This is a genomic window from Enterococcus sp. DIV1283b (assembly GCF_051710965.1).
Taxonomy (GTDB): Bacteria; Bacillota; Bacilli; order Lactobacillales; family Enterococcaceae; genus Enterococcus_B; species Enterococcus_B lactis.
The window spans coordinates 1-57671 of the sequence record NZ_JBIOLR010000001.1; the positions used below are offsets into that span (position 1 = coordinate 1).

Consider the following 57671-nt stretch of genomic DNA (forward strand, 5'->3'; position numbering starts at 1 on the left):
ATGGTATCCCTCGATGCTTTATGGAATGAATTAAAAGCAACATACCAAAAGGATTTATCGCCTGCTAGCTATAATACATGGATCGAAACAGCGAACCCTCGAACTCTTGATCAAAACCAGCTCGTTGTTGAGGTTCCTAGCAAGATTCATAAAGAATATTGGGAAAAAAACCTGGCAACAAAAATCGTTGAAGTCGGTTATATGTTATCAGGAAATGAGATTATCCCTCGCTTTATTACTGGCGAAGAAGCAGAGCAAGAAGAAGTTGTAGAAGAAAAAAATCCAAAAGTTGCGGCACCTAGTCCGCTAAAAAAAGCCATGCTGAATCCTAAATATACCTTTGATACGTTTGTCATTGGTAAAGGAAACCAGATGGCTCATGCAGCAGCGCTCGTTGTAGCAGAAGATCCAGGTTCTATTTATAACCCGCTCTTCTTTTATGGAGGCGTAGGACTTGGTAAGACTCACTTGATGCATGCAATCGGTCATCAAATGCTGCAAAGTCAGCCTAATGCCAAAGTAAAATATGTAAGCAGTGAAACTTTTGCTAATGATTTCATCAATTCGATCCAAAACAAAACAGCAGAAGAATTCCGTCAAGAATATCGAAATGTTGATTTACTATTAGTAGATGATATTCAATTTTTCGCAGAAAAAGAAGCTACGCAAGAGGAGTTTTTCCATACTTTCAATGCCTTGTACAATGAAGGTAAACAAATCGTTCTAACCAGTGATCGGTTGCCAAACGAGATTCCGAAACTACAAGAACGCCTTGTTTCTCGCTTTGCATGGGGGCTATCTGTTGATATTACGCCACCGGATCTTGAAACAAGAACAGCGATTTTGCGTAAAAAAGCAGCAGCTGAACGTCTAGAGATCCCAGATGACACGCTGAGCTATATCGCAGGACAAATTGATTCTAATATTCGTGAATTAGAAGGGGCCCTTGTTCGAGTACAGGCTTTTGCTGCAATGAATAGTGAAGATATTTCGACTAGTCTAGCGGCAGATGCGCTGAAAACGTTAAAATCAGGAAAAGGACATCCTCAATTGTCGATTTTGCAGATCCAAGAAGAAGTGGCAAAGTATTATCACATCCAATTGAAAGATCTCAAAGGAAAGAAACGCGTCAAATCTATTGTTGTTCCTAGACAAATCGCTATGTACTTGGCACGTGAGCTCACAGATAATTCTTTACCGAAAATTGGAGCTGAATTCGGCGGCAAGGATCATACAACGGTTATTCATGCCCATGAGAAGATCCAGCAGCTGATGGAATCTAGTGTCAGCATGCAAAATGAAGTATCAGAAATCAAAAACTTTTTACTAAATTAATTTGTCGATTCTACCAATTGAAAATAGCATGTGGATAAAAGAAAAAAACAAGCAAAAGTTATACACACTTTTTCCACAGCTGTTTTTTCGTTTCTCTCTTACGTTTTTTGAGTTTTCCACAGAATCAACATGCCCTATTACTTTTATTATTCTTTTTAACTAATAATAAATAAACAAACATTCAAAGGAGATACATCATGAAAGTTACTTTAAACCGAGCTAGCTTTATGCAGGAATTGCAAACTGTTCAACGAGCTATTTCAAGCAAAACCACTATCCCTATTTTGACAGGTGTAAAAATCACACTGACACAAGAAGGTTTGACTTTGACGGGGAGCAACGCTGATATATCAATTGAAACTTTTTTGTCTGTTGAAAACGAAAAAGCAAATATGCAAATCGAATCTACCGGATCAATTGTTTTACAAGCTCGTTTCTTTAGCGAAATTATTCGAAGACTTCCTGAAGAAACATTTACTTTAGAAGTATTAGAAAATAAACAAGTAGCGATCACTTCTGGAAAAGCGAATTTTATCGTGAATGGATTAGATGCAGATAATTATCCTCATCTTCCTGTTGTCGAAAGTCATAACCAGATGAAATTACCAGTACACGTATTGACTAAACTAATCAACGAAACAGTTTTTGCTGTGTCGCAGCATGAGAGTCGTCCGATCTTGACGGGTGTGCATTTTATTTTATCTGATCATTCTTTATTAGCTGTAGCTACTGACTCTCACCGTCTAAGTCAACGGGTGATCCCAGTAGAACAAACGGCTGATCATTTTGATATTGTTATTCCTGGGAAAAGTTTGATCGAATTGTCTCGCTCACTGACAAATGAAGAAGAAATCGTCGAAATCAGCATTATGGAAAACCAAGTCTTGTTCAAAACGGAAACAATGTATTTCTATTCCCGCTTGTTAGAAGGAAACTATCCTGATACCAATCGTTTGATCCCATCAAGCTTTAATACAGAGGTCGAATTTTCTGTTCCTAGTTTTCTAGCGGCAATCGAACGTGCTTCTTTACTTTCTCATGAAGGCCGCAACAATATCGTTCGTCTATCTATCCGTCCAGATGCGGTTGTTTTATACGGAAATTCTCCAGAAATCGGGAAAGTAGAAGAAAGCTTGAGCTATACAGCAAGCAGTGGCGATCCATTGGAGATTTCTTTCAATCCGGATTATATGAAAGCAGCGTTGCGTGCATTTGGAGATATGAGTATCAAAGTAAAATTTATTTCCGCTATTCGACCATTCACGTTGGAACCAACGGAAGATGGCGTTCAATTTATCCAATTGATTACTCCTGTACGTACAAATTAACAAAGATTTTCATAGATATTGAAAATTTAATTGAAAAGAATTAGAAAAAATAAAATTTAAACAGAAGGCCCTAAAATCTCTTTTAAGGCTTTCTGTTTATTTTTGTTTAAATCACCTTTTTTAGATTAAATCGTCTTATATGGAAAAATATATGGATAAATTTGTTTTATTGCGGAAAAAAAGGTATAATAGAGTATACTTTTAATAATGAAAATGAGGGATGGACATTGAAACAACAAGTCATTCTAAATACGGAATTCATGACGTTGGGTCAAATGCTGAAAGAAGCCACCGTTATCGGTAGTGGCGGACAAGCAAAATGGTATTTGGCAGAAAACACTGTGTTAGTCGATGGCGAGCCGGAAAATCGTCGTGGACGCAAGCTTTATCCCGGTATGATGGTTGAAGTTCCAGAAGTAGGAACTTTTTTTATGGTAAAAAAAGGAAACGACGATAATGAGGCTGAATAAGCTGTATTTAAAAAATTATCGAAATTACGAAGAGCTGAACATCGAATTTTCCAAGAATCTGGTCATTTTTTTAGGTGAAAATGCGCAGGGAAAAACGAATCTTTTGGAAAGTATCTATGTATTGGCTATGACGCGAAGCCATCGGACAAGTAGTGAGCAGGAATTGATTGGTTGGAATGACGATCAGGCAATGATCCAAGGAGAGATCACAAAAGGTTCATCCACTCTCCCATTAGAAATCTTATTATCTAAAAAAGGCCGAAAAACCAAGATCAACCATATCGAACAAAAAAAGTTAAGTACTTACGTGGGACAAATGAATGTCATTTTATTTGCACCAGAGGATCTTTCGTTAGTAAAAGGCAGCCCGCAGATCAGGCGGAAATTTTTAGATATGGAATTAGGTCAGATCAATCCAATTTATCTTTATGATCTTGTCCAATACCAAGCGATTTTGAAGCAAAGAAACCAGTATTTGAAGCAATTGAATGAAAAAAAACAAACTGATTTGCTTTATTTGGATATTTTGTCCGAACAACTAGCAGCGTTTGGCAGCAAAGTATTGAAAGCAAGAGCACAGTTCATCAAGCGATTGGAGTTTTGGGCTAATTCTTTACATCAGCAAATCACACATCACAAAGAGCAGCTGGAAATCGAGTATCTCACCGCAGTCGATTCTTTAGAAACACATACGCAAGAACAAATCCAAGAACAATTTCTCGCACTTTTGAATCAAAACAAAAAGAAAGACCTTTTTCGGGGAACGACGACAGTTGGTCCTCATCGTGACGATCTTTCCTTTTTTATTAATCAGAAAAACGTGCAGACTTATGGATCGCAAGGACAGCAAAGAACGACTGCTCTAAGTGTCAAATTAGCAGAAATTGATTTGATCAAAGAAGAGACAGGGGAGTATCCGATCCTCTTATTAGATGATGTGATGAGCGAGCTGGATGATAATCGTCAGCTCCATCTGCTGGAAACAATTGAAGGAAAAGTTCAAACGTTCTTAACAACGACGACACTTGACCATGTAAAAAATAAAATGACTGTTGAACCTGAGATTTTTTATGTTCGACAAGGGAAACTAAAAGGAGAAGAAACTGAATGACAGAAGAAAGAAGTTTAGTAGAACGCGCTAAAGAATATGATGCCAGTCAGATTCAAGTACTTGAAGGACTTGAAGCCGTTCGTAAACGACCTGGTATGTATATCGGTTCGACTAGTTCTGAAGGTCTGCATCACCTTGTTTGGGAAATCGTCGATAATTCGATCGATGAAGTATTAGCAGGTTTTGCAACGAAAATCCATGTGATTATAGAAAAAGACAATAGTATCACTGTTATTGACGATGGACGGGGGATACCAGTGGATATCCAAGCAAAAACCGGACGTCCTGCAGTTGAAACGGTCTTTACTGTTTTACATGCTGGAGGAAAATTCGGCGGTGGCGGGTACAAAGTTTCCGGTGGTCTTCATGGAGTGGGATCTTCCGTCGTAAACGCACTTTCTACGCAACTTGATGTCAAAGTATACAAAGAAGGAAATGTGTACTATCAAGAGTATCGTCGTGGAGCTGTAGTGGACGACTTAAAGATCATTGAACAAACGGATCGCCATGGAACAACGGTTCACTTTACGCCAGATCCTGAAATTTTTACAGAGACAACTGAGTTTGATTTTTCAAAATTGGCTACCCGTATCCGTGAACTAGCTTTCTTGAACCGCGGAATGCATATCTCGATTGAGGACAAACGAGAAGAAGAACCAGTCATCAATGAATACCATTACGATGGCGGGATCAAAAGTTATGTCGAATACTTGAATGCAAACAAAACCGTGATTTTCCCAGAACCTGTATATTTGGAAGGTGAGCAGCAAGATATCGCAGTTGAAGTCTCTATGCAATATACAGACGGCTACCATTCCAATATCATGAGTTTTGCCAACAATATCCATACGTATGAAGGCGGAACACATGAATCAGGATTCAAGACTGCTTTAACTCGTGTGATCAATGATTATGCCCGAAAACAAAAGCTGATGAAAGAAAATGATGACAACTTGACTGGTGAAGACGTGCGAGAAGGATTGACAGCTGTTATTTCTATCAAGCATCCTGACCCTCAATTCGAAGGACAAACAAAAACAAAATTGGGCAATTCCGAAGTACGGACAGTTACTGATCGGTTATTTAGCGAGCATTTCATGAAATTCTTGCTAGAAAATCCAAGTGTGGGTCGTCAAATCGTTGAAAAAGGATTATTAGCTTCCAGAGCTCGTCTAGCAGCGAAACGTGCGCGTGAAGTAACGAGACGTAAAGGTGCTTTAGAGATCAGTAATCTGCCAGGAAAATTAGCAGACTGCTCTAGCAACGATCCTGAAAAATGCGAATTGTTCATCGTCGAAGGAGATTCGGCCGGCGGATCAGCTAAGCAAGGTCGTAATCGAGAATTTCAAGCTATCTTGCCTATTCGTGGGAAAATCTTGAATGTTGAAAAAGCAAGCATGGACAAGATCTTGGCAAATGAAGAAATCCGGTCTTTATTTACTGCTATGGGTACAGGGTTTGGAGAAGATTTCGATGTATCGAAAGCTCGTTATCATAAATTAGTGATTATGACTGATGCCGATGTTGATGGTGCGCATATCCGTACATTGCTGCTGACTCTTTTTTACCGTTACATGCGTCCAATTGTTGAAGCTGGTTATGTCTATATTGCTCAGCCACCTTTATACGGGGTAAAACAAGGGAAGAATATCACGTATGTACAACCAGGAAAGAATGCAGAAGAAGAGTTGAAACAAGTCGTTGCTTCACTTCCTGCCTCACCAAAACCAAGTGTTCAGCGGTATAAAGGACTTGGAGAAATGGATGATCATCAACTATGGGAAACAACTATGGACCCAAGTAATCGAATGATGGCCCGCGTCAGCGTGGACGATGCTATTGCGGCAGACCAGATATTTGAAATGTTGATGGGGGATCGAGTAGAGCCTCGTCGTGCATTCATCGAGGAAAATGCACATTACGTGAAGAACTTAGATATTTAATCATGAAGGAGGAAAAAGAATGAGTGAAGAAATCAGAGAAAACATCCATGATGTCAATCTAACCAGCGAAATGAAAGACTCCTTCATCGATTATGCGATGAGTGTTATTGTCGCACGTGCACTGCCTGATGTCAGAGATGGTCTGAAACCCGTTCATCGCCGTATTTTATACGGCATGAACGAATTAGGTGTGACACCGGATAAAGCCCATAAAAAATCTGCCAGAATCGTCGGAGATGTCATGGGTAAATACCATCCTCATGGGGATAGTGCGATCTATGAGTCAATGGTACGGATGGCGCAGCCATTTAGCTACCGTTATATGCTAGTGGATGGTCATGGAAACTTTGGTTCTGTTGACGGTGACGGTGCCGCTGCTATGCGTTATACCGAAGCACGGATGAGTAAAATCGCTACAGAAATGCTGCGTGATATCAATAAGAATACTGTTGATTTCCAAAGCAACTATGATGACACAGAAAAAGAACCCGTTGTATTACCTGCTCGCTTCCCTAATCTTTTGGTGAACGGAACGACGGGGATCGCCGTTGGTATGGCAACGAATATCCCGCCTCATAATTTGTCTGAGGTAGTAGCGGCTATCGATTTGCTGATGGATAATCCTGATGTGACGACCAATGAATTGATGGAAGTATTACCTGGACCAGATTTTCCAACAGGTGGTTTAGTCATGGGAAAATCAGGAATCCGAAGAGCGTATGAAACAGGTAAAGGTTCTATTACCGTACGTGCAAAAGTTGAGATCACTGAGATGCCAAATGGCAAAGAACGGATCCTCGTGACGGAATTACCTTATATGGTCAATAAAGCAAAATTGATTGAACGGATTTCTGAGTTGCACAGAGACAAGCGTATCGAAGGAATCACGGATTTGCGGGATGAATCTTCCCGTGAAGGCATGCGAATTGTCATTGACATTCGTCGTGACGCCAGCGCATCAGTTATTTTGAATAACTTATACAAATTGACATCCTTGCAGAATTCATTTGGATTCAATATGTTGGCAATCGAAAAAGGCGTGCCGAAAGTTTTAAGTTTGAAACAAATCCTTGAAAACTATATCGAACATCAACGCGAAGTCATCACACGACGGACGGTCTTTGAAAAAGAAAAAGCAGAAGCAAGAGCACACATCTTAGAAGGTTTGCGTATTGCTTTGGATCATATCGATGAAATCATTGCGATTATCCGCGGGTCTAAATCAGATGACGAAGCAAAAGCAACAATGATCGAACGGTTCGATTTATCCGATCGCCAATCTCAAGCTATTTTAGATATGCGTTTGCGTCGATTGACCGGTTTGGAACGGGAAAAAATCGAAAATGAATATCAAGAACTATTGAAACTGATTGAAGATTTGACTGACATTCTGGCAAGACCCGAACGTGTCACAGAAATCATCAAGAATGAATTAGCAGACTTGAATCAACGATTTGGCGATAAACGACGCACAGAATTACTAGTCGGTGAGGTCTTAAGTCTAGAAGATGAAGATTTGATCGAAGAAGAAGAAATCGTTATTACATTGACAAACAATGGTTATATCAAACGTTTGGCAAATAATGAATTCAGAGCTCAACGAAGAGGCGGGCGTGGTGTCCAAGGAATGGGTATCCACAATGACGACTTCGTCAAGAATCTAGTTTCTTGTTCTACCCATGATACATTGTTATTCTTTACGAATAACGGAAAAGTGTATCGGGCAAAAGGATACGAAATTCCAGAATACGGGCGTACAGCCAAAGGGATCCCAATCATCAATTTGCTGGGTATCGACTCGAGTGAAAGCATCCAAGCAATTATTGCGGTGACGGGAGAAGCAGAAGAAGGCCACTATCTCTTCTTTACGACGCGTCAAGGTACAGTTAAACGTACGTCTGTCACTGCTTTCGCTAACATCCGAAGCAATGGTCTGATCGCAATTGGTTTGAAAGAAGATGACGAATTAGTCAATGTTCTATTGACAGATGGACAGTCAAATATCATCATTGGCACACATAACGGCTACTCTGTGACCTTCAAAGAAGAAGCAGTCCGCGATATGGGACGTACAGCTTCCGGTGTCAGAGGGATACGCCTGCGTGAGGAAGATTACGTCGTTGGGGCATCCCTGATGAAGGAAGACCAAGAAGTACTAGTGATTACAGAAAAAGGTTACGGAAAACGGACCAAAGTATCGGAATATCCAGTGAAAGGCCGCGGAGGTAAAGGAATCAAAACGGCGAATATCACTGAAAAAAATGGTCCACTAGCCGGATTGACCACTGTTTCTGGAGATGAAGACATCATGCTGATTACAGATAAAGGTGTGATTATCCGTTTCAACGTATCGACTGTTTCTCAAACTGGACGTTCAACATTGGGTGTACGTTTGATGAAGATGGAAGCTGACACGAAAGTCGTCACAATGGCAGCAGTCGAGCCAGAAGCGGTAGAACAAACAGTTGAAGAGCAAGCAACAGAAGAATAATCATAAAGATGAAGTGTTTAAGTTAGCAAAGAGATTGTGACAGAAGTGGGCAACTTCAAGAAATAAGAAGGAATTTACGAAAATTGCTTTTCAAATTTTTGTGAAATTTCGGCTTATTTCCGAAGAAGTTACTTCTGGAACACCGTGTAGGAGGTTGTGAAAAAGCTGCTCTGCATCAAGCAGTAAGAACAATCAAATAAAAATAGCACTCCATATTTTTCATCTGATTGGGCTTAGTGCCGTAGATGCAAGCTTTTGAACACCGTTTATTCGAAAAAAGGGAACTGCGACAAGACTTTTGTCACAGTTCCCTTGCTCGCTTTTTTGATTAATTGAATTTCTCTTAAAATATTTGAAACTGTTTATTCTGTATTGCTTTTGACCAAAATAGAGTGTATAATCAAAGCTTGTGAGTAGTCTAATTAATTAGATAACTCTCCTTGCTCTTAGGAACCTAAGAGCCGAAAGTCCACAGGGAGGTGAATATCAATGGAAAACACGAAATATGAAATCATGTACATTATTCGTCCAAACATTGATGAAGAAGCAAAAACTGCTTTAATCGAACGTTTCGATGCAATCTTGAAAGATAACGGAGCAGAAGTTATCGAATCAAAAGATTGGGAAAAACGCCGTTTCGCTTATGAAATGAACGGTTACCGTGAAGGTATCTATCACATCGTTAAAGTATCTTCTCCATCATCAGCAAATGCTGTCAATGAATTTGACCGTCTTGCTAAAATCAACGACGACATCATTCGTCACATGATTGTTAAAGAAGAAGCTTAATTGTTGTTTCATGTGAAACAATAGAAAAACGATGAGAGGAGATGATTATTTTGATTAATAATGTTGTATTAGTTGGACGTCTGACGAAAGATCCAGATTTGCGTTACACAGCAAGTGGTACGGCAGTCGCAACATTTACTTTGGCTGTGAATCGTAATTTTACAAACCAAAGCGGCAATCGCGAGGCTGATTTTATCAACTGTGTGATTTGGCGCAAATCAGCAGAAACTTTAGCAAACTATGCTCGTAAAGGAACACTTTTAGGTGTTACTGGACGTATCCAAACTCGTTCTTATGATAATCAGCAAGGACAACGTGTATACGTGACAGAAGTAGTAGCTGACAACTTCCAATTGCTGGAAAGTCGTTCTGCATCTGAAAATCGCCAACAAAGCGGCGGATTCCAAAGTTCTGGTCAATCAGCTGGCGGATTTGGCGGAAACAATAACTCTAATCAAACATCTCAATCATCCAACGGTATGCCTGATTTCGACCGTGATACTTCTGACCCATTCGGCTCAAGTTCAACGATCGACATTTCAGATGATGATTTACCATTCTAAACGAATTTGATAGGAGGGAAATAGAATGGCACAACAAAGAAGAGGCGGACGTAAACGTCGTAAAGTAGACTACATTGCTGCTAACCATATTGAATATATCGATTATAAAGATATCGAATTACTAAAAAGATTTATTTCAGAACGCGGTAAAATCTTGCCACGTCGTGTAACTGGTACAGGCGCTAAAAACCAACGTAAAATTACTGTTGCAATCAAACGCGCACGTATCATGGGCTTGCTACCTTTCGTTAGCGAAGACTAATAAATCCGAGGAATTGAATGACTGATCCTTTTGATCAGCTATTCAATTCTTTTTTTTCTGTAAAAATAACCGATATACGTTTAGTCGCTTGAATGACGAAAGTTATGGTAAAATCAAGTTAGTCATATATGGGAGGAAAATTATGGAAAATAAAAACAATCATTTATCCCCAAAACCTCTCTTCCTTATCCTGTTTATACTAATCGAAGTATTGGTAGTCTTAATTTTACCATTTCGTTTTGTTAGCGCTTCGGTCATTCTTTTGATGAATTTATGGGGCGTTCGCTATTGGTTGAAAATGAAACGCTGGCTTACTTTAAATAAACGTGAAAAAATTCAGCAAGCTTCGACCGTAGCCGAAACAAATCTGGCTTATGTCTCAGAAGTCATGCCTGTAGGAGTGATTGCTTATCAGCCATCAAGCCAAAAAATCGAATGGCTCAATCCTTTAGCATTGAAAGTCAAAGATCAAAGTGGATTAACAGAGGAAGAATTGTTAGATACTTTTTTTACTGCAAAAGAAAAAAAGAAAAACCAAGTCTATCTAGCAGATAAAACATTTCAGTTTGATATGGATACAGTAAAGGGTGTCGTTTATTTTAATGATATCACCCAAAACCAGTTATTGAAACTTCATCAGGCGAACAGTCAGCCAGTGATCGGTATTTTATCTATTGATAACTATGCAGATGCTATTGATAAATTGGATGACAAAGAGATTTCTTATTTGAACTCTTTCGTCACTACACTTGTTTCTGACTGGATGAATGAATACCATGTCTTTTTTAAAAGAATCAACGCAGAACGGTTTTTCTTCGTCGCGCAGATGATCGATTTGAAAAAGATGATGGATAAAAAATTTGATTTGTTGGATCGCTTTCGAGCAGAAGCTGAAAAACAGAGCTCGCCTATCACACTGAGTATGGGGATTGCTTATGGCGCAAGATCCCTCGATGAAATCGGTGGAGAAGCTCAGAATAATTTAGATGTTGCTCTAGTCCGCGGAGGCGACCAAGTTGTCGTGAAAGAGGTAAAAGAAGGTGCGAAACCTGTTTATTATGGCGGTAAATCAGCTAAGAATGTCAAACGCACGCGTGTCCGTTCTCGAGCGATGAGTACCGCTTTGCGCCGGATTTTTGATGAAACAGGCGATGTGTTCATCATGGGACACAAATTTCCGGATATGGATGCTTTAGGCTCTGCTTTTGGTGTCAGTTGTCTTGCACGCTTCAACCAGAAAAAGGCTTATATCGTTATCAACGAGAACGAAATCATTCCAGATGTAGAACGTTGTCTCGAAGAAATCCATAAACATCCAGAATTAGAAATGCAATTGATCTCTCCAGAACGCGCCATAGAGCTGAAAAAAGATGAAGACCTCCTCGTGATGGTGGATTATCATAAACCTTCTCTATCGATCTCTCAGAGCCTATATGAGCAATTTGATAAGATCGTGATCATTGATCATCACCGCCGAGGGGAAGAGTTTCCAAGCAAGCCTTTGCTGACTTATATCGAATCTTCAGCCTCTTCCGCTTCAGAGCTAGTTTCTGAGCTGATCCAATACCAAAGCAGCAAAACGAATCGCTTAGATCGCTTTGAGGCTACACTATTACTTGCAGGGATGGTTGTAGATACGAATAGTTTCAATGTTCGTACAACTGCACGAACTTTTGATGTTGCCAGCTATTTAAGGTCTTGTGGAGCAGACGCATCCTTAGTACAATATTTATTGAGCTCGGACTTAGCGACATACTTGGAAATCAGTCATTTGATTGCTGGAAGCGAGTATGTGACTTCTGATATTGTTGTGGCGGCAGGAACAGATGAAAAAGAGTATAATAGTGTCATAGCGGCAAAAACAGCAGATACACTGCTTTCGATGATCAATATCAACGCAGCTTTCGTCATTACGAAGCGGACAGACGGATTGATTGGGATCAGTGCCAGAAGTACCGGTACGATCAATGTCCAAATCATCATGGAATCCTTAGGTGGTGGAGGACACTTCACAAATGCAGCTACTCAACTGGAAAATACGACAGTTGAAGAAACGAAACAGAAGCTTTTTGCTGCAATCAAAGAAAATATGAATCAAATATATGATAAGGAGTAATCCAAATGAAAGTAATTTTTTTACAAGACGTAAAAGGAAAAGGTAAAAAAGGGGACATCAAAGAAGTTCCAGCAGGTTATGCACAAAATTATCTAATCAAAAATAACTTGGCAAAAGAAGCAACGAAAAGTAGCATCAGTCAGTTAGCTGGACAGAAGAAAGCCCAAGAAAAACACGAAGCTGAAATCTTGGAAGAAGCTAAAAAATTAAAAGAATTCTTGGAAAAAGAAGATACGGTAGTCGAGTTAAAAGCAAAAGCAGGGGAAGACAGCCGTTTGTTTGGATCGATTCCTTCAAAACAAATTGCTGAAGGGCTAAACAAACAATACAAAATCAAATTAGATAAACGAAAAATCGAACTAGAAAACCCAATCCGTTCACTAGGCTACACAAACGTACCTGTGAAGTTGCATCATGAGGTGACGGCTACGATCAAAGTTCATGTCGTACAAGAATAACAAGTCTTGATAGTGATGTTAAGCTGGTAAGAATAACCAGAAGGAGAAAAGACAAACCGAAATTTATCTGAGAAAAGCAGCTGCAGCAACAAAAGCACAAGCTGCATATCGATTTCAGATTGATTTCGGTTTCTTTTTTGAGAACAGTAAAACAGCATGAAGAAAACGAGTATAATAAAAGAGAGCTACTTTTTTATGATACTTTCGATGCGAATGATGACTTTTCCATCATTTTCTTGTAAAATGAAGCAATTGAAGACAAGGAGCGATACGTATGAATGAAGTGTGGCAGGATCGAATCCCACCGCAAAATATTGAAGCTGAACAAGCGGTTCTAGGCTCTGTTTTTCTTGATGCAGAAACGATCATTGATGCCATGGAGTACATAGAGCCAAAAGACTTTTATCGTCGCGGCCATCAAATTATTTTTGAGACAATGATCGAGTTGAACGATCGTAATGAAGCGATTGACGTTGTCACTGTTAAAGACCGGCTAGAACAAGCAAATTTGTTAGAAGATGCCGGTGGTTTAAGTTACCTATCAGATTTGGCTTTAGCAGTTCCGACAGCAGCAAATATCGTCTACTATGCGAAAATCGTTGAAGAAAAATCATTATTGCGTACATTGATTCAGACAGCAACAGGGATCGTTACAAAAGTATTCGAGCAAGGAGAAGAAGTTCAGTCGATCTTAGATGATGCAGAACGCAGTATCTTGGAGGTTTCGGAAAAAAGAAATCGAAGCGGCTTTTTATCCATTGCTGAAGTACTGAATTCAACGATTGAAAATATCGATCGACTAGCTCAAAATAATGAAGAAATCACTGGCCTACCAACTGGCTATCAAGGTCTGGACAAAATGACAGCAGGTTTCCAGCCCGAAGAACTAATCATTCTGGCTGCTCGTCCGGCGGTAGGTAAAACTGCGTTCGCATTGAATATTGCTCAAAATGTAGGAACCAAAACAGATCGTTCTGTTGCGATATTCAGTCTGGAAATGGGGGCGGAATCTCTTGTAAATCGGATGCTTTGTGCAGAAGGTTCGATTGAAGCTAGCCATTTGCGTACAGGTCAGCTTTCGGAAGAAGAATGGTCGAATCTGATCGTTGCGATGGGAAGTCTTTCTCGAGCAAATATTTTCATCGACGATACACCAGGGATCAAGATCTCTGAGATCCGCGCGAAATGTCGGAAACTAGCGCAAGAAAAAGGCAACCTAGGCTTGATATTGATCGATTATTTGCAGTTGATTGAAGGTAACGGTAAAGAGAACCGTCAACAAGAAGTATCAGATATCTCCCGCCAACTGAAAAAACTGGCAAAAGAACTGAAAGTACCTGTCATTGCTCTTTCGCAGTTGTCTCGTGGAGTAGAACAGCGACAAGACAAACGTCCAGTACTAAGTGATATTCGTGAATCCGGATCAATCGAACAAGATGCGGACATCGTAGCCTTCTTGTATCGGGATGATTATTATGAAAGAGAAGGCGGAGATGACGATGATGGAAATGAGCCAAAAAATGACAACGTCATCGAAGTCATCATCGAGAAGAACCGAAGTGGTGCGCGAGGAACAGTTGAACTGCTGTTTATCAAAGAATACAATAAATTTTCGTCGCTTTCGCCAAGAGAAGAATTTTAAAGAAGAGATTGTGAAAGAAGCGTTCAGCCTTGCGCAATGACCAAGGGCACTCGTATAAGATGCGACGAGTAACTGCAAGAGTGACTAGAGCACTTAATTAAACAAAATTCCCAAAAGGATAGGACGGATGATGTCCTATCCTTTTTTTTAACAATCATTCTAAAACGATAAATGTTCGTTTTTTAAGCGTTTTTATAAAATAAAAATAAAAATCATTCGATTTTATTTGAAATATGTATCTATTATTGATACAATGGTTCAGGATTAAATAATATAGAACGAGGTGTTCACATGTCATCTGTAGTAGTAGTAGGTACGCAATGGGGCGATGAAGGGAAAGGAAAAATCACAGACTTTCTCAGTGAAAATGCTGAAGTGATTGCACGGTACCAAGGTGGCGACAATGCAGGGCACACAATCAAATTCAACGGTGTGACTTATAAACTGCATTTGATTCCTTCTGGGATTTTTTATAAAGACAAAATCAGTGTGATTGGAAATGGCGTCGTAGTCAATCCTAAATCATTGGTCAAAGAATTAGCTTATTTACATGAAAAAGGTGTAGAAACAAGTAATCTGCGTATTTCTGACCGCGCACACGTAATCTTGCCTTATCATATCAAATTGGACCAATTACAAGAAGATGCGAAAGGTGAAAACAAAATCGGTACAACGATCAAAGGAATCGGACCAGCTTATATGGATAAAGCCGCTCGTGTAGGTATCCGTATCGCAGACTTATTGGATAAAGAAATTTTTGAAGAACGTCTTCGTTTGAATCTAGATGACAAAAACCGTCAATTTGTAAAAATGTTCGATTCAGAACCACTTGATTTTGACGATATTTTTGAAGAATATTATGAATATGGTCAACAAATCAAACAATACGTCACAGATACTTCGGTTATCTTGAATGACGCCTTAGATGCAGGTAAACGCGTGTTGTTTGAAGGGGCACAAGGAGTCATGTTGGATATCGACCAAGGAACCTATCCTTTTGTTACTTCTTCTAATCCAGTAGCCGGTGGTGTTACAATCGGAAGCGGTGTAGGACCTTCAAAAATCAATAAAGTCGTCGGCGTCTGCAAAGCCTATACGTCACGTGTCGGTGATGGACCATTTCCAACTGAACTATTTGATGAAACAGGTGAACAAATCCGCGAAGTAGGACGAGAATACGGTACGACAACAGGACGTCCTCGTCGTGTCGGCTGGTTTGATTCTGTAGTTATGCGCCATTCTAAACGGGTTTCAGGTATTACCAACCTATCTTTAAACTCAATCGATGTATTAAGTGGATTGGAAACCGTAAAAATTTGCACGGCTTATGAATTAGATGGCGAACTAATCTACCACTATCCAGCAAGCTTGAAAGAGTTGAACCGCTGCAAACCAATCTATGAAGAATTGCCAGGCTGGTCAGAAGACATTACAGGATGCAAAACACTTGCAGAACTGCCAGAAAACGCACGTAACTATGTACGTCGTATCTCAGAGCTTGTTGGTGTACGTATCTCAACATTTTCTGTCGGACCTGATAGAACACAAACGAACATCTTAGAAAGCGTCTGGGCGCAAATCTAAGGATAAAAACGACGACTGAATCAGGACGTTCTTACCAGAGCGAGTCGAAGTGTTTATCTATACGATAATAATCACTTGAACACTGTTTATTCAGAATAAGGGACTGTGACAAAAACCGTGTCACAGTTCCTTTTTTCGAATAAACGGTGTTCAAAAGCTTGCATCTACGGCACTAAGCCCAATCAGATGAAAAATATGGAGTGCTATTTTTATCTGATTGTTCTTACTGCTTGATGCAGAGCAGCTTTTTCACAACCTCCTACACGGTGTTCCAGAAGTAGCTTCTACGGAAATAAGCCGAAATTTCACAAAAATTTGAGAAGCAGTTTTCGTAAATTCCTTTTTATTTCTTGAAGCTGATCACTTCTGTCACAACCTCTTATTTTGATTAGAACTTGCGAAAATAAACCGGTTAAAGTGTGTCTAGCGCAAGAGATTTGCTATAATAGACGATAAGGGTAAAATGTAACGAGAAGGGGTTGAAAAATGTGTATCAAATTGTAACAGATTCTTGTTGTGATCTGCCATACCATGTATTAGCAGAAGAAAAAATTGATTTTTTATCAATGAATCTCCAATTGAATGATCAAGAGTTAGTAGATGATCTCGGAAAGACATTCAATTATGACCGCTACATGAATCAGCTGAAAAATGGTGCGATGCCTACGACATCACAAATCAATGTTGGCCGATATTTAGAATTTTTCCGTTCTTATGCGGAAAAACAGATTCCTGTCTTATATGTGGCTTTTTCCAGTGGATTAAGCGGCTCTTACAGCAGTGCGCTTCAAGCTGTTGAATTACTGAAGGAAGAATATGAAGACCCTGAGATCTATGTTTTTGATACAAAAGCTGCAAGTATCGGGGAAGGGCTTTTAGTATTGGAAGCTGCAAGATTGAAAAAAGAAGGGAAAAGTATCGAAGAAACCTTAGAGTGGCTGGAAAAAAATTATTTGAAAGTCCATTCATGGGTAACTGTAGACGATTTGAAGTATCTAGAACGAGGCGGTAGGATTTCCAAAGCAAGTGCTACTCTGGGCAGTCTATTGAGTGTAAAGCCTATTATTACGGTAGATAAAGAAGGAAGGCTGACGAATGTTGACAAAGTTCGCGGAAGGAACAAGTCGATCCAGACAATCGTCAATGAGACGGTAAAAACAATCGTTGCGCCACTTGATCAAATCGTTTATGTGGCTTACGCTGGGGATCTAGAGAGCGCGGAGAAGGCAAAACGGCTTTTGGAAGAGCAGATAAAGATGAAAGATGTGAAGCTTTATCCCTTAGGACCAACGATCGCCAGTCACACAGGCTATGGCTGTATCGCGATTTTTTCGATGGGAATCAGTCGATAAAAGCAGTAACTCATTCTGTAAAAAAGCCCAGGATTTGAATGTAACAAAAATAGCGACTCTTAAAAGATAGATGAGCATCCTATCTCTTAGAGGTCGCTGTTTTTTAAGCTAAATAGGCCATTACGCCCATAACTCGTTCAATTGTTTTTGAATATCTGTGTTTTCCAAGAATTCATCATATGTCGTATCAGCCCGATCAATCACACCTTTATCTGAAACAGCAATGATACGGTTTGCCAATGTTTGGATAAATTGATGGTCATGAGAGGCAAACAGGATTGAGCCAGTAAATGCCATCAAGCCATCATTCAATGCGGTGATTGATTCTAAGTCTAAATGGTTCGTTGGATCGTCTAATACAAGTACGTTAGCTTTCGAAAGCATCATTTTTGAGAGCATACAACGGACTTTCTCTCCACCAGATAAAACATTCACTGGTTTCAATACTTCTTCACCAGAAAACAGCATTCTTCCTAAGAAACTTCTTAAGAAGGTGTTGTCATCTTCTTCTTTACTTGCATATTGGCGCAACCAGTCTAAAATCGTTAGATTCGTGTCGAATTCTTTCGTTGTATCCTTTGGTAAATAAGAATGACTTGTTGTTACTCCCCAACGTACTGTTCCAGTATCTGGTGTAAGTTCACCCATAATAACTTTGAATAGCGTCGTTGTTGTTATATCATTTTCTGCGACAAAAGCAACTTTGTCTTCTTTACTTAAATTAAAAGATATATCATCTAAGATTTTCTTTCCATCAATTGTTACACTTACATTTTCTACCTGCAATAAGTCGTTTCCGATCTCACGTTCAGGTTTGAATCCAACGAATGGGTAACGTCTAGAAGAAGGCTGGATATCGTCCAAAGTAATTTTTTCAAGCATTTTTTTACGTGAAGTTGCTTGTTTTGATTTTGATGCATTCGCACTAAAGCGAGCAATGAATTCTTGGAGCTCTTTGATTTGTTCTTCTTTTTTGGCATTTGCATTCGCTTGGAGTTTAGCCGCTAATTGACTAGATTCCAACCAAAAATCATAATTTCCTACATAAAGTTTGATTTTACCAAAATCCAGATCCGCCATATGTGTACATACTTTGTTCAAAAAGTGACGGTCATGGGAGACAACAATCACAGTATTTTCGAAATTGATCAAAAATTCTTCCAACCAATTGATCGATTGGATATCCAGACCGTTTGTTGGTTCGTCTAGTAAAAGAACGTCAGGTTTACCAAATAGTGTTTGTGCTAACAACACTTTTACCTTTTGTCCGCCAGTCAATTCACTCATTTGCTGATGGTGCAATTCTTCAGGGATGTTCAGACCTTGCAGTAAAACAGCTGCTTCTGGTTCTGCTTCCCATCCATTAAGTTCAGCAAATTCTCCTTCTAATTCAGCTGCTCGAATACCATCTTCGTCAGTGAAATCTTCTTTCATGTAAATCGCATCTTTTTCTTTCATCACTTCATACAGACGCTTGTGTCCCATGATGACTGTTTCAAGTACAGTATAGTCTTCATAGTCGTAATGGTTCTGTTTCAATACGGCCATCCGTTCATCTGGTCCCATAGTAACGGAACCTGTGGAAGGCTGCAGATCCCCTGATAACACTTTAAGGAACGTTGATTTACCTGCACCATTTGCACCAATCAAGCCATAGCAGTTTCCGGGGGTAAATTTAATATTCACATCATCAAATAGTTTGCGGTCTGAAAAGTGCAAACTCACATCATTTACAGTAATCAATTTTTTTCCTCACTTTTATCATTATTAGTTTTTGACAAGTCTTATAGAATTATATAGGGGAAAGGTAAAAGATTCAAGGCAATCGAACATTCTTTGTGTTTCACGTGAAACAGAATGAAGAAAATAAACATAAAATAGGAGTAAAAATAGCTGCTATCGGATTTTTTGGTTTGCAACAGCATAATTTTTGACGTTATTTATAAGAGGGAGTACTATAAAACTGTAAAAGAAATGAAAGAAGGATTGAAAATGGATGAAAAAAGAACCATCGACTGGGGCTCATTGATTTTGGGAATTTTATTTGTACTTGTCTCATTGTTATCATTTCAAGACCCTGTCGGAAATTTAGTTGCAATTGTAGTAGTCTTTGCGATTTTTGCCTTTATTAAAGGGATATTTGAACTGTTTGTACGTAACAGATTAAAAGAGCTAACAGGATATAAAGGAAAAATGCCCTTAATAATCGGGATCATCGATATTCTAGTTGGCGTCTTTTTCTTATTCAATATTGGTGCCGGAGTCGCAGCATTACCTTTTGTTTTTGCAGTATGGTTTATTGCTGATTCAGTTTTAGCGTTATTTACTGCTGACTTGGCAAGAGGAGTAAGTGAAGGATATTATTGGTTTACGATCATCGTCAATATTTTAGGAATTTTATTAGGAATTTTCTTATTGTTTAATCCAATTTCTTCTGCGTTGACATTAAGCTTTTTAGTTGGGTTCTATTTTATGTTATTCGGCATCACACATATCGTCTATGCGTTTAGATAAGTGAAAACAAACAAATAAAAAAGCCAGCTTCCGGTAACAGTTTTACTGTTGCAATTGGTAGCTGGCTTTTTTATCATGGGCAAATATGCATGAGGTAATCTTTAGGTGTCGAGACAAATTTATGCAAAAATGTGAGAAGCAATATGCACAAATTTTATCTTAATACTTGAAACATAGCACAGTTGTCATAACCTCTTGATACACGGTGTTCAAAAGCTTGCATCTGCGGTAATAAGCCCAACCAAACGAAAAATATGAGGAGCTATTTTTGTTTGGCTGTTCTTATTACTTGATGCAGGGCAGCTTTTTCACAACCTCTGGTAAACGGTGCTCCACCTGCTGCTTCTCGGTAATAAGATCGCTGTCCTAGAAAATATGAGGAACTATTTTCTGTCCATCGTTCTTAATACTCGAAGCATAGCGCAGTTGTCACAACCTCTTTTCATATAATTCATTCAATACTGGCAAATCATGGACTTCATATTTTTCTTTGAATGCTTGGATTTCTTCTTCAGAATATTTTCTTGAATCTAAATGAAGATCTTCTACTGGCAATGGGCGCTTGTTATTGATTTTCACATCGATCACTACAGGACGGTCTGATTTTGCGGCTGCATCAAAGGCAAACCGAAGTTGCGAGTATTCTGTGACTGTAAAGCTTTTTGCACCGAGGGCTTCTCCAACTTTACCGAAATCTGCACCTTCTAAAAATACACCGAATTTCTTTTGTTCTGTATCTTCTTGTTCTGCTTCGATGAAACCAAAAGAATCATTAGAAAAAACAACATTGATAATTGGAAGCTGATATTTGACTTGTGTAATGATATCTTGCATGACCATAGCAAATCCGCCATCACCACTTAAGGTAAATACTTGTTTTTCTGGGTAGCTTAGTTGTGCGGCAATTCCTCCAGGCACACCATTACCCATAGTTGCGAACCATCCAGATGTCGTATGTTTTTGTTTACCGTTCATATTTAATAAGCGAATAGAATGGATAGTCGTGTTACCGACATCTGTGACGAAAATCGCATCGTCTTCAGCAATCCGATTGATTTCTTTATAAACAGCCTCTGGTCGAATCGGTTCTTCCTCACGATCTTCAAAAGATTTCAACCAATTTACCCATTTTTCTTTATTTTCCTGATTTGCTAGGTACCAGCTATCAGCAGGACGAGCATCACCTAATTCGACCAGTCTTTGCAAAGCCGTGTTTGCATCACCGAGAATCGACAGCGATGTTTCATGGCGCCGTCCGAATTTTGACGCATCAATATCGATTTGGATAAATTCAGCAGTTGGATTAAAAAATGCACGTCCAAATGGGAAGTCGCTACCGACAAATAAGATCAGATCGGCTTCTGCCAATGCTTCATTTCCGGGTTTAGTAGCGACACGTCCAGCAAAACCAAGAAAGTTTTCATAATCATCAGGAATAATTCCTTTTGCTAGAACGGAAGCGACAATAGGAACTGAAAAATGTTCTGAGAATTCTTTGATTTGCGGAAATCCGTTTCGCGTTCCTTGACCAACATAAAGAACTGGTTTTTTTGCTTTTTCAAGATAAGGCAAAGCAGCCAGCAAATCTTTTTCTTCTGGTAATATCACACTTGTTTTGTGAGTATGAGCAGTAGAGAAAGGTTGTTCATCAATTTCTTCAAATCCAAGATCAACAGGAATAGTCACGATAGCCACACCTTTATGCTCATAGGCGGCTTTAATGGCTTCATCTACGACATGTGGAAGACTTTGGGGCGTCATGACTGTACGATTGTATACGCTGACATCTGCGAAAATAGGATTTTCATTTAATTCTTGGAAAGAGTTATAGTTCATGGATGTAGAAGCAACTTGTCCTAAGAACGCTACTAGAGGCACATGGTCCATCTGTGCATCATACAAACCATTGATCAAATGTGTCGCACCAGGTCCTGCAGAGCCGAAGACAGCGCCGACTTTCCCGGTTAATTTTGCATCTGCGGCTGCTGCTAGTGCACCGACTTCTTCATGACGGACTTGAATATATTTGATTTCGCTTTTTTCGTGATATAGCGCATCCATAATCGAATTGAAAGATCCTCCGGGAATGCCATAAATATGGTCGATGCCCCAGCTTTCAAGAACTTTTACCATTGCGACTCCTGCATTGATTTTTGACATGGTGTTTCACTCCTTTAGCAATGATGATCCGTAAATTTTTGGTATCTAGAGTATAGAACTTTTTATCGAAAATCCCAACTAATTCGTCTTTTCACAAAAATGTAGTCATGTTTTTGGGAATATGCTAGAGTAGTACATAAATAGATTCAAGAGAGGGGAATGGCATGGTTGAATGGCTATTGAGGCTTGATCCTTGGCAGCAAGCACTTGCTGGGACAGCTTTTACTTATTTTATGACAGCTCTTGGTGCCGGATTGGTTTTTTTCTTTAAAGAAATCAAAAAAGAAGTGCTAAATTTGATGTTAGGATTTGCTTCTGGTGTCATGATTGCTGCAAGTTTTTGGTCCTTGCTCGATCCAGCGATTACAAAAGCAGAAGAAAATGGAGATATTGCTTGGCTAGTTGTAAGTATTGGATTTGGTTTAGGTGGGGTGTTTTTATATATGGCAGATAAAACACTGCCCCATATGCATTTTGGACCGCAACATGAAGCAGAAGGATTGCCTACCCATTTAAAGCGGACAATCTTGCTTGTTTTTTCTATTACATTGCATAATGTTCCTGAAGGTTTAGCCGTGGGGGTAGCATTCGGTGCAGCAGCAACTGCGGATAATCCGACAGCCGCTATATTAGCCGCTGTTTCGGTGGCGCTAGGTATTGGTATCCAAAACTTCCCAGAAGGAGCAGCTGTATCAATCCCATTGCGACAAGAAGGTCTGAGCCGTAAAAAAGCCTTTGTTTACGGACAAGCTTCTGGAATCGTTGAACCAATCGCTGGGGTGATTGGCGCACTACTAGTAACGAAAGTGGAACTGCTGCTTCCTTATGCACTTGCTTTTGCTGCAGGAGCGATGATTTATGTCGTGGTGGAAGAATTGATTCCCGAAGCACAGCAGACATTGTCTAGCAAGCGTCATTTTGCAGTTTTTGGTGTCATGAGCGGATTTATCATTATGATGATCTTGGATGTGGCATTAGGATAATTCTGAAAATCCATATATGATATATCAAATAGGGCCGCGAACTTATATCGCGACCCTATTTTTAAGTATGTTATATCATAATAGAGTGATGATGTGATTCATTAATAATAGTTTTTTCTATGTGTATTGCCTTTGATCCAGCGAACGAGCCAGATGATAAGTGCAATCGGAATCAAAACTTTGACCGCAAACCATAAAAGGCCGCTTACGACACTAACAAAAAGACTGATGACAAAGCTAGCGGCAATCAACACTAAAAGAACCATGAAGATATTTAAGAACATATTTTTTTGACGCATACAAAACCCTCCTCTTGTTCATTCTTTACTATAGAAAAAGTATAACAGGGATTCTCTAAAAACACCTCCAACTGCAGACTGATTTTTACTTCATCTGCTTAAATGATCAAACAATTGCTTTTTCCCTTGTTTATCATCTAAAATAGAGCGGAAAAGGAGGAGAATATCATGCCTAAAAATCGTCTTGAAGCATTTACAGATGCTGTAATCGCCATTATCATGACTATTTTAGTTTTAGAACTTCATGAACCTAACGGAGATACGTGGGAGGCGCTCGCTGCATTAGGTTACCGATTTTTTATCTATATTGTCAGTTTCATCATCTTAGCGATTTATTGGAACAATCATCATCATTTATTTCAAGTTGTACATAAGATAAATGGACGGGTCTTATGGGCGAACAGTTTCTTTATTTTTGCGCTTTCACTTTTTCCATTTGCCACTTCATGGATCAGTGAGTACATCAATAGTCTGGCTCCAGAAATGACTTATGGTTTTGTTACCTTGACCGCTAACATTGCGTATTATATCTTGGCAAAAGAACTTGTCAAAGCAAATAAGGGCCACGAGAAAGCATTGAAGGCGATGCTGAATGATTACAAGAAATCGTATTTATCGATTGGCTTGAATGTCTTAGGAATTGTCTTAGGCTATTTAGTAGCGCCAGTAGCCGTGCTGATTGCAAACATCGTGATTCTGGCTGCTTGGATCATCCCAAGCCGTACCATTGAATCACAATATCGGTAAAATGATCCGTGTTTAAAAATTAAGAGAAAAATATAGAAAAAATAATCAAACGATCAAATATCCGAGTGATACTAGTATTCAAAGAGGGATGCAGATGGATCAAAAAAGACTTCATGTAGGACTGATTACTAGTTTTGTCACGATGCTTATTTATTTGGATCAAGGTCATTTGACTTGGACAGTAGTTAGTGTCACGGTATTTTTGACATTATTCGCAGCAATAAAAAAATAAACATCTTTATGTAAGCTAACATTCTATCTATTTAATAAAAACATGTTTACAGCAGTATGATTCTGTTGTAAACATGTTTTTATTTGTGGAAAATTTTTATTTTTAGAAAAGTATATTGAAATATAAAACATTAGTTTTTCCACAGTGGATAACTTTATGATAGCTAAAAAAACAATAGACTAGTTAAAGGAGACAGATAGATTTCTTTTGACAGGGGATATACATTAGAAATGAATAAATATTAACGAGAGTTCAGATGGTTTTAAAAAAGTAAATTTGAAAGAGTGAAAAATAACGAACTAGCTATATTTTAAGCGTTATTTTATAGTTAAAAAATAACGATACACTTATTTTGATTTCTCTACTACTTCTAAAAACTGCTGCTTTTTCCTTTGAAATGCCTTCAAAAAGTAGGATCAGGTAAAATCTACTGGCAGAAATCAAGGAAAAAGATACCTTCATAAGAGAGAAAAATGATAGAAAAGAAGAAAAATTATTTATAGAACAAGCTTTTTGCAACAAATTAATATACCTATACGGGGTATAAAGAAGAACGAAGATTTCTTAATTGATTTAAGTATTGAATAGGAAAATGCTAAGATTTAAAGCATGTAAGCTAAAAAAATAATCATTTTTGATTCAAATGCGTACTTAAATTATGAAGAAGTTATGATAATACTTATTTTTCAAGGAAAAAGAGCAAACCTAACCAATTTAACGAATAAAAAGGGGAAGTAAACAAAATATATATTTCTGTACTTTTTGTGATAGCGCTTTAATGATACACTTAAAAGGAGGAATAAGCCTATCTAAGAGTTTCTTTATAAAATAGCAGGCAATGTTCCCTTAAACATATGAAAAGCTGGAGCAAGCATTCTACTCCAGTCACATGAGTGTGTTGATACTATTTTATTGAATAGGGATTGCTAAATGGAAAATCGTACCCTCTTTGTTGCTTTTGACTCGAAGAAGCCAATCATTTTTTCGAACGAGAGAGGCAACAATAAATAGTCCGAGCCCAGTTCCTTCAGCTGTAGTTTTCGTTGTAAAAAACGGAGTGAATATCTTATCTCGGATTTCTTCTGGAATACCAGGTCCATTATCTGCTATTTTGATAAAGACCCAATTTTTTCCTTGTTGCAAAACGGGGATATCTGTCATGCATTTAGGAAGTTCCGCGCATTTTTTGGATGTGATGTGTATATGGGCATCGTTTTTTGCTTGATAAGCGTTCATTATCAAATTATAGAGGACGATTTGCAGATCTTCTTTTTCAAATCTGCTACTTCCATTAGCGGAAAGATCAGTATCTAGAATGATTGTCTTAGGAAGTAAAATACGAATCGTTTGTATCGCTTCTTGAACCGTTTCTGATACTTGATGGAATGACCGTTCCCCTAAATGTACTTTTGAAAAGCGCAAGACATTGGTAGAAAGTTGCAGTCCTTTTTCTGCGGATTGATAGATTTCTTTTAAATCTTCAGTTAATTGTTCATCTTCTTGGCGTTCTTCTATCAAAAGCTGTAAGTTACCGATCATGGGTGTCAAGAAGTTGTTCATGTCATGAACGATCGTGGTAGTCAATAAACCGATTGTCTCTAATTTGGATTCTTGAAGGATACTTTTTTCCAGCTCATATTTTTCTTGTAAAAGCAGTTGTCGTTCTTGCAGACGAATATTCTCTAAGTAAGTTTCATTTCGTTTTACATAATAGCGGATGGAAACAGTTAACAAAAAAACAATGACTAGCAAGAACATTAACAATCCTAGTGTAATCAGGTTATCCTGTAGGAGCAACCCATTTCTTTCGTAATAATCTTCATTGCTAGCAGCGATAAGTCGAGTGTTACCAACTGTAAACCACTCATAGGAAGAAATCTTCATCACTTGTTTAGGATGTTTTTTTGTCCACCAGTATGAATAGTAGGTCAGGCTGCCTTTTTTATGTTTCAGTTGTTCTTTTTCTAGCTGCTCCAAACTAGCAAAATCAAAAGTTGGGAATTTTTCTTTTCGATCATCTACCACTGTTAAGCCAATCTGTTCCTGAGAAGGATGCATGATGATCTTCATTTCTGCATTTTTGACCATTGTATAGCCGATGACTGCAGAATCTTTTGAAATATTGGTCTGATAAATCTGCTGTAAATCAAGCGGCATGACGAGTAAAACTTGTTTTTTAGAGGCGAGAGAAACTTGCTGGTATAAATTTATGTAAGCATGATGTTGATGGAAATACACCTCACCATTTCCAATAGTATTCTCTGACAAAGCTGTTGAAAATAAAGGATCGGCTGTTAGGGTTTTTGGTATATCAGTAAAGGCACTCTGAAATTTATATTGGTGAATAAATTGACCATTAGAAGAGAAAAGGAAAATACCGATTGCAGCTTTTTGATTTTTAGATATAGAGACATCAGAAGCAAGTTCCTCGTTTTTCATTTGTCCGCTGTACTTGTCCAGTAAGCATTGATAAGAAAAAATCTTTTCTTTGATCAATTCAATAGCAGAATGATTGATTTGAGCTAATTGCACTTCTGCAGATTTTACAGCTTTTTCTTGTGAAGTATGAAAACTGGCAAGTGTAAAAATAATTCCGCTGATCGTCAGCAGCAGGATCAGTGCGATGGGAGCATAGAGACCTTTGTTTGTAGGTTTTTTCATTGTTCGTTCCTTTCTGTTGCTAATCTATCAAATAAAAATAGAGGAGGAGTTTTTGTGCGAAATGAAAAAATTTTAGTTGTAGACGATGAGCCGGCGATTCGAAAACTGATTTGGAAGTCTCTGCAATCTACAGGCATTTTAGTTTATCAAAGCGACTCAGTAGAAAAGACGATTGAAATCATGTCACGTGTGACATTTGATCTTTTTTTACTTGATATCAGCCTTGATTATGAAAACGACGGGTATCATTTAGCGCAATTGATTCGAGAAGAAGATCCAGCCGTTCCGTTACTGTTTCTAAGTGGTAAGAAAAGCGAAGAGGCGATGATTACCGGTTTAGAAGTAGGAGCAGATCAATATTTGACTAAGCCTTTTTCTTTAGATCTTTTACGCGCACAAGTGACAGCAGCTTTAGATCGTAACAAAGCGATTCGCAACCAGTCTGCCCATCCTGTAAAAGGAGAAATCAAAACCGGAGATTTTCGATTTGACCCAATACGTTATCAATTGTTTAAAAAAGATTTTCTGATTCAATTATCATCTAAAGAACTTCAGTTGATTCGTTTTTTCATGGAAAATCCAGATCAGGTCTTTTCCAAAGAACAAATTTATCGCAGTGTTTGGAATGATGATCATTTTGATGCCAATACGATTATGGTTTTTATCAATCATTTAAGAAATAAAATCGAAACCGACCCCAAAAACGCAAAGTATTTAAAAACGATTTGGGGAATCGGCTATACATTCCTGCCTGATGGAGACAAGGAATGTTCTAAAAATGAAAAATAAATACTTAAAGCAAGTAGATCAGCAGAACCGCCGGGGCTTAAATGCCGTTTGGTCAAATGGAGGTCATAAATTGTCAGTTCATGGATGAATGCTTGCGCTGATAAATTTTTTCTGAACAGATAGCTGCTTTCAGCTTGTACTTGCTTTAAAGCTTCAAAGCCGCCACGATGGAGCAAATTGCTGTCTTGTGTCTCGCTCATCAAAAAAATCAATGCATATAAGTATTTTATCTCTTGGTTGTTTTGCGTATGCTGCCGTAAAAAATCTAACAGCTTATTTAGTGTAGGGAAACCGCTTGCTGCTTCGCCTCGGATTCCGGTAATGCCGTGTTCGAGATAAAGTTTTTCTCCATAAGTCAAGGATTCTTTATCTTTACATGAGAGGTGCTGAAAATCTTTTTCTACTATTCCGGAGACGATCTGCTTTGCTATTTGAAGGACAGACTCAGTATCTTTCTTTGTAAAGGGAAGGGTAGCACCTTTTTTGATATATAGACCTGTAGCACCTAGAAGAATCGCAAAAGAGAAATTAGCACCCTTATGTGTATTTACACCATTTGTTGCGTGTAGCATTGCTTTTTCTGCTTTTTTTCCAATCTTTCGTAACTGTTCAAAAAGTAAAGGAACATCTCCTTTATGATTATAACCAGCCTCTGCATATTGATAAAAAAAGGGGGCTAAACTGACGATACTGTCGAGAAAAGTATAAAAATCCATATCGTGATGAGCACCATTCGAGTAGCGATCGACCAGTCCGGGTTTTGGAGTAAGTGAGACTTCGTATAGCAAAGCCTTTTCTGCATAACTACTGATGGTCTTTAATAAAGGATTAGTCAATTTTTTGCCGCTCCATTTCTTCTAGAATGAATTTTAGCGAGTGATCTAAATGTTCATGGGTCAATAAAGTGAGTTGCTCTTTGTTTTTTGTTTTCATCCCTCGATAGATAAGCCAATGTTCCTCCAAGGCTGTATTTCTACGTTTAGAGGAACGAATGGCAATATCACGAAAGTAGACAAGGTAAGATTGCAATTCTAATACAATTCCTTTTAGCCGAAGCATTTGGCTCTTTTCATAAATAAATGCATTGAAATCGGAGAAATTTTGTAGTAATTCATCTACTCGATCTTCTCTATTTAATTTCTCCCCATATATCAACAGCGCTTTCATTTTTTTAAAATCGTCAGTTGTCATTTGATCCATAGCTTTAATTGCGGCGAGTGTATCAAGCGATTTTCGAATATCATAGATTTCATGAGCATCTTTCGTACTTATTCCTTTTACTACGACACCGATTTTAGGAACATATGTGACTAATTTTTCTGTAGTTAATTGCTTTAGCGCATAACGGATCGGGGTACGGCTGATATTCAAGATCTCAGAAAATTCTTTTTCGTTGATTCGCGTACCAGCAGGAATTTCTCCTAAAATAATCGTTTTTCGAAACGCTTCGTAAAGTAAGATTTTCAAGGTCTTATTTTGTGAAAAATCAAGATTTTTTTTGACTGCATCAATAATCGAGCTCATTTGCCAACTCCTTTCTGACTATTTGAATTGGATTCTAAAAATCAATTAATCAAGCAACTAAAGGAATCATAACGAAAAAAATAACAAAAAACAATTGTATATAAAAACAAATTTTCGAATTAATCTTTTTATGGTTATTTATTGAGGAATGTAAAGCGGCATATGTCCTAAAAGAATGATCGTAACGACGAAAATGATGAAGATCCCTAATGCATACTTTGCTGCTTCTTTTTGCCATTGTCCCATATCTAAACCTGTCAGGCGCAAAAGCAGATAAATAAATGCGACTAGCGGACTCAGTAAATGAAAAGCCTGTCCTAATAAGGAGGCAAGAGCCATTTGCATATTAGTAAATCCATAAGCACGACCTGCTTCTGCTAAGACTGGTAAAACACCAAAATAGAAACCATCATTTGAAATAAAAAATGTTCCTGGTGCAGAGATCAAAGCAATGACCAATCCCCAAAATCCAGCAAGCTGCTGAGGAATAAGGTGCGTGAAACTATTAGCTAAAGCGGTAGCCATACCGGAACCTTGGAATAAGCCCATGAAGATTCCTGCGGCAAAAACAAGGATGACAACTTGAACAGCATCGCCACCATTTGCGCCGATTCGTTCTGATTGCTCTTTCAATACCGGGTAATTGACCATCAAAGCAATACATGTTCCTACTAAAAACAAAAGAATAGGTGGAAGAGCAATACTTGAGATGAAAGAACTGGCAACTAACCAGCCGATGAGAAGAATCGTCAATGCAGCATTGAATAAAAAATTTTGTGGACAACGAATCTTTAGCATATCTGGATCAGAAACAGTTGTCATTTCTTTGATTTCTGCATCTGTCAACTCAGTGATTCCAAGCCTCGCCCGCTCTTGTTTTCCCATACGACGAGCAACAAATAAGATGACATAAAGCAAGGAGAGAAACATTCCTGGGAGCAAATAAGTCAAGATATCCGCATCAACTTCTAGAACTGCCATTGCACGAGCAGTTGGTCCACCCCAAGGAAGCAGATTCATGATAGTGTTTTGAAGGATGATCAGCACACCAAGATTCATCATTTTCATCTTTAGTTTTTTGTAGATTGGGATGAACGCAGAGCAGCAAATCAATGTAGTTGTCGTTCCATCACCGTTTAGTGATACCGCTGCTGCAACAACTGCAGTGGCCATTAGGACTTTCATTGGATCTCCCTTAGCAAAATAGATCATTTTCCTTGTAATCGGGTCAAATAAACCTGCGTCTAACATAATTGAAAAGTATAAAATAGCAAAAAGTAGCATAATCCCTGTATTTGCTGTAGTAGCTACACCTTCTAAGACAAAATCGCCGATATTTCCTTTATCGGCTACGCCAGCTAGCATCGCGATAATTGTCGCGATAATTGTAAAACAAAGTGGGATAATAACTAACGCTGTAAATGGTGACATTTTCTTTTTCATAATGACAAACATAAACACGATAATCATTGCATAAGATAAAATTGTAAGTATCATGATATTTCTTCCTCTCTAATTCTAAATAAATGTAAGCGTTGACATATTGCTGTAAAAAAATAAATACATTTGGCTCTTGATCCGCCTCGCCCCTCCTTTTTGTTTTTTATCAATTCATTGCTTAACGTGGTTAAGAATAATCAATATGAAATACAGTGAAAAGATGAATGATGAAAAAGAACAGAGAAAAAACAATTCCTAAACTTATTTCTTAGCTCTAGCTTAATAAGTTCTTAACGAAATATTAATTCGAAGAAAATACTTATATACCAACGTTTTAAAGAGTTTTATTTATTTTTTGAAAAAAAGGAACAGCGAAAAAACAATTCAAACATAAAATAATGCTAGCTGATTTTTTAGTTATTTTTATAATGGAAATGAGTCGAATAACGGAGAAAGGAGAAAGGCCTTGAACTTTTTGAAAAACCTGTTCAAAAAAAAAGAAAAACAGCAAAAAGAAGAATTTCAAACAAAACATCCATCAAACGAAGCTTTACTTTCAGATGAATGGGAAGCGGTTCCAGAATATATTCCCACAAGTTCCGAAAACAACGAGATAGTGAGTGTAATCTCTGCTGCTATTGTTGCCAATAATCAGCCAAAAAGCCGATTCGTAGTCAGAAATATCCAAGAACGCAATCCTGAAGCTGTACTTGTCTCCATGATTGCGACAAGTATCGTAGCTGGAGAAAAAGAAAAATCGCAATTCATCGTAAGAAAAATCATGAGAAAAAAAAGAGAAATAATTATTGGAGGTCGAAAAAATGCTACGTAAATTCAAATTAACGATTGATGGAAAAGAGTATTTAGTAGAAATGGAAGAGATTGGCGGCACTCCTCAACAACTGTCTATGCCTAGCCAACCTGTTGTTCAGAAGCCAATAAGTCAAGCAGAGGAAACACCGTTAAAAAGAGAGACAGCACCCCTTACGCCGATAGCTCAAGGAACAGATGATGCCATCACTGCTCCGATGCCTGGCACGATCTTAAGAATACTTGTTGACAATGGGGAAGCTGTTCAGGAGAATCAGCCATTGATGATTTTAGAAGCCATGAAAATGGAGAATGAAATTGTAGCTGGAAAAGCTGGAACAGTAACTGCTATCCATGTTACTGCGGGGGATATGGTCAATCCTGGTGATGCATTGATTACGGTTTCGTGATCATTAATTTAAAAAGAGGAAGTGAAGTTTATGGAGACATTGATTGAAGGTGTAACTGGGATCGCAACGGAACCTGGACGCTTAGTTATGATGATCATCGGTGGCATACTGATGTATCTAGGAATAAAAAAGGAATATGAACCAACCTTACTTGTGCCTATGGGACTAGGTACGATTTTGGTCAATTTTCCCAATTCAGGGGTACTTAGTGCGGGCGGAGAAGCGGGGCCGTTTCAAGTTTTATTTGAAATGGGGATCAGCACAGAATTATTTCCTTTACTTTTATTTATTGGGATTGGCGCGATGATCGATTTTGGACCATTATTGCAAAATCCGTTTTTGCTGTTGTTTGGGGCAGCAGCTCAATTCGGGATTTTCTTTACGGTAATCGTGGCCGTCTTATTAGGATTTGATTTAAATGACGCAGCCTCGATTGGGATTATTGGAGCCGCAGACGGGCCAACATCTATTTTTGTAGCGAATACGTTGAATTCGAAATATATGGGAGCGATTATGGTTGCTGCTTATTCGTATATGGCACTAGTTCCAATCATCCAACCAGTCGCCATCAAAGCAGTAACGACCAAAAAAGAACGTCAAATCCGTATGAGCTACCGTGCAGGCGAAGTTTCTCAAACAGCTAAGATACTGTTTCCTGTAGTGATTTCGATCGTAGCCGGGCTTATTGCACCTGTGTCTTTACCTCTTGTGGGTTTCTTGATGTTTGGGAATTTGTTGAGAGAATGTGGCGTGTTGGATCGATTATCCATTACGGCACAAAACGAATTAGTGAATATCATCAGTATTTTGTTGGGTCTGTCGATTTCTGTCAAGATGCAGTACGAAGAATTTTTGAAAGTCGATACATTGATAGTGATCGGTCTAGGGCTAGTAGCCTTTATCATGGATTCTATCGGTGGGGTGCTATTCGCAAAAATGCTGAATTTATTCCGCAAAGAAAAAGTGAATCCAATGATTGGTGCAGCTGGGATTTCTGCTTTTCCAATGTCTAGTCGAGTCATACAGAAGATGGCAACAGATGAAGATCCGCAGAATTTTATTTTGATGCATGCAGCTGGAGCGAATGTTTCAGGTCAGATTGCTTCTGTTATCGCAGGTGGACTACTTTTGGCACTGCTCACATAAAAAGGAGGAATAAAAATGACAGAAGATTTATATACGGCATTCGAATTACTATTGTTTGGCTGGGGCGGCGTATTCGCAGTGATTTTGATTATTTATTTAGCTTCTTTACTGCTGACCAAGACATTTCCGATAAAAAAATAAAGAAGGGCTTTTATGTACGTACTTAAACAGCTTTGGCTATCTAAAGAGTATCAAACAATGATTAAATGGCAGGAATTGTTGCATACTGTAGGGTTGAGTGGAAACGAGTGTCCAGATTATACAGTTGGTATTTATGATGGTGATCAGTTGATTGCCTCAGGGTCTTATGAAGGTCAGGTCATTAAATACATTGCTGTCTGTAAAAAATATCAGTCGGAAAAACTTCTGATCCGAATCATCAACCATTTAATCGAGAAGCTTAGAGAAGAAGGCAAGTTGCATTGTTTTATTTATACTAAATTGGAAAATCAAAGAGTGTTCCGATCGTTAGGTTTTAAAGAAGTCTTTTCAACGAGAGAAGTCGCTTTTATGGAGTTAGGAGCACCGAATTTCAATGAATACAAAGCACTACTGAAACAGTCTAAGAAGGCGGAAAGTGCTAGCGGAATCGTCATAAATGCAAACCCATTTACGAAAGGACACCAATATTTAGTCGAATCTGCTGCAAAAGAAAGTGAATATGTGTATCTCTTTGTTTTATCCGCAGAAGAATCAATGTTCTCAGCGGCTGATCGTTTTGAAATGGTCAAAAGAGGTGTAGCCCATCTTAAAAACGTCAGTGTACTGCCAACAAATGATTATCTTATATCTGCTGCGGTGTTTCCTGCATATTTTTTAAAGGAAAAAGCACCAATCGAACAAGCTCGTATACAAGCAACCTTTGATTCACAGCTTTTCAAAGAAAAAATAGCATCAATTTTACACATCAATAAACGCTTTGTAGGGGAAGAACCTTTTTCAGAGGTCACGAATCTTTATAATCAAACTATGAAAGAAGTTTTTGGTTCGGACATTTCTCTTATTATTCTTCCTCGTTTGAGCTGTAACGGCGAAACCATCAGTGCGACAAAAGCACGGCAAGCAATAAAAGAACGAAATGAACAAAAACTAAAGAAATTCCTACCTGAGACTACGCTTAAATACTTACACCAAAAAGGAGTGATGACATGTGGAAATAAAACAAGTTGCAGCTGCTGGTACCGTTGAATCCAGCGATATTTTGATAACAATCGAACCAAATGAAAAAGAGGCACTTAGCATTTCTTTAGATAGTAGTGTAGAGAAACAGTTTGGCAAGCAGATTCGACAAGTAATAACAGAAACGCTGACTCATTTAAAGGTAACTTCAGCAAAAGTAACAGCAATCGACAAAGGAGCATTAGATTGTACGATTATTGCTCGATTGATTACTGCCGTTTATCGAGCTGCCGAGAAAGACGCTTATGATTGGGGAGAAATCGACAAATGGAAAAATTGAGAAGAACGCTGATGTTTGTTCCTGGTGCAAATGCTGCTATGTTGAGGGATGCCTCATTATATGGTGCTGATTCCATCATGTTTGATTTGGAAGATGCTGTATCGCTGAAAGAAAAAGATGCTGCTCGTACCCTTGTGCATTTTGCTTTAAAAACTATAGATTACGGTAATGTAGAAACAGTTGTCAGAATCAATGCTTTGGAACAAAGTGGTGAAGAAGATATCAAAGCTGTTGTCTCAGCCGGTGTGGATGTTGTTAGGTTGCCTAAAACAGAAACAGCTCAAGAGATCATTGCAGTGGATAAAGTGATTACCAAAGCAGAGGAAATATTCGGTTGTGCAGTCGGCACGACTAAAATGATGGCTGCTATTGAATCAGCAGAAGGTGTGCTGAATTCACGGGAAATCGCACAAGCATCTCCACGACTAGTTGGTATTGCTTTAGGAGCCGAAGACTATGTGACGAATATGAAAACAAAACGTTACCCTGATGGACAAGAATTGTTCTTTGCTCGGAGCATGCTTTTGCACGCTGCACGTGCTGCTGGTATAGCCGCTATCGATACGGTTTATTCAGATGTAGAAAACATGGCTGGATTTCAAGCGGAGACGGAGCTTATCAAACAACTAGGGTTTGATGGTAAATCAGTGATCAACCCTCGCCAAATCCCTGTCGTACACGAAATCTATGCACCAACTAAAGCAGAGATCCAACATGCAAAAGAAGTTATTTGGGCAATTGAAGAGGCAGATTCCAGAGGTTCTGGTGTTATTTCTTTGAACGGAAAAATGATCGATAAACCAATCGTGGAGCGTGCTGAGCGGGTGATTGCACTTGCAAAAGCTGCCAATCTACTAAGTGAAGAGGAGTGATGAAAATGGTTTTGAATCAAGCAGGTAGAGAGATACCAAAAGAATATGCTGAACATTACGGTATTTTCGAAGGTGAACTTGCGCACATCAATTCGTATAAAGAAGCCAGTCGCAACATTACACCAAAAACACCACGTGAAACAAAATTGTTAAGCAATTTACGCGAAGCAATTGAGCGAACAGGCTTGAAAGACGGTATGACGATTTCCTTCCACCATCATTTTCGCGAAGGAGATCAAGTCATGAACAAGGTTTTGGCAGAAATTTCAGCGATGGGTATCAAAGATTTAACGATTGCACCTAGCTCGATTGCCAATATTCATGAGCCTTTGATCGATTATATCAAAAATGGAGTCGTCACCCATATTACAACTAGTGGATTACGAGACGAGGTTGGGGCAGCAATTTCTTCTGGAATAATGGATTCTCCTGTGATTATACGGTCTCATGGTGGAAGGGCAAGGGCGATAGCGGCAGGAGACCTATCTATCGATGTTGCGTTTTTAGGTGCGCCTAGTTCAGATGTTTATGGAAATGCAAATGGAACAGTTGGTAAAGCAACATGTGGTTCTTTAGGCTATGCAATGGTTGACGCAAAATACGCGGATCAAGTAGTAATTGTGACGGACACGCTTGTACCTTTTCCTAATACACCTATTAGCATCCCACAAACAGATGTTGATTTCGTTGTTGAAATAGATTCGATTGGAGACCCAGAAGGTATTGCTAAAGGGGCTACACGATTCACTAAAAATCCAAAAGAGTTACTGATCGCAGAATATGCGGCTAAAGTAATCACTCAGTCTCCTTATTATCATGAAGGTTTTTCTTTTCAGACAGGTACAGGTGGAGCAGCATTAGCGGTGACACGCTTTTTACGTGAATCGATGCTTCAAGACGGGATTAAAGCAAGCTTTGCTCTTGGCGGTATCACGAAAGCGATGGTCGATCTATTGCAAGAAGGATTAGTAAAAAAAATCATTGATGTCCAAGATTTTGATCATCCTTCTGCTTGTTCACTGGGAGAAAACAGACATCATTATGAGATTGATGCCAATATGTACGCGTCTCCTTTGAGCAAAGGGTCATTTATCAATCAGCTAGACACAGCTATCCTTTCTGCTTTAGAAATTGATACGGATTATCATGTCAATGTCATTACTGGATCAGATGGGGTGATTCGAGGCGCAGCAGGAGGACATCCTGATACTAGTATGGCTTGCCAAATGAGTTTAGTAATTGCGCCACTTGTTCGAGGACGGATTCCGACAATTGTAGATAAAGTCAATACTGTAGTAACACCCGGTTCGAGTATTGATGTGGTTGTTACGGAATTTGGGATTGCTATCAATCCTAAGCGGAAAGATCTGATCCAACACTTCAAACAAATAGATATCCCACAATTTACGATTACTGAACTGAAAGAAAAGGCATATGGGATCGTAGGGACACCAGAACCGATCAATTATGGCGAAAAGATTGTTGCTTTGATCGAATATAGAGATGGGACGATTATCGATGTGGTAAAAAATGTGTAATCAATTATTCCAAGGAACAATTGTTGATTTGGAGCAAATGCTTACAGCACGTACGAAACGAGCAGAAATCCAAAAAGAAATGTTATCGATGAAAGAAAATACTGTTTTGCTTTGTGCAACATTGAATATACCTGGGCCCGTCAAATACTCTGTAGGATTAGCAGAACTATTTGAACAGATCATTGAAGTTGTAGAAGATGCGATAGCTTTACATGCCATTCTTCGTTTATATCGAAAAGAAGTCACTGGACCAGAATATTATTTGCTACTTTCAATGCCTGAAAAGGAAGCGAAGGAGACCATGTTAGAAATCGAAGAAAGACATCCGTTTGGGCGTCTGATTGATCTAGATATTTTGTGTTTAGTTGACGGGCAGCCGAACCCAATCAGCAGAAGCAGTTTAGGTCATCCCCCAAGAACTTGTTATCTCTGTCAGGAGCAAGCAAAAGTATGTGGACGTTCACGAAAACATAGTATGAAAGAAATGCAGGAAGCGATTCTGCTAATTACAGCAAAGGGGAGGGGAAAAAATAATGGCAAAAAAAATCCGATTGATGGAAACAGTCTTACGTGATGGACAGCAAAGTTTGATTGCTACACGTATGCCAACAAAAGATATGCTACCAATCTTGCATACAATGGATCAAGCCGGTTATTCTGCCTTGGAAGTATGGGGAGGAGCAACATTTGATTCTTGTATACGGTTTTTGAATGAAGATCCTTGGGAAAGATTGAGAAGTATCCGAAAAGAAGTAAAAAACACAAAATTGCAGATGCTTTTGCGCGGACAAAATTTATTAGGCTATAAAAATTATGCAGATGACGTGGTACGATCTTTTGTCGAAAAATCAATCCAAAACGGGATTGATATCATAAGAGTGTTTGATGCATTAAATGATACGAGAAACCTGCAAACGGCGATTAGTGCTACAAAAGAAGCTGGTGGTCATTGCCAAACAGCAATCTCATATACCACAAGTGATGTTCACACGGTGGAATATTTTACTGAATTAGCAAAAGAAATGGTTCAAATCGGTGCAGATTCTATTTGTATCAAAGACATGGCGGGCGTATTGACCCCCAATACCGGATACGAATTAGTTAGGCGTATCAAAGATGCTGTAGATGTTCCTTTGGAGATTCACACACATGCAACTAGTGGAATTTCAGAGATGACTTATTTGAAAACAGCTGAGGCAGGAGCAGATATTATCGATACAGCAATTTCTTCATTTGCTGGCGGAACGAGCCAGCCGGCAACAGAGTCTATAGCGATGGCTTTGGAGGATATGGGCTTCGATACAGGATTGGATCTACAAAAAACAGAAGAAATCGCAGAATATTTCAATCCTATCCGAGATCGATTTAGAGAAGAAGGACAATTGAATCCAAAAGTAAAAGATACAGAACCTAAAGCATTAATTTACCAAGTTCCTGGAGGAATGCTTTCCAATCTGTTAAGTCAATTGACTGAACAAGGACTGCAGGACAAATATGAAGATGTATTGAAAGAGGTACCGAGAGTACGGGCAGATCTAGGATTCCCGCCACTTGTTACGCCTCTTTCCCAGATGGTAGGAACTCAAGCATTAATGAATGTGATTACCGGCGAACGCTACAAGCTTGTCCCAAATGAAATCAAAGATTATGTACGAGGCTTATATGGGCACCCACCAGTTCCTATACAGAAAGAAATAAAAAAATTGATCATTGGTGAGGAGAAAGTAATCACCGTTCGTCCAGCAGATTTCATTGGACCTCAACTTCCAGCTTTTCGTCAAGAAATTTCAAATTATGCAAAATCTGAGGAAGATGTCTTGATGTATGCTTTGTTTCCAATACAGGCAAAAGATTTTCTAGGAAGAAGAGAAGATCGATTTTACGATGTCCCACTCCAAATGGTAGAGGTGAAAATCGATTTTTTTGAGAAACAATAATTGAATAAAAAAGGACTGACATAGATACGCACTGGAATGTATCTGTGACGGTCCTTTTTATGAACGATTTTATCGAAGACGGATAGTGCGTGTCAAAAATAAAAAAGCTACGATTAGAAATAATAATAAAATGTACCCCAAAATAACGGCTAGGCGATCCAACTTATTTGTCGATAGGTGTTTGTTTAAAAGCTGATAGAACCATAATCCAATCAGACCTCCTGTTGTATTAGTAATTACATCAGTGATATCCGCTACGCCAATACCGAATAGGAATTGAATAAACTCTGCGAAGAAGCTTACAAGGAAAATAATCCCTAATTTTTTAGAAAAGGAAAGCCCTTTGAAATTGACATTCAAAAGCACCCCAAAAGGACAAAAGACAATCAAATTATAAGTGGTTTCGCGCAAAACCGTCGTATTCTCAAAAGAAAAAGTAGAAAAAGGGACGAGATTGACATTGCTGTAAGAATAAGTGAGAAATTGTGGAAGATTAAATGATAGCTTGAATAAAATCAACCATAATAGAAAGAATAAATAAATCCCTAATAAAAATTTTGATACATACCGCATAGACATCTCCTCCATTTAAAAAGTATACCATCGAAAACCGCTGAAAAATCATAAAAAAGTATGAAGTTTAAGGACCAACGTAGTTATCGTACGAAAATTAGAAGCTTTTTTTTGTTGGGAATCCGGTTTCTTTTAAATGAGTTTAAAATGAGAAAACATTCAAATATATAACTTAAGTAATTTTTATTCGTTCACTTTTTCCTCTCAAAGATTATTTTTAATAATTATATAAACTACATGCATATATATATTATTTTTAGTATAAAAATGGAATATGCTATACGTGAAAAAATTATGAAAAGATAAGTCTTTTAACGATTTTTTCTTCGAGTCCATTCATTTTACGCTTATTACATTAATGATATTTATTTTTTTATTTTCTTGATGATAAAAAGCAAAAAGTTAGATAATTGCATATATAGTTATATATATAAATTTCAGATAATTCGAATTATTTTGCTGAATTACCTTGACATTGCCTAACGCCAAATGTATTATTTCAATAACTTTCATTATCTTTTAATTATTTCAGGTGATTTATTAATTAAACATGTTGCGCAATTATCTGGTTAATAGGGGTTGAAAAGGGTGAAAGCAGTATAAATAAGAGGGGGATATACATTATATGAAAAAAGTTTTAGCTTTGCTTCTAGTAAGTGCCGTTATGCTGGGAGCATGCGGGAGTAATGCAAAAGGGTCTAGCTCTTCAAAGAAAAGTGATCTTGTATCAGAATATAGTTCTGTATATGTAACAGATCTTGAAACGCTAGATTACACATTCTCATCCCGTAAAACGAATAGTGACCACTATACTAACTTTGTGGAAGGTCTTTTGGAAAATGACCAATACGGGAACCTGAAAGGCGATATGGCTAAGTCATGGGAAGTCAGCGATGACGGGTTGACTTATACGTATCATCTTCGCAAAGGTGTTCCTTGGGTGGATAGTGAAGGAAATGAGTATGGGGCTGATGTGACAGCAAATGACTTTGTTACTGGGTTGAAACACGCGGTAGATGTACAATCAGAAACGTTATATATCGTGGCAGATAGTATCAAAGGCTTATCTGATTATATAGATGGTAAAACGAATGATTTTTCTACTGTTGGGGTAAAAGCAGTAGATGACTATACGTTGCAATACACATTGAATAAACCTGAACCATTCTGGAATTCAAAAACGACTTACGGTATCTTATATCCAATCAATGAAGAGTTCTTAAAATCAAAAGGGAAAGATTTCGGAAAACCAACACCAGACTCCATCCTTTATAATGGACCATTCATCCTTGCAAACAACACAGCTAAATCAGTCATCGAATATACGAAGAACGAATCGTATTGGGATCCTAAAAATGTCCATTTAGATACAGTAAAATGGACCTATAATGATGGAAGTGATCCGGATGGGTTATTCAAATCTTATGAAAATGGCGAACTCTCTGCTGCCAGAGTTTATCCAAACTCTCCAGGGTATAAAGACGTAACGAAAGCTTATCCCGATGGCGTGACTTGGACTGAAACAGATGCATCAACATATAATTTAACCTTCAACTTTAACCGAGGTACATTTGATGCAACTTCAAAAACAACAGACAAAGAAAAAGAAGATACACACAATGCTATTTTAGACCGCAATTTCCGTTTAGCTGTTCTATTCGGATTTGATAAGAAAAGCTATAACGCACAAAGTGTAGGAGAAGAAGGAGCCAATAAAGCATTACGTAATACAATGATTCCAGCCGACTTTGTAGAGATCAACGATCAACCTTACGGCGACACAGTAGCAAGCAAATTAAAAGCACTGGATTCAGATGCTTTTGGCGATGTAGATTTATCTGATGGACAAGATGGGTATTATAACGCAGATAAAGCCAAAGAATATATGGAAAAAGCAAAAACAGAACTAGAAGCAAAAGGTGTCCAATTCCCTATCCATTTAGATATGCCGGTTGAAGAAACTTCTGAGATCAGTGTCAACATGGTCAAATCTTTGAAGAAATCAGTGGAAGCTTCTTTAGGATCAGATAACGTAGTAGTCGATGTTCAATTATTAAATGATAATAAATATTTAGCTGCTACTTATCAAGCAACAACCGGACAAGCTGGCGACTTTGATATTACAAATGCCTCTGGCTGGGGTCCAGACTACACTGATCCATCTTCTTACTTGAATATCTATGATTCACGCAAAGGGGATATGATCCATACACTTGGACTGGAAGCTTCTGCCATAGTACAAGGAACAGATCCTTCAGCTGCTGCGAAAAAAGCAATCAACTTATCTGAATATGATGCTTTATTGGATAAAGCCGCTGCTATCACTGATGATTTAGATGCTCGTTACACCGCTTATGCAGATGCAGAAGCTTGGTTGTTGGATAATGCTTTGCAAGTACCAATCTATGCATACGGCGGTACGCCTCGCGTCACAAATGTTGTTCCATTTAGCAAGCCATTTGCTTGGACAGGTATTGCTACAAATAAACTGAAATATATAGAAGTACAAAGCAATATCGTTACAACAAAACAATACGACAAAGCGAAGAAAGCTTGGGAAACGAAAAAAGAAGAAACTGCGAAAGAAGCAGAAACAACAAGTTCTAAGTAATTTAGCTGAATGAATAGTAAAAAAGGCTTTCAATTTCTATTGTAGCCTTTTTTACTTATATGATGAAAGAGAGGGAAAATTGTGAAAAGATACCTTTTATTTAGGGTCCTGCGCTCTATACTTAGTATTTTTCTTGTAACTACCTTAACCTATGCGGTGATCTATTCACTTGTTCCGAGAAAAACGATATTTCAAAATGATGTGAATTACGGAAAATTAAAGGCAAAACCAGATGAACTGGCAGATTATGAAAATACAGCCTTCAGCAAGATGGGTTATATCGAATACCACACGACGAAAGAACTGAAAAAAGAAGTAGGAAGCAGTTCATCAGAAAAAGCCTCTTCTGAGCAGTTAGAAGAAAAATACCAAGATTGGGCGAAGAAAAATGGTTGGACGCTCAAACAATTTCCAATCAGCAAAGAATATTATGCGACAAAAGATATTCCATTAGTAAAACGCGTAGTGAATTTCTATGCGAATATGATCCAAATCGATCACCCATGGAAAGTAAAAGATGCCAGCAATTCTAACTTAAAACATTCTCTGCGTATCGAAAACGATGAGTTGGTCGGTTGGGCACTTGTCGGTTCAGGAACACAATATAAATACCAAATCTATTTCAATGGACAATTTCCTTATATCCATCAAAATATCGTTCATTTGAATCTAGGCACTTCATATCCGACATTTGCCGGACAAGCGGTAACAAGCATCATCTCAGGAGGACAAGGGAAAACAGAAAGTACAGAGACAACATTTAATGATGATTTTACAGCGCGCTCTTCTGCTAATATCTACCTTCGTCAATATCAGAAAACAAAAAACATCTCTTCACGAGACAAAAAATATTTTTCTGATAATTATGTCATCACAGATACGAATTACCAAGACCCATCGATGATCGGTACATCATTTCGTATGGGAGCCATCGCTGTTGTTATTGCTTATGCGATCGGCATACCAGCTGCGATGTTGATGGCTCGTTACAAAGGAAAGATACCAGATAAAGCAGGGATCGCTATCGTAACGGTGCTGATCTCCGTGCCAAGTCTAGCCTTTATCTATTTCTTCCGATTTATTGGAAGCAGCTGGTTTTCTTTGCCAGATTCTTTCCCAGCATTGGGCGCACAAGATATTCGTTCCTATATATTACCGACAGTGATTCTAGGACTATTGTCTGTTTCTGGAATCGTTATTTGGCTGAGACGTTACATGATCGACCAACAGTCTTCCGATTATGTTAAATTTGCGAAAGCAAAAGGTTTGAATGCGAAAGAAATTGCTAGAAAACACATTTTCAAAAATGCAGCTATCCCAATCGTCAATGGGATTCCAGGAAGTATCATCGGAGCGATTGCTGGGGCGACGATCACAGAAACAGTGTTTGCTGCACCAGGTATGGGGAAAATGCTACCTGATGCGATCATTACCCATAACAATCCGTTAGTTATCGCAATCGTTTTTGTCTTTACCACAGTATCCGTATTTTCAATCTTAGCCGGGGACATTGCGATGGCATTAGTCGATCCGCGAATCAAACTATCGTCAGGAGGAAAATAGCTTGGAAAATGTGAAAACAGAACAAATGAACGAATTCATTTTTGTAGAAACGAATTCGTTAGCTTCAGAAAAGATTGATACGCCGAAGTATTCGTATTGGCGTTCGGTCATGCGTAAATTCTTTTCAAACAAAGTTGCGATTTTTATGCTGATACTGATGCTGGCTGTCTTATTGATGAGCTTTATCCAGCCATTATTCAGCGGATACAAATTTATGGATGTAAAAGATATCAATGATTTTACGAAACGCTATAATCCACCAAGTGCAAAATTTTGGTTTGGTACAGATGCTAACGGCATGTCCTTATTCGATGCAGTTTGGGCAGGGGCGAAAACATCGATTTCCATCAGTGTCATTGCTACATTGATCACTACAGTTATTGGTGTAGTAGTAGGGGCGATTTGGGGAACATCTAAAGCAATTGACCGTTTCATGTTGGAAATTTACAACATCATCTCGAATGTGCCAACTTTACTGATCGTCATCGTCCTCTCGTATACGTTTGGTTCCGGATTTTGGAATTTGATTTTTGCGATGTGTGTGACGAGCTGGCTGAGCGTAGCTTACTTTATTCGGGTACAAGTCATGATCATCCGCGACCGCGAGTATAATTTAGCCTCAAAAACACTAGGAACACCGACCTTGCGGATGATTTTTCGTAATATCCTGCCTTATTTGATTTCTATCATCGTGACAGATGTATCTAGAGCGCTACCTTCGTTTATTTCATATGAAACATTTCTTTCATTCTTAGGCGTTGGATTAAGCAGTGATGTTCCTTCTCTCGGACGATTGATCGCAAAATATACGAATAACATGAGCAATTACCCTTATCTTTTCTGGATTCCTGTGACTGTACTGGCGTTAGTTTCTGTTTCTTTATACATCGTAGGACAAACTCTTGCAGATGCGGCAGATCCAAGAACACATATTTAGGAGGCAAACAATGGAGAATCAAACAATTTTATCAGTAGAAAACATCTCGGTCAGCTTCCATGTTCGTCACCGTGAATTAAAAGCGATCAGAAATGTCTCATTAGAGCTAAAAGAAAAAGAAACATTAGCCATCGTTGGTGAATCAGGATCAGGAAAATCAGTTCTGACAAAAACATTCACCGGGATGCTGGAACAAAATGGCAATATCACTTCAGGAACGATCCGCTATAAAGACAAGATATTAAGCGAATTGAAAAAGGATGAAGAATGGGAAGATATTCGGGGAAAAGAAATCGCGACGATCTTCCAAGATCCTATGACTTCACTGAATCCTATCAAAACAATTGGCTCACAAATCTCAGAAGTCATCATCAAACACCAGAAGAAATCAGCGAAAGAAGCGAAACGCTTAGCTGTCGAATTGATGGAAAAAACAGGAATCCCTAATGCGGCAAAAAGATACGATGAATATCCTTTCCAATACTCTGGTGGGATGAGACAACGGATCGTCATTGCTATTGCATTGGCTTGCCGACCTAAAATCTTGATTTGTGATGAACCGACAACCGCTTTGGATGTAACGATCCAGGCACAAATCTTGGAACTAATCAAAGAGCTTCAGGAAGAATATCAATTCACAACGATTTTTATCACCCATGATTTGGGCGTTGTCGCGGCTATAGCAGACAAAGTAGCTGTTATGTATGCTGGACAGATCATCGAAAGCGGAACAGTTGAAGAAATTTTTTATGATCCAAAACATCCCTATACATGGAGCTTGCTTTCTTCTTTACCACAATTAGCACAAAAAGGAGATGTGCTTTACTCTGTACCAGGAACACCACCTTCTTTATATAAAGATATCCAAGGAGATGCTTTTGCGCCTCGCAGCGCCTATGCGATGAAGGTCGATTTTACTAGTGAACCGCCTATGTTCCAAGTATCCGAAACCCATTTTGCGAAGACTTGGCTGCTGGATCCTCGTGCACCGAAAGTACTTAAACCAAAACAAATCGAAAATCTTCATGAAAAAATGATTGCTTTGGCTGCAGAATTGGATAGTGAAGAACAAGACGGGGGGAAGCAAGTTGTCAGCTGATAAAAAAACTTTGTTAACTGTAAAAGATTTAGAAATCACTTTTGGAGAAGGAAAAAGCAAGTTCGTAGCTGTCCAAGACGCCAACTTTGATATTTATAAAGGAGAAACGTTCTCTCTCGTAGGAGAATCTGGTTCAGGCAAAACGACGATTGGCAGAGCAATCATTGGGTTAAATCCGACAAGCAAAGGGGATATTCTCTTTGAAGGGAAAAAGATCAATGGTCCCTTGTCGAAAAAAGAACAAGCAGAAAAAATCCGTAAGATCCAAATGATATTCCAAGACCCATCCGCATCGTTGAACGAACGGGCAACAGTAGAATATATTATCTCAGAAGGCCTCTATAATTTTAACCTGTTTCACTCGGAAGAAGAACGTTTGGAAAAGGTGGCGAAAATCATCAAAGAAGTCGGACTACTTCCAGAGCATATGTACCGCTATCCTCACGAATTTTCCGGCGGTCAAAGACAACGGATCGGGATCGCTCGTGCATTAGTGATGGAACCTGAATTAGTCGTAGCGGACGAACCAATCTCTGCTTTAGATGTTTCGATCCGTGCGCAAGTGTTGAACTTACTGAAAGATGCACAAAAAAAACGAGAAGTGACATATCTTTTTGTCGCTCATGATCTATCAGTCGTACGTTTTATTTCAGATAGGATCGCTGTGATCAGACAAGGACATATTTTAGAACTAGCTGAAACGGAAGAGTTATTCAACCATCCGCTTCATCCATATACAAAGGCATTGCTTTCAGCTGTGCCCATACCAGATCCTATTTTAGCAAGGAAAAGAAAATTACATGTGTATGATCCTAGCATACACGATTATACAAAAGACGGTCCGGTTTTCGAGGAAGTACGCCCCGGACATTTTGTATACGGGAATCAAAAGGAATTAGAAGCGTATCGAAAATTGTGAGATCTGCAGTTTGACTGGACACTGAAAGTCAGGTGATCAAACATGATAGTTAATCGATATTTTGGTAAAAGCAGGGGGAAGACAGAGAAGTCTTACCCCTTCTTAGTCCACAAAGGGGTGGATGAATTGGAGGATTGTTTATTTTGTAAAATAGTGAATGGAAGATTGCACCGAAGAAAAATAGTTGAGAGTGAAAACATTCTTGTATTTTTAGATAACGCAGGAGATGTTGATGGTCATATGATCGCTCTAGTCAAAAAACATCGGGTCAATTTAATTGATTGCGAGCAAGAACTATTTATCGAATTGATGAACGTCATTCGAGCGGTTTCTCTTCATTGTGTCGAAAATTGCGGTTTTGATGGCGTCAATTTGATCAAAGCAGAGGATGAGACAGTAGAAGAACATGTCTCTCACCTTCATTTCCATATTATTCCTAGAAAGAAACAAGATGGGGTGGATGCTTGGCCCTTATTTACCGGCGCGATGAATGATTTAGAGACTATGCACCAGCTTCTTGATATGAGACAAAGGACAGGAGAAAAATCCAGTGCATAAAAGAGAAGAATGTACGCTCTTAGATACGATTCATTCGGTTTTTAATAAAAAAAGATAAGGTAGCGAGTTGCTTGGAAAACTTGCTACCTTTTTTTGTTAGTACGACTCGGAATGTTCGTTCTTTGTTTTGACTTTTCCAAGCCTTTTTCTTCTTGATACTAATTTTATGAAAAATCAAGAAATAGTTGTTATACTAGGTAATGCTGACAAACGGGACTGGCATTTCATTTTGATTCAGCTTCTTTTCAAATCACTAGGAAGGAGGGATAGATTGTTCAAGACTTATTTTCGTTTCAATAAAATACAAGATAATCCTTTTCGTATCATGAACCTGATGCTACTTATCTTTATCGTATTATGGTTAGGTTACATAAATCATGACTTTTTGATTTCAAGTTTTTCATCATTAGGGATCTTTACTTTTTTCTATTATCAAAACATACCGATGAAATCTTTGCTGAAACGTATGTTTTTGATCGGTTGTGGACTTTTGTTTGCTTTCGTTCTAGGGATTTTGTCAACTTATGTTTTATGGCTTGAACCATTTGCTGTAGCTTTGGTTGCTTTTTCCAGCAGATTCGTGTTGCGATTATTCCATATCTCTAAACCAGGTGGCTTGTTTTTTGCGATGCTTTCTGCCATGGGAACGAGTATGCAGCTGCCAATCGCTCAATTACCAATCGTCTCGCTTTATTTTTTTATGGGTGTCGTTTTTGCCCTGATTGCGGCAGTGATTACAAAACTACTGGATTCACGGCCTGAGCAGACAATTGAAAAAGCGACTCTAAAAGAAAGGTTTCATGAAGAGCCTTTGGTGATCATTGATTCTGTTTTCTACAGTGCCGCCTTGTTTCTGTCCGTTTATGTCAGTCATGGCTTGAATCTGCATAATCCTTATTGGTTGACTTTGTCATGTGCATCGATTTTGCTTGCGGAAAATTTGGATGCGATGAAGCATCGACAAGTCCAATATCTGATTGGATCGATGGGTGGGTTATGTGTATCAGCAGTCTTGTCATTTGTGCCGTTCACGCAACTGCAGACGATTTTTCTGATTACGTTTCTTTACGGAATCGCACAATTTCTAGTTGCTAGAAATTACGCAGTTGCTAATATTTTTCTTAATCCCATGGCGTTGATGCTATCTACACTTATTCGCGGGGCCTATCTGATGTCTTTGATCGAATATCGTTTTTTAGGAATCATCATAGGAAGTTTCATCGGTTTAGGTGTTGCGTGGGTAATGACGGTTGGCTTGCAACATTATTTAACGGTTGTTCGACAAAAACTAGAATAGAAGGACAAATAGAAATATATGTACTAAAAAAGGTTGTGAAAAAGTCATTTTCACAACCTTTTTCTTAATACTCAAAACTGAGCGGCTTTTTCATAACCTCAATTAATCGAATGATACTTCAAAGCGGACAGAAGTAGGAAATTCCGCAATGATTTCGTTTAATATAGTTGGTTTCACGTTTTTTACATCTTTTCTGTGTTTCCAAACTGGTCGCACTTTTTCTTCTGATGCAACGATTTTATGTCTATCCGAGTGAGCTACACGTTTCAAAAGATAGACGAAATTGATTTGCTGATAGGTTTTATCTGTGTTTTCTTCAATTGAAAAGGTACTTTCAATAAGGGCAAGCAAACGGACGATTTCTGTTTCATAACCAGTTTCCTCCAGCATTTCGCGAACAACGGCTTGTTGACTTGTCTCAAAACGTTTGACCGCTCCGCCAGGCAACACTTGGATGCCCTGTTTATCGTTTTCCATGCTCAAAAGAATAGCATCTGTTTCCTCATTCCATAAAATTCCAGATGCCCGTATATCAAATTGAAAATTCTCTTCTACCATACGCAAATCATTTGTTTCCATTCCAACGCCCACCAATCTTTTTCGCAAAAAAATTTTTATATTTATTTTATCATAAATTTTTGTTTATGTTGGCGGATGGATAAACTTTTTTGAGATAATCAACGTTTTACTTGAAAGTCGTACAGATATTCTTGTTTTCTCCATAGTGAAGGTTCTACACGTCGCTTTTCCGTAAGAGACAAGTTACTTAGATCGAGTTCCCAGATGATTAGATTATTATCATGATCATGGGTAGCAATCGCTACGTGTTCATCATCAATCACGGAGACAATAAATACCCCACTAAGATCCATGTTTGTCGGGAGTTTTTTAGTAGTTTCTGCAGTCTCAAGATCAATAAAGTAGATCGTGCCGTTACTTGAAAAATAAACAAGCTGATCTTTATAAATAAAACTTCCTTTTGAAAAACTGAATCCTATATCTTCCAGTATTATTTCTCGGTCTGTTTCTTTAAATGTATATGATGAATCTTTCAGCGAATAGCTAAATAATCCAGCTCGCCGATTATTAGCAAAATCAAAAGCCACTCCGTATAAGTGGTTTTCATGAACATTTAGCCGATAACCTATCAGATATTCACTCCCTTCTATATTGGGGAACGAACCAAGGTTCTCACTGATAAGCGTATCTTCAGAAAGATAGAATCTATCAACAAATAATTTTCCTATTTCTTCGTCACGTAAAATATAGAGAGACTGCTCATCGTTTCCAGTCGAAAAAATATGCCCGTTGATAATCGTATAGTCATTATTAAAATAAAGATTGTTTTGATAAAGGATGTTATCGGTATCTGGATAGCCATGATTGAACAAAGTAATCAGCTTCCCGTCCAATATGACGCTGTCTATTCCTGTATGTTCTTTTGTTTGGCGCTTTTCCTTTTCGATTTTTCCTGAATGAGGTGTATAAACAAAGTCATGCGTTCGATCAGATAAAAAGACTTTTTGATCATGTTGTACGAAAGTGCCTAGTTCCAGTCCTTCTGTTTTTAAAATTACTTGATCCTTCTTTCCGATACCAACGAATCTGCCAGATGTTACAAACTTGTCCATTGTATTCGAAAAATAGAGATAATAATCATAATCACCTGTCAGTTCTTTTCTTGCATCAGTACATCCCGATATCCCTAACAATAAAAGGAACCCCAAGCTAAGAAATAAGTATTTATATTTCATGACATCTCCTTGTTAACGGTCATATTCTAAAAAAACATTCCAATATTATTCCACCTATTACCGATTTTTTCATTCTCTAACACTCCTTTTATTTTTTATATTTCAACAATTACAGTGTATTCTAACTAGCAATCAAATGTAAGACACAAATCATTGAGCCATATATTCAATTCCTAAATTTTCCGTTATAGTTAATATGGGAGAGAATACTTAAATGAAAGGAGCGAGGGATGGAGATCCATCAATGGTTGCGTGAGAAGAGAAGGGAAAAAGGGTATACTCAAAAATGGGTGTCACTTCAGTTACATATTACAAGACAAGGTTTGTCCAATTGGGAAAATGGCCGGTCATATCCAAGTTATGAGATGCTCTATAAATTGATTTGTTTGTATGGATGCTCAGCTAAAGAGATTTCAGAACTGTTTACAAGAGAAAGAGAAACAAAGAACTAGGATACACCATTTCTTTTTTAAGATCCCAATCGTTATAGACTCTTTTCAATTACAAATGTTTCTAATATAGTTGATATTGAAGGAAATGGACGCGGGTTAACAACGAGGAGGATGCTTGGATGGTATTTGCTCGATGGCTGACAAAAAAAAGAAAAGACCGAAGTTACACACAAGATTTCGTTGCACGACAATTAGGTATCACAAGACAAACGCTTTCCAAATGGGAAACAGGTCTATCGCGTCCCAATTATGAGATGTTACAAAAAATTTTTCGTTTTTACGACTGTTCGCAAAAAGAAGTTGCTGAATTGTTTAAGACAATCGGAAACGAACAGATGTGAATGTGGGAAGAATAATTGGTAGATTATATGTAATAATAAAACTTATTTTCGAAGAAGCACCTTTTGGAACACTATTCATTCGGAAAAAGGGACTGCGACACGACTTTTGCCACAGCTTTGTTTTAGCAGGTTGACTTTCTTTTTAACATTTGATACCATTCAAAATACAAATCGTAATTATTTCGATTTGTATTTTGAACATGACTATAATCAAAGAAGAAAGTGGGTCGTCTATATGGAAAAAACAGATATCTCAAGTGCATATCGTCGTTTGAAAAGCCCAAATATCAAAACACGAAAACGTGCGTTGAAAATCATCAAAGATGTGAAACGAAATAGTGGAAAAAGGTAAGAAGAAGGAAACTTAATAAAAAAATGAGGTTGTGACAGAAGTGGTCAGCTTCAAGAAATAAGAAGGAATTGACGAAAATTGCTTCTCAAATTTTTGTGTAATTTCGGCTTATTTCCGAAGAAGTTACTTCTGGAACACCGTTTATTCGGAAAAAGGAACTGCGACACGATTTTTGTCACAGTTCTATTTTGTTTATTCCCACTTGAAAATAAAAGATAGCGTATAGAATTATTTCGCTAATCTAAAGGTTTGCAACATATTATAATATGTTTAGAATACGATGGATTTTATAGAGTATTATCATTTTATTTACTTATTTCTACGTATTAATGTGTTAAAATTTTTTCTTGCTTATCTAGGACAGTTAAATCTAACGTATTTTTAGTAAAGTTTATAAACTTTTTGTCATGAGTCACAAAAACAACGGTAGCATGATATTCGACATTAAATTTTTTTATGATGCGAAAGACTAATTCAGCATTTTTTTCATCAAGATTACCTGTAGGTTCATCTGCAAAAATATAAGAAGGTTTTTTTAAAATTAATCTAGCTAACGCAATACGCTGCTGTTCTCCGCCGCTTAATTCATAAATCTTTTTCTCTAAAACATTGGATAGACCTACTTCGAATAAACTGTTTAACATCATTTCTTTTTTCACTTTTTTATTCATTTTTTGGTTTTTTAATGCTATAAGTAGATTACTTTCGACACTTTCATCGTTTATTAAACCGAAATTTTGAAAGATATAGCCAATCTTATCTTTTTGTAATAAATGAACTTCTTTAGCACTAGGATTTTCTACACCTTCAAATATGATTTTTCCACTATCAGGTTTTTCCAGCAAGCCTAACAAGTTTAATAAAGTTGTTTTGCCACTCCCGCTTTTTCCATAAATACATAAAAAGTCACCATCTTTAATCGCTAAGGAGAATTGTTCAAAAATTTTATTTTTTCCATATGAAATACCAACGTTTTTTATCTCTATCATCTCTAAACTCCTTTTTTTTCTATGCTTGGCTTGTTAATAGAAGTGCTTAAGTAATACATGGTTAATAAAGTGATAAGTAATTCTAAAATGCTCCAGCAAGTAATTATAAAAATAATATATTGGTTTCTATAAAGGATGAATAATACTGATACAAGAATGATATCTAATAAGATAATTGGCATGACTATTGGAGTAAAGAGTTTTATAAAAGAGTATCCAAAAAGTCTCTTAATATGCAAGCTATATCTATATTTTTCTACGATTAATTGGTAGGATGAAAAAACATTAAAAATTTGGATTACGGTTAAACAAATCAATAGAATTCTTATAGTGTAAATCAATGCTTTCTTTGTATTCAATTCTTCAGCTCGGAAATTGTAAATTGAAATAGTATTCTGGATGCTTGGTAAAGTATTTGTTTTGATAATGGTCGGTAATAAATAATTAAATCCATCCTTTTTTTCTGTTTGAACAAAAGAAGATGTCGTCAACCAGGCTGCGTAAAAACTAGCATCTAGATTTCCTGTATCTACTATAGAGATTGGATCAACTATAGTAAAGTCTCTTTTATCAATGTGAGGATTATACGTAAAATATTTTTGATGACTTTTCACATATATGATGTTTATTTTTGCATTTATCGGTTCTGAAGACGCGCTCGTAGCTCGCCTCAAAAAAGAAAAATATTCCAGATATTGCGATTCAATTTCTTTTTCAAATTTATTCAAGAAGTCTGGCACTAACAGATTCAAATGGTTAGGTGAATAGATTATTTTATCTATAGGAGATTTTCCTTGAGTATCTATGATCGGGCTGTGCGCGAAATAGTTTTTATTGATAATGATCGATTTTCCAGCAGGAGAAGTCAATTGTTCAATATCACTATGAGTATTCATTTCATAGAGCGGTTTTCCATTTGATAGTTTTTCATAATTGGATGAGTTTATTAGGAATAATCCTTTTTTATTTGTTGCCTCGTTAAAAAAATTTTTCAAATTTTTCTCGTAAGGACGATATTCATCTGGATCATTCGTGATAAATCTTAATTGTGTGGCATAGATATTCTTTGTTTTCTCCCAATAGACATTTTGATTTTGGTGCTGAACCAATACCTGTTGCTCTTTTAATAATGAAGTACCTAAAATAATAATGGTTGTTGCAACTGCTAATTTACAGAATAGATTAAAGGCTATCCCAAAACTGCTGTAATTGTTGCCTTTTAAATTATTGGGATGATTCGAGCGATAAATGAGTTTAATAGATAGATAAATACAGATAGAATACAGCGTAATGAGTAAAAGAGTGGTCAATAATGACAAAGAGAAAAAGGAAATTATAAATGGCATTCCTTTATAATGGATAAAAAAGTATGGGACAATAATAAGGCTGACGGTAGATAAACTCAATAAAAGTACACGTATGATAGGAATTGTAAAAGAACTTAAAGTATCTTGGATACTCCAGCCAAATAGTTTAAATAGAGTGATTTTTTTAGTTTGTTTAATAAGAAATTGGATCAATATTGCTAAATTAACCACCAATAATAGAAACCATACTAAAATCAATAAATATTTGTCGAAAAACTCTTTGCGGACATTTAGGTTGTAACTATCATTGTTATCGGTTTGTATAGTTCCTAGTTTATTGATATCTCTGAGAAACGCGTGGATCTGTTTTTGAGTGTTTCCCTGAATATAATAGACGCCTGAAATCCCTGTTTCAGGAATGTCGGCGAACTTTTTTAGCTCTAGGTCAATTTTTGAATTTGTCCAAACGAAATCTTTTCTAGATTTTAAAGTATCTGTACTGCTTTCATTTGGATTCCCTAGAGTAGTAAATCCATTCTTCATTGTTTGATTTGTATATATTTTTAAATCGGAGTCACTAGAAAATATATATTTAAAGATTTCAATTTGATTGTTGTTTGCTGTTTCAATAATAAAATCAGCTTGTTGCTGAGGTTCTCTTAACATTGAATTAGATTCGACTAGAATAGTAATCTTTTCTTTATCTTTATAAAGTAATTTATTTAACTCTAATTGGTTAATAACTGAAAGGAAAATAAAAACAGTTAATATTAATTGGGCAATTATTCCTATGTAAACATATTTTTTCATAATATCTCCTTTGATAATTACTTAAACAGATAGCTTCATACGTGGTTTTTTGTGTTTTAATTAACGAAAGTTATAATATGCTTTGTTTCCACCAAAAAGAGTCCAGCCAACACTTGCGTTACTCCATTGATATGGCGCTTTCCAACCACCACTATTAAACGTTCCGTTTCCCTTCTCGCATGAGGCATGGCCCTCTTTTGTATAGTGTTGGTATTCAGAAATATTACGGTTGCCATTCTGACCTCTACGCCACCAGCCACCACCAACGGCACTTGAAGCATATCTTGATGAACTATCGTTTTTATTATCTTTTGTTTCAATTACAGTAGTATATGCATCTACATTTTCTTGCCCACCAGAGTATAAAGAGTCCTGTGTAGCATTAGCAATAGGTACTACTATTCCAATGGCTGTTCCGGAAATTAATAAAGTACTAATAATTATTTTTTCATTTATTTCTCCTTTTAGTATAAAGCTATTTCAATTAAAGATAGCGTTTACAAAAGTGGTTGTCAATAGTAAAAAATAAAATGTCAAGTAATTAGCTCAAAATATTTTTTCTATCGGAAAATGTTTGTGTTGATTAAGGTAATACTAGAGTTATCGAATATATTTTTATTATGTCTTACCTTGTTTAAAATTATTATTGTTATTTAGTATTAACTGTAAAAGTTTCATTTTTTATTATTTGAGAACACATACTGAGTCATGTCCAGAACTGTTAAATATTTAGCAAGAAATATTTGGTAAGGAACAAAGAAGACTAAAGAAGCGGACATATAAAAAACGCTTATGAAGTACTATTGAAGGAATTTTCATGTTTTGTCAAAAGTAAATCAATTAAAATTACGTATAAAGTAATTGATGAAATCTTTTAAAAACTTTGTAACTGTTATAAAAGTGTGATAATGAAAAAACAAACAGCCAACAAACATTGACATATCAAAATTTGTTGGCTATTTTTGATTATTCCCACTCGATAGGCCTATTAGGAAGTAAGAAAATTTAACACTGATTTGTTGGAATTTTTAACTGTATGATTAGTGTTTTGTTTCATTTTTTTGCGCTTTGAGTTAGCACTTAAAAAGTGTTTAAACTTTTTAAATAGAGATGTAAAAATTACGTTACTTTTTAGCAATGAGGAAATAAAATGTAAAAAAATATAAAGAATTCGCCTACTATTGTATATTTGTAAGCCAATCATTTCTTATTGGTAAGGCGCTCAAAATAATCTTTATACTTTTTGGAAAAGTGATTTAAATCTAACGATTCACAAATGTCGAAAAAGCGGTTTATTTTTTGTTTCCCTATTGTGGAATCCCCTGTCATAACTAAGAGTAGCCCTTCTAAATATACAGCCATGGCACGACCATAAAAATCTCTTGTATCAAGAGATTTTTGATACTCAATCAAATATTTTTTTGCTTTAGAAAATTGGGAGGCATCAATACATAGTAAAGTGGAATTAATAAGTATCTTATTATAAGGGGAATTGAATCCTTTTGATTTTGAATAAAGAGTCCTTTTTTTAAGTATTCTGTTGACTATAACTGTCACAGTTTCCAATGGCAGTATATCCATTATCGATATGAAAATTTTTATCTCTTCGCTTGTCCATAAATCCATGGTCATCAACTTATTTACAATAGGCATATTCTCATTGGGTTCAGGAATATTTCCTCTCAAGCGCGTTATACAAAGTTGTACTATATATTGTAAATCATTTTTGTTAGAGGATGTTTCTAAAATAGTATTAATTTTTTGGAGCTCTTCGATATTTCCTGAATGATAAAGATCGGACAATCTATACCACCAAAAATCGCTGGAAGATTCTTTGTAATTTAGGTGTATAAACATAAATTCATCAAAACTGATGTTCAATCGTTGTAAAATTTCTAGAAATACTGAAATAGTAGGTTCACTTATATTTCTTTCAATGCGGCTATAGTAGCTCATAGTAACTATACCTTTACAAACTTCTTTTTGTGTTAACCCTTTTTCAACTCTGATTTTTCTTATGGTTAATCCTAGATCCATGATAACCTCCTATAAAAATTAATTATTTGTGAATTTTTTTCCAACTAATTAAATTATGTTTAATTGGTTTTTCAAGGTTATTTTTTTGTAATATTGATCTCCGAGCTTCTTACCATATCTATAACAGATAAACATAATGATTTTAAACCATATTTTTGAAGTAGTAAATTAATAAATATAAGATTTTGATAAAAATGACTTATAATACTTCTTTTAAACGATTGTCTTAAAAAAATGATATTGTATATAAATGAACATGTGAAAACAAGGAGAAATAAAGGAGGGAATTATGAGAAAATCAAAAAAATCATTCGCCGCAATGATTCTATTATTTGGGAATCTTTTACCAACCGTACAGACTATGGCAGATGTAGTAGATGAACCAGAAACCAAACAGGGACAATTACAAACTGAGACATAGAAGAAAAGAGCTATTTGCCATGCTTGATTTGATAAAAATATGATATAAAAGTTTGAGTGAAATAAAGAATAGATGATTACTTTAATACCTATAGAGTTACTAAAGAAGGGAGATTTAAATGAAGAAAAAGATTTTTGGTGTTTTATCGTTAGCTATCTTATTAAATTCCCTTGTTTTAATGCCTTTGATAGAAGTATGGGCTGAAGAACAAAAAGAGACAGTAGAACAATATAACAATGAGGATTTAAAATCTATAGAAAAGACAACGGATTCTTTATCTGATCCAAGTAATTCGATTGATTCTTCAGAGAACAATAAGGAGTCAACAAACGGGACGAGCGAAAGGACCTTAGAGGTATCTGACTCGAGCGACTTTGAAGAAAGAATTCAACCTAATGCTACAGCATCATCGGAAGTAGATGCCTCGAATAGTGTTAGGATAGCAGAAGAAGACCTTTCATCGTGGTTACCTGATCCAATATTACAATCGGTTGTCGCCAATTCTCTTGGTATATCAGTCTCAGAAATCACAAAAGAAAAAATCAGTCATTTAGAAACGCTATATATATACTCTAGTGATGCTAATATTGCAGATTTGACTGGATTAGAATATGCTACAAATCTTTCTTCTTTTTTCATGAGCGGAACGAATCAGATTACTGATTTTACTGTAATTAATGAGTTTC

At 37.4% G+C, this 57671-nt stretch carries 54 protein-coding genes (1 of these 54 running past the window's edge); 41 read left to right on the top strand and 13 right to left on the bottom strand.

All coding sequences use genetic code 11. The features are described from left to right. The 14 genes from dnaA to IGJ53_RS00070 all read left to right on the top strand — a co-directional run. On the top strand, positions 1 to 1335 hold a 1335-nt coding region (gene dnaA, locus IGJ53_RS00005; protein ID WP_010731692.1), incomplete at its 5' end, for a chromosomal replication initiator protein DnaA. A 197-nt stretch (positions 1336 to 1532) separates the two neighbouring features. Further along, positions 1533 to 2663: a DNA polymerase III subunit beta gene (gene dnaN, locus IGJ53_RS00010; RefSeq protein WP_002293124.1), complete on the top strand. Its 1131-nt coding sequence runs from the start codon at positions 1533 to 1535 to the stop codon at positions 2661 to 2663. A 227-nt stretch (positions 2664 to 2890) separates the two neighbouring features. Continuing rightward, a complete protein-coding gene (gene yaaA, locus IGJ53_RS00015; protein WP_002293125.1) occupies positions 2891 to 3133 on the top strand; it encodes a S4 domain-containing protein YaaA in 243 nt (80 codons plus the stop codon). Continuing rightward, positions 3120 to 4244, top strand: coding sequence for a DNA replication/repair protein RecF (recF, locus tag IGJ53_RS00020; RefSeq protein ID WP_002293126.1), 1125 nt, complete (start codon positions 3120 to 3122; stop codon positions 4242 to 4244). The genes yaaA and recF overlap by 14 nt, the downstream gene beginning before the upstream one ends. Continuing rightward, entirely contained in the window at positions 4241 to 6187 is a 1947-nt protein-coding gene (gene gyrB, locus IGJ53_RS00025) for a DNA topoisomerase (ATP-hydrolyzing) subunit B (RefSeq protein ID WP_010731693.1), read from the top strand. Before recF ends, gyrB begins: the two co-directional genes overlap by 4 nt. Before the next feature lie 19 nt (positions 6188 to 6206). After that, on the top strand, positions 6207 to 8678 hold the full coding sequence (gene gyrA / locus IGJ53_RS00030) for a DNA gyrase subunit A (protein ID WP_259742100.1): 2472 nt from the start codon (positions 6207 to 6209) through the stop codon (positions 8676 to 8678). A 489-nt stretch (positions 8679 to 9167) separates the two neighbouring features. Further along, complete coding sequence (gene rpsF, locus IGJ53_RS00035) at positions 9168 to 9467, top strand: 30S ribosomal protein S6 (protein ID WP_002288366.1); 300 nt, start codon at positions 9168 to 9170, stop codon at positions 9465 to 9467. A 50-nt stretch (positions 9468 to 9517) separates the two neighbouring features. Continuing rightward, a complete protein-coding gene (gene ssb, locus IGJ53_RS00040; protein WP_002288368.1) occupies positions 9518 to 10030 on the top strand; it encodes a single-stranded DNA-binding protein in 513 nt (170 codons plus the stop codon). Between the two features lie 25 nt (positions 10031 to 10055). Beyond that, on the top strand, positions 10056 to 10292 hold the full coding sequence (gene rpsR / locus IGJ53_RS00045) for a 30S ribosomal protein S18 (RefSeq protein WP_002288370.1): 237 nt from the start codon (positions 10056 to 10058) through the stop codon (positions 10290 to 10292). A gap of 142 nt (positions 10293 to 10434) precedes the next feature. Further along, entirely contained in the window at positions 10435 to 12408 is a 1974-nt protein-coding gene (locus IGJ53_RS00050) for a DHH family phosphoesterase (protein ID WP_002319563.1), read from the top strand. A 5-nt stretch (positions 12409 to 12413) separates the two neighbouring features. After that, positions 12414 to 12866: a 50S ribosomal protein L9 gene (gene rplI, locus IGJ53_RS00055; RefSeq protein WP_002288372.1), complete on the top strand. Its 453-nt coding sequence runs from the start codon at positions 12414 to 12416 to the stop codon at positions 12864 to 12866. Between the two features lie 274 nt (positions 12867 to 13140). After that, positions 13141 to 14508: a replicative DNA helicase gene (gene dnaB / locus IGJ53_RS00060; protein ID WP_438749284.1), complete on the top strand. Its 1368-nt coding sequence runs from the start codon at positions 13141 to 13143 to the stop codon at positions 14506 to 14508. 291 nt (positions 14509 to 14799) lie between these two features. Further along, positions 14800 to 16092 (top strand): adenylosuccinate synthase, encoded by a 1293-nt coding sequence (locus IGJ53_RS00065; RefSeq protein WP_002288375.1) that lies wholly within the window; start codon positions 14800 to 14802, stop codon positions 16090 to 16092. Positions 16093 to 16580: 488 nt separating this feature from the next. Beyond that, entirely contained in the window at positions 16581 to 17444 is an 864-nt protein-coding gene (locus tag IGJ53_RS00070; protein WP_002316532.1) for a DegV family protein, read from the top strand. Between the two features lie 120 nt (positions 17445 to 17564). Here IGJ53_RS00070 and IGJ53_RS00075 read toward each other — a convergent pair whose 3' ends face one another. Next, on the bottom strand, positions 17565 to 19187 hold the full coding sequence (locus tag IGJ53_RS00075) for an ABC-F family ATP-binding cassette domain-containing protein (RefSeq protein WP_010731695.1): 1623 nt from the start codon (positions 19185 to 19187) through the stop codon (positions 17565 to 17567). Positions 19188 to 19436: 249 nt separating this feature from the next. Here IGJ53_RS00075 and IGJ53_RS00080 point away from each other — a divergent pair, with 249 nt between their 5' ends. Beyond that, entirely contained in the window at positions 19437 to 19958 is a 522-nt protein-coding gene (locus IGJ53_RS00080) for an HdeD family acid-resistance protein (RefSeq protein WP_002309892.1), read from the top strand. 429 nt (positions 19959 to 20387) lie between these two features. Here IGJ53_RS00080 and spxB read toward each other — a convergent pair whose 3' ends face one another. Next, on the bottom strand, positions 20388 to 22118 hold the full coding sequence (spxB, locus tag IGJ53_RS00085) for a pyruvate oxidase (protein WP_259741631.1): 1731 nt from the start codon (positions 22116 to 22118) through the stop codon (positions 20388 to 20390). A 164-nt stretch (positions 22119 to 22282) separates the two neighbouring features. Between spxB and IGJ53_RS00090 the strand changes: the two genes are divergently transcribed. Beyond that, a complete protein-coding gene (locus IGJ53_RS00090; protein ID WP_002292643.1) occupies positions 22283 to 23101 on the top strand; it encodes a ZIP family metal transporter in 819 nt (272 codons plus the stop codon). Positions 23102 to 23202: 101 nt separating this feature from the next. Here the strand turns inward: IGJ53_RS00090 and IGJ53_RS00095 are convergent, their stop codons facing one another. Continuing rightward, positions 23203 to 23400 carry a hypothetical protein gene (locus IGJ53_RS00095; RefSeq protein WP_002309889.1) on the bottom strand — a complete coding sequence of 66 codons (198 nt, stop codon included), beginning with the start codon at positions 23398 to 23400 and terminating at the stop codon, positions 23203 to 23205. Between the two features lie 168 nt (positions 23401 to 23568). On the opposite strand from IGJ53_RS00095, the gene IGJ53_RS00100 reads away from it, so the two are divergent. After that, positions 23569 to 24147, top strand: coding sequence for a TMEM175 family protein (locus IGJ53_RS00100; RefSeq protein ID WP_010731698.1), 579 nt, complete (start codon positions 23569 to 23571; stop codon positions 24145 to 24147). 94 nt (positions 24148 to 24241) lie between these two features. Next, on the top strand, positions 24242 to 24379 hold the full coding sequence (locus tag IGJ53_RS00105; RefSeq protein WP_002320647.1) for a hypothetical protein: 138 nt from the start codon (positions 24242 to 24244) through the stop codon (positions 24377 to 24379). A 909-nt stretch (positions 24380 to 25288) separates the two neighbouring features. Here IGJ53_RS00105 and IGJ53_RS00110 read toward each other — a convergent pair. Continuing rightward, positions 25289 to 27040: a sensor histidine kinase gene (locus IGJ53_RS00110; RefSeq protein ID WP_438749288.1), complete on the bottom strand. Its 1752-nt coding sequence runs from the start codon at positions 27038 to 27040 to the stop codon at positions 25289 to 25291. 54 nt (positions 27041 to 27094) lie between these two features. Here IGJ53_RS00110 and IGJ53_RS00115 point away from each other — a divergent pair, with 54 nt between their 5' ends. Then, complete coding sequence (locus tag IGJ53_RS00115) at positions 27095 to 27829, top strand: response regulator transcription factor (RefSeq protein ID WP_259741628.1); 735 nt, start codon at positions 27095 to 27097, stop codon at positions 27827 to 27829. Here IGJ53_RS00115 and citG read toward each other — a convergent pair. From citG to IGJ53_RS00130, 3 genes are all read right to left on the bottom strand, one after another. Continuing rightward, on the bottom strand, positions 27778 to 28665 hold the full coding sequence (citG, locus tag IGJ53_RS00120) for a triphosphoribosyl-dephospho-CoA synthase CitG (protein WP_259741627.1): 888 nt from the start codon (positions 28663 to 28665) through the stop codon (positions 27778 to 27780). The two genes, IGJ53_RS00115 and citG, sit on opposite strands and share 52 nt — an antisense overlap. Further along, entirely contained in the window at positions 28658 to 29353 is a 696-nt protein-coding gene (locus tag IGJ53_RS00125; protein WP_259741626.1) for a GntR family transcriptional regulator, read from the bottom strand. The genes citG and IGJ53_RS00125 overlap by 8 nt, the downstream gene beginning before the upstream one ends. A gap of 138 nt (positions 29354 to 29491) precedes the next feature. After that, positions 29492 to 30850 (bottom strand): CitMHS family transporter, encoded by a 1359-nt coding sequence (locus IGJ53_RS00130; RefSeq protein WP_438749291.1) that lies wholly within the window; start codon positions 30848 to 30850, stop codon positions 29492 to 29494. A gap of 409 nt (positions 30851 to 31259) precedes the next feature. Between IGJ53_RS00130 and IGJ53_RS00135 the strand changes: the two genes are divergently transcribed. The 10 genes from IGJ53_RS00135 to IGJ53_RS00180 are packed head-to-tail and all read left to right on the top strand — an operon-like array spanning position 31260 to position 38965. After that, positions 31260 to 31625, top strand: coding sequence for a hypothetical protein (locus IGJ53_RS00135; RefSeq protein ID WP_259741625.1), 366 nt, complete (start codon positions 31260 to 31262; stop codon positions 31623 to 31625). Then, complete coding sequence (locus IGJ53_RS00140) at positions 31615 to 32013, top strand: acetyl-CoA carboxylase biotin carboxyl carrier protein subunit (protein ID WP_259741624.1); 399 nt, start codon at positions 31615 to 31617, stop codon at positions 32011 to 32013. The genes IGJ53_RS00135 and IGJ53_RS00140 overlap by 11 nt, the downstream gene beginning before the upstream one ends. A 30-nt stretch (positions 32014 to 32043) precedes the next feature. Continuing rightward, a complete protein-coding gene (locus IGJ53_RS00145) occupies positions 32044 to 33159 on the top strand; it encodes a sodium ion-translocating decarboxylase subunit beta (protein ID WP_259741623.1) in 1116 nt (371 codons plus the stop codon). 15 nt (positions 33160 to 33174) lie between these two features. Continuing rightward, the gene (locus IGJ53_RS00150) at positions 33175 to 33300 is read left to right on the top strand and encodes an OadG-related small transporter subunit (protein ID WP_259741622.1); all 126 of its coding nucleotides are present in this window, start codon (positions 33175 to 33177) and stop codon (positions 33298 to 33300) included. A 12-nt stretch (positions 33301 to 33312) separates the two neighbouring features. Further along, positions 33313 to 34347 carry a [citrate (pro-3S)-lyase] ligase gene (gene citC / locus IGJ53_RS00155; protein WP_259741621.1) on the top strand — a complete coding sequence of 345 codons (1035 nt, stop codon included), beginning with the start codon at positions 33313 to 33315 and terminating at the stop codon, positions 34345 to 34347. Beyond that, positions 34310 to 34618, top strand: coding sequence for a citrate lyase acyl carrier protein (gene citD / locus IGJ53_RS00160; RefSeq protein ID WP_259741620.1), 309 nt, complete (start codon positions 34310 to 34312; stop codon positions 34616 to 34618). Before citC ends, citD begins: the two co-directional genes overlap by 38 nt. After that, entirely contained in the window at positions 34606 to 35490 is an 885-nt protein-coding gene (citE, locus tag IGJ53_RS00165) for a citrate (pro-3S)-lyase subunit beta (protein ID WP_438749295.1), read from the top strand. The genes citD and citE overlap by 13 nt, the downstream gene beginning before the upstream one ends. 5 nt (positions 35491 to 35495) lie before the next feature. After that, positions 35496 to 37028 (top strand): citrate lyase subunit alpha, encoded by a 1533-nt coding sequence (citF, locus tag IGJ53_RS00170; RefSeq protein WP_259741618.1) that lies wholly within the window; start codon positions 35496 to 35498, stop codon positions 37026 to 37028. Next, positions 37021 to 37602: a citrate lyase holo-[acyl-carrier protein] synthase gene (gene citX, locus IGJ53_RS00175; protein WP_259741617.1), complete on the top strand. Its 582-nt coding sequence runs from the start codon at positions 37021 to 37023 to the stop codon at positions 37600 to 37602. The genes citF and citX overlap by 8 nt, the downstream gene beginning before the upstream one ends. Then, positions 37562 to 38965, top strand: coding sequence for an oxaloacetate decarboxylase subunit alpha (locus IGJ53_RS00180; RefSeq protein ID WP_259741616.1), 1404 nt, complete (start codon positions 37562 to 37564; stop codon positions 38963 to 38965). Before citX ends, IGJ53_RS00180 begins: the two co-directional genes overlap by 41 nt. A 69-nt stretch (positions 38966 to 39034) precedes the next feature. On the opposite strand, the gene IGJ53_RS00185 is transcribed toward IGJ53_RS00180, so the two are convergent. Continuing rightward, positions 39035 to 39538, bottom strand: coding sequence for a VanZ family protein (locus IGJ53_RS00185; protein ID WP_259741615.1), 504 nt, complete (start codon positions 39536 to 39538; stop codon positions 39035 to 39037). A 625-nt stretch (positions 39539 to 40163) separates the two neighbouring features. On the opposite strand from IGJ53_RS00185, the gene IGJ53_RS00190 reads away from it, so the two are divergent. The 7 genes from IGJ53_RS00190 (at position 40164) to IGJ53_RS00220 (ending at position 48522) form a co-directional block, all read left to right on the top strand. Next, positions 40164 to 42149 carry a peptide ABC transporter substrate-binding protein gene (locus IGJ53_RS00190; RefSeq protein ID WP_010731700.1) on the top strand — a complete coding sequence of 662 codons (1986 nt, stop codon included), beginning with the start codon at positions 40164 to 40166 and terminating at the stop codon, positions 42147 to 42149. Between the two features lie 81 nt (positions 42150 to 42230). Next, complete coding sequence (locus IGJ53_RS00195; RefSeq protein WP_010731701.1) at positions 42231 to 43712, top strand: ABC transporter permease; 1482 nt, start codon at positions 42231 to 42233, stop codon at positions 43710 to 43712. A gap of 25 nt (positions 43713 to 43737) precedes the next feature. Beyond that, a complete protein-coding gene (gene oppC, locus IGJ53_RS00200; RefSeq protein ID WP_047928056.1) occupies positions 43738 to 44649 on the top strand; it encodes an oligopeptide ABC transporter permease OppC in 912 nt (303 codons plus the stop codon). A gap of 10 nt (positions 44650 to 44659) precedes the next feature. Next, on the top strand, positions 44660 to 45748 hold the full coding sequence (locus IGJ53_RS00205) for an ABC transporter ATP-binding protein (RefSeq protein WP_002292656.1): 1089 nt from the start codon (positions 44660 to 44662) through the stop codon (positions 45746 to 45748). Further along, positions 45738 to 46667 (top strand): ATP-binding cassette domain-containing protein, encoded by a 930-nt coding sequence (locus IGJ53_RS00210; RefSeq protein ID WP_002292658.1) that lies wholly within the window; start codon positions 45738 to 45740, stop codon positions 46665 to 46667. Before IGJ53_RS00205 ends, IGJ53_RS00210 begins: the two co-directional genes overlap by 11 nt. Positions 46668 to 46793: 126 nt before the next feature. After that, positions 46794 to 47225 (top strand): HIT domain-containing protein, encoded by a 432-nt coding sequence (locus IGJ53_RS00215; RefSeq protein ID WP_002336611.1) that lies wholly within the window; start codon positions 46794 to 46796, stop codon positions 47223 to 47225. A 271-nt stretch (positions 47226 to 47496) separates the two neighbouring features. After that, positions 47497 to 48522, top strand: coding sequence for an FUSC family protein (locus IGJ53_RS00220; protein ID WP_002341113.1), 1026 nt, complete (start codon positions 47497 to 47499; stop codon positions 48520 to 48522). Between the two features lie 102 nt (positions 48523 to 48624). Here IGJ53_RS00220 and IGJ53_RS00225 read toward each other — a convergent pair whose 3' ends face one another. Continuing rightward, positions 48625 to 49101 (bottom strand): NUDIX domain-containing protein, encoded by a 477-nt coding sequence (locus IGJ53_RS00225; RefSeq protein ID WP_010731703.1) that lies wholly within the window; start codon positions 49099 to 49101, stop codon positions 48625 to 48627. Positions 49102 to 49199: 98 nt separating this feature from the next. Further along, positions 49200 to 50276, bottom strand: a complete 1077-nt coding sequence (locus tag IGJ53_RS00230; RefSeq protein WP_010731704.1) for a hypothetical protein — start codon at positions 50274 to 50276, stop codon at positions 49200 to 49202. Positions 50277 to 50506: 230 nt separating this feature from the next. On the opposite strand from IGJ53_RS00230, the gene IGJ53_RS00235 reads away from it, so the two are divergent. The 3 genes from IGJ53_RS00235 (at position 50507) to IGJ53_RS00245 (ending at position 51421) form a co-directional block, all read left to right on the top strand. Then, complete coding sequence (locus IGJ53_RS00235) at positions 50507 to 50728, top strand: helix-turn-helix domain-containing protein (RefSeq protein WP_002309857.1); 222 nt, start codon at positions 50507 to 50509, stop codon at positions 50726 to 50728. A 119-nt stretch (positions 50729 to 50847) separates the two neighbouring features. Then, entirely contained in the window at positions 50848 to 51069 is a 222-nt protein-coding gene (locus tag IGJ53_RS00240; RefSeq protein WP_010731705.1) for a helix-turn-helix domain-containing protein, read from the top strand. Positions 51070 to 51304: 235 nt separating this feature from the next. Further along, positions 51305 to 51421 (top strand): putative metal homeostasis protein, encoded by a 117-nt coding sequence (locus IGJ53_RS00245; protein WP_002288644.1) that lies wholly within the window; start codon positions 51305 to 51307, stop codon positions 51419 to 51421. Positions 51422 to 51747: 326 nt separating this feature from the next. Here the strand turns inward: IGJ53_RS00245 and IGJ53_RS00250 are convergent, their stop codons facing one another. From IGJ53_RS00250 to IGJ53_RS00260, 3 genes are all read right to left on the bottom strand, one after another. Next, positions 51748 to 52410, bottom strand: coding sequence for an ATP-binding cassette domain-containing protein (locus IGJ53_RS00250; RefSeq protein ID WP_010731706.1), 663 nt, complete (start codon positions 52408 to 52410; stop codon positions 51748 to 51750). A gap of 2 nt (positions 52411 to 52412) precedes the next feature. Beyond that, positions 52413 to 54527 (bottom strand): ABC transporter permease, encoded by a 2115-nt coding sequence (locus IGJ53_RS00255; RefSeq protein WP_438749302.1) that lies wholly within the window; start codon positions 54525 to 54527, stop codon positions 52413 to 52415. Positions 54528 to 55727: 1200 nt separating this feature from the next. Next, entirely contained in the window at positions 55728 to 56564 is an 837-nt protein-coding gene (locus tag IGJ53_RS00260; RefSeq protein WP_010731708.1) for a helix-turn-helix domain-containing protein, read from the bottom strand. Between the two features lie 289 nt (positions 56565 to 56853). On the opposite strand from IGJ53_RS00260, the gene IGJ53_RS00265 reads away from it, so the two are divergent. Both IGJ53_RS00265 and IGJ53_RS00270 read left to right on the top strand, forming a co-directional pair. Then, positions 56854 to 56985 (top strand): hypothetical protein, encoded by a 132-nt coding sequence (locus IGJ53_RS00265; RefSeq protein WP_256926088.1) that lies wholly within the window; start codon positions 56854 to 56856, stop codon positions 56983 to 56985. A gap of 118 nt (positions 56986 to 57103) precedes the next feature. Beyond that, on the top strand, positions 57104 to 57671 hold the beginning of the coding sequence (locus IGJ53_RS00270; protein WP_438749304.1) for a MucBP domain-containing protein. Its footprint extends 1307 nt past the window's final position; the window shows 568 of its 1875 coding nt (coding positions 1–568); the start codon lies at positions 57104 to 57106; its stop codon lies beyond the right edge, outside the window.

Excerpts from the sequence above, each read along its gene's own strand:
- IGJ53_RS00235 (WP_002309857.1), top strand. The coding sequence starts at position 50,507 with ATGGAGATCCATCAATGGTTGCGTGAGAAGAGAAGGGAAAAAGGGTAT.
- citX (WP_259741617.1), top strand. The coding sequence starts at position 37,021 with ATGTGTAATCAATTATTCCAAGGAACAATTGTTGATTTGGAGCAAATG.
- IGJ53_RS00250 (WP_010731706.1), bottom strand. The coding sequence starts at position 52,410 with ATGATAGAGATAAAAAACGTTGGTATTTCATATGGAAAAAATAAAATT.
- IGJ53_RS00205 (WP_002292656.1), top strand. The coding sequence starts at position 44,660 with ATGGAGAATCAAACAATTTTATCAGTAGAAAACATCTCGGTCAGCTTC.
- IGJ53_RS00190 (WP_010731700.1), top strand. The coding sequence starts at position 40,164 with ATGAAAAAAGTTTTAGCTTTGCTTCTAGTAAGTGCCGTTATGCTGGGA.
- IGJ53_RS00125 (WP_259741626.1), bottom strand. The coding sequence starts at position 29,353 with ATGAGCTCGATTATTGATGCAGTCAAAAAAAATCTTGATTTTTCACAA.
- IGJ53_RS00050 (WP_002319563.1), top strand. The coding sequence starts at position 10,435 with ATGGAAAATAAAAACAATCATTTATCCCCAAAACCTCTCTTCCTTATC.
- gyrB (WP_010731693.1), top strand. The coding sequence starts at position 4,241 with ATGACAGAAGAAAGAAGTTTAGTAGAACGCGCTAAAGAATATGATGCC.
- citF (WP_259741618.1), top strand. The coding sequence starts at position 35,496 with ATGGTTTTGAATCAAGCAGGTAGAGAGATACCAAAAGAATATGCTGAA.
- IGJ53_RS00110 (WP_438749288.1), bottom strand. The coding sequence starts at position 27,040 with ATGAAAAAACCTACAAACAAAGGTCTCTATGCTCCCATCGCACTGATC.
- IGJ53_RS00185 (WP_259741615.1), bottom strand. The coding sequence starts at position 39,538 with ATGCGGTATGTATCAAAATTTTTATTAGGGATTTATTTATTCTTTCTA.
- recF (WP_002293126.1), top strand. The coding sequence starts at position 3,120 with ATGAGGCTGAATAAGCTGTATTTAAAAAATTATCGAAATTACGAAGAG.
- IGJ53_RS00255 (WP_438749302.1), bottom strand. The coding sequence starts at position 54,527 with ATGAAAAAATATGTTTACATAGGAATAATTGCCCAATTAATATTAACT.
- IGJ53_RS00225 (WP_010731703.1), bottom strand. The coding sequence starts at position 49,101 with ATGGAAACAAATGATTTGCGTATGGTAGAAGAGAATTTTCAATTTGAT.
- IGJ53_RS00150 (WP_259741622.1), top strand. The coding sequence starts at position 33,175 with ATGACAGAAGATTTATATACGGCATTCGAATTACTATTGTTTGGCTGG.
- citC (WP_259741621.1), top strand. The coding sequence starts at position 33,313 with ATGTACGTACTTAAACAGCTTTGGCTATCTAAAGAGTATCAAACAATG.
- gyrA (WP_259742100.1), top strand. The coding sequence starts at position 6,207 with ATGAGTGAAGAAATCAGAGAAAACATCCATGATGTCAATCTAACCAGC.
- IGJ53_RS00140 (WP_259741624.1), top strand. The coding sequence starts at position 31,615 with ATGCTACGTAAATTCAAATTAACGATTGATGGAAAAGAGTATTTAGTA.
- dnaN (WP_002293124.1), top strand. The coding sequence starts at position 1,533 with ATGAAAGTTACTTTAAACCGAGCTAGCTTTATGCAGGAATTGCAAACT.
- IGJ53_RS00180 (WP_259741616.1), top strand. The coding sequence starts at position 37,562 with ATGGCAAAAAAAATCCGATTGATGGAAACAGTCTTACGTGATGGACAG.
- IGJ53_RS00100 (WP_010731698.1), top strand. The coding sequence starts at position 23,569 with ATGCCTAAAAATCGTCTTGAAGCATTTACAGATGCTGTAATCGCCATT.
- rpsF (WP_002288366.1), top strand. The coding sequence starts at position 9,168 with ATGGAAAACACGAAATATGAAATCATGTACATTATTCGTCCAAACATT.
- IGJ53_RS00095 (WP_002309889.1), bottom strand. The coding sequence starts at position 23,400 with ATGCGTCAAAAAAATATGTTCTTAAATATCTTCATGGTTCTTTTAGTG.
- rplI (WP_002288372.1), top strand. The coding sequence starts at position 12,414 with ATGAAAGTAATTTTTTTACAAGACGTAAAAGGAAAAGGTAAAAAAGGG.
- IGJ53_RS00130 (WP_438749291.1), bottom strand. The coding sequence starts at position 30,850 with ATGATACTTACAATTTTATCTTATGCAATGATTATCGTGTTTATGTTT.
- citE (WP_438749295.1), top strand. The coding sequence starts at position 34,606 with ATGGAAAAATTGAGAAGAACGCTGATGTTTGTTCCTGGTGCAAATGCT.
- rpsR (WP_002288370.1), top strand. The coding sequence starts at position 10,056 with ATGGCACAACAAAGAAGAGGCGGACGTAAACGTCGTAAAGTAGACTAC.
- dnaB (WP_438749284.1), top strand. The coding sequence starts at position 13,141 with ATGAATGAAGTGTGGCAGGATCGAATCCCACCGCAAAATATTGAAGCT.
- IGJ53_RS00080 (WP_002309892.1), top strand. The coding sequence starts at position 19,437 with ATGGATGAAAAAAGAACCATCGACTGGGGCTCATTGATTTTGGGAATT.
- spxB (WP_259741631.1), bottom strand. The coding sequence starts at position 22,118 with ATGTCAAAAATCAATGCAGGAGTCGCAATGGTAAAAGTTCTTGAAAGC.
- IGJ53_RS00265 (WP_256926088.1), top strand. The coding sequence starts at position 56,854 with ATGAGAAAATCAAAAAAATCATTCGCCGCAATGATTCTATTATTTGGG.
- IGJ53_RS00245 (WP_002288644.1), top strand. The coding sequence starts at position 51,305 with ATGGAAAAAACAGATATCTCAAGTGCATATCGTCGTTTGAAAAGCCCA.
- IGJ53_RS00105 (WP_002320647.1), top strand. The coding sequence starts at position 24,242 with ATGGATCAAAAAAGACTTCATGTAGGACTGATTACTAGTTTTGTCACG.
- IGJ53_RS00145 (WP_259741623.1), top strand. The coding sequence starts at position 32,044 with ATGGAGACATTGATTGAAGGTGTAACTGGGATCGCAACGGAACCTGGA.
- IGJ53_RS00230 (WP_010731704.1), bottom strand. The coding sequence starts at position 50,276 with ATGAAATATAAATACTTATTTCTTAGCTTGGGGTTCCTTTTATTGTTA.
- IGJ53_RS00240 (WP_010731705.1), top strand. The coding sequence starts at position 50,848 with ATGGTATTTGCTCGATGGCTGACAAAAAAAAGAAAAGACCGAAGTTAC.
- oppC (WP_047928056.1), top strand. The coding sequence starts at position 43,738 with ATGAACGAATTCATTTTTGTAGAAACGAATTCGTTAGCTTCAGAAAAG.
- IGJ53_RS00260 (WP_010731708.1), bottom strand. The coding sequence starts at position 56,564 with ATGGATCTAGGATTAACCATAAGAAAAATCAGAGTTGAAAAAGGGTTA.
- IGJ53_RS00065 (WP_002288375.1), top strand. The coding sequence starts at position 14,800 with ATGTCATCTGTAGTAGTAGTAGGTACGCAATGGGGCGATGAAGGGAAA.
- IGJ53_RS00090 (WP_002292643.1), top strand. The coding sequence starts at position 22,283 with ATGGTTGAATGGCTATTGAGGCTTGATCCTTGGCAGCAAGCACTTGCT.